Origin of the sequence: Rhodococcus oxybenzonivorans (genome assembly GCF_003130705.1) — a bacterium.
In the GTDB taxonomy this organism is placed as follows: Bacteria; Actinomycetota; Actinomycetes; order Mycobacteriales; family Mycobacteriaceae; genus Rhodococcus_F; species Rhodococcus_F oxybenzonivorans.
Genome location: NZ_CP021354.1, coordinates 1,827,618 through 1,885,082, shown reverse-complemented (window position 1 = coordinate 1,885,082; position 57,465 = coordinate 1,827,618). Strand labels below are relative to the sequence as shown.

General features: G+C 67.1%; 52 protein-coding genes and 1 pseudogene (2 of these 53 running past the window's edge). 21 read left to right on the top strand and 32 right to left on the bottom strand.

The window, feature by feature from the left end:
• The 4 genes from CBI38_RS09065 to CBI38_RS09050 form a co-directional block, all read left to right on the top strand.
• A protein-coding gene (locus tag CBI38_RS09065) for an alpha/beta hydrolase family protein (RefSeq protein WP_109328231.1) crosses the window boundary here: on the top strand, window positions 1-149 show its 3' end. It extends 940 nt beyond the left edge of the window; only the last 149 of its 1,089 coding nucleotides appear in the window; its start codon lies beyond the left edge, outside the window; the stop codon is at window positions 147-149.
• Between the two features lie 276 nt (window positions 150-425).
• On the top strand, window positions 426-815 hold the full coding sequence (locus tag CBI38_RS09060; protein ID WP_109328229.1) for an excalibur calcium-binding domain-containing protein: 390 nt from the start codon (window positions 426-428) through the stop codon (window positions 813-815).
• 236 nt (window positions 816-1,051) lie between these two features.
• Window positions 1,052-1,531 (top strand): pentapeptide repeat-containing protein, encoded by a 480-nt coding sequence (locus CBI38_RS09055; RefSeq protein ID WP_109328227.1) that lies wholly within the window; start codon window positions 1,052-1,054, stop codon window positions 1,529-1,531.
• 131 nt (window positions 1,532-1,662) lie between these two features.
• Window positions 1,663-2,151 (top strand): DUF4188 domain-containing protein, encoded by a 489-nt coding sequence (locus CBI38_RS09050; RefSeq protein ID WP_109328225.1) that lies wholly within the window; start codon window positions 1,663-1,665, stop codon window positions 2,149-2,151.
• Between the two features lie 41 nt (window positions 2,152-2,192).
• On the opposite strand, the gene recD is transcribed toward CBI38_RS09050, so the two are convergent.
• The 3 genes from recD to recC are packed head-to-tail and all read right to left on the bottom strand — an operon-like array spanning window position 2,193 to window position 10,638.
• Complete coding sequence (gene recD, locus CBI38_RS09045) at window positions 2,193-4,061, bottom strand: exodeoxyribonuclease V subunit alpha (RefSeq protein ID WP_109328223.1); 1,869 nt, start codon at window positions 4,059-4,061, stop codon at window positions 2,193-2,195.
• Window positions 4,058-7,381, bottom strand: a complete 3,324-nt coding sequence (locus CBI38_RS09040) for a UvrD-helicase domain-containing protein (protein WP_109334951.1) — start codon at window positions 7,379-7,381, stop codon at window positions 4,058-4,060. Before CBI38_RS09040 ends, recD begins: the two co-directional genes overlap by 4 nt.
• Complete coding sequence (gene recC / locus CBI38_RS09035) at window positions 7,378-10,638, bottom strand: exodeoxyribonuclease V subunit gamma (RefSeq protein ID WP_109328221.1); 3,261 nt, start codon at window positions 10,636-10,638, stop codon at window positions 7,378-7,380. Before recC ends, CBI38_RS09040 begins: the two co-directional genes overlap by 4 nt.
• 172 nt (window positions 10,639-10,810) lie before the next feature.
• Here recC and CBI38_RS09030 point away from each other — a divergent pair, with 172 nt between their 5' ends.
• Window positions 10,811-11,725, top strand: a complete 915-nt coding sequence (locus CBI38_RS09030; RefSeq protein WP_109328219.1) for an MSMEG_6728 family protein — start codon at window positions 10,811-10,813, stop codon at window positions 11,723-11,725.
• Here CBI38_RS09030 and CBI38_RS09025 read toward each other — a convergent pair.
• Complete coding sequence (locus tag CBI38_RS09025; protein WP_109328217.1) at window positions 11,700-12,797, bottom strand: GIY-YIG nuclease family protein; 1,098 nt, start codon at window positions 12,795-12,797, stop codon at window positions 11,700-11,702. The genes CBI38_RS09030 and CBI38_RS09025 overlap by 26 nt on opposite strands.
• A 218-nt stretch (window positions 12,798-13,015) precedes the next feature.
• Between CBI38_RS09025 and CBI38_RS09020 the strand changes: the two genes are divergently transcribed.
• Complete coding sequence (locus tag CBI38_RS09020; protein ID WP_109328216.1) at window positions 13,016-13,519, top strand: WKL family lipoprotein; 504 nt, start codon at window positions 13,016-13,018, stop codon at window positions 13,517-13,519.
• 10 nt (window positions 13,520-13,529) lie between these two features.
• Here CBI38_RS09020 and CBI38_RS09015 read toward each other — a convergent pair whose 3' ends face one another.
• The 9 genes from CBI38_RS09015 to CBI38_RS08970 form a co-directional block, all read right to left on the bottom strand.
• Window positions 13,530-13,820 (bottom strand): hypothetical protein, encoded by a 291-nt coding sequence (locus tag CBI38_RS09015; RefSeq protein ID WP_109328214.1) that lies wholly within the window; start codon window positions 13,818-13,820, stop codon window positions 13,530-13,532.
• 11 nt (window positions 13,821-13,831) lie between these two features.
• Window positions 13,832-18,376, bottom strand: coding sequence for a cation-translocating P-type ATPase (locus tag CBI38_RS40925; RefSeq protein ID WP_109328212.1), 4,545 nt, complete (start codon window positions 18,374-18,376; stop codon window positions 13,832-13,834).
• A 5-nt stretch (window positions 18,377-18,381) separates the two neighbouring features.
• Window positions 18,382-19,101, bottom strand: a complete 720-nt coding sequence (locus CBI38_RS40215; RefSeq protein WP_261343238.1) for a TrbL/VirB6 family protein — start codon at window positions 19,099-19,101, stop codon at window positions 18,382-18,384.
• A gap of 127 nt (window positions 19,102-19,228) precedes the next feature.
• A complete protein-coding gene (locus tag CBI38_RS08995; protein ID WP_109328210.1) occupies window positions 19,229-20,023 on the bottom strand; it encodes a hypothetical protein in 795 nt (264 codons plus the stop codon).
• 188 nt (window positions 20,024-20,211) lie between these two features.
• Entirely contained in the window at window positions 20,212-22,158 is a 1,947-nt protein-coding gene (locus CBI38_RS08990) for an FAD-dependent monooxygenase (RefSeq protein ID WP_109328208.1), read from the bottom strand.
• A 1-nt stretch (window position 22,159) separates the two neighbouring features.
• A complete protein-coding gene (locus CBI38_RS08985) occupies window positions 22,160-23,473 on the bottom strand; it encodes an MFS transporter (RefSeq protein ID WP_109328206.1) in 1,314 nt (437 codons plus the stop codon).
• A 131-nt stretch (window positions 23,474-23,604) separates the two neighbouring features.
• Window positions 23,605-24,540, bottom strand: coding sequence for a LysR substrate-binding domain-containing protein (locus CBI38_RS08980; protein ID WP_109328204.1), 936 nt, complete (start codon window positions 24,538-24,540; stop codon window positions 23,605-23,607).
• A 27-nt stretch (window positions 24,541-24,567) separates the two neighbouring features.
• On the bottom strand, window positions 24,568-25,245 hold the full coding sequence (locus CBI38_RS08975) for a chymotrypsin family serine protease (protein WP_109328202.1): 678 nt from the start codon (window positions 25,243-25,245) through the stop codon (window positions 24,568-24,570).
• A 155-nt stretch (window positions 25,246-25,400) separates the two neighbouring features.
• Window positions 25,401-26,000: a TetR/AcrR family transcriptional regulator gene (locus CBI38_RS08970; protein ID WP_109328200.1), complete on the bottom strand. Its 600-nt coding sequence runs from the start codon at window positions 25,998-26,000 to the stop codon at window positions 25,401-25,403.
• Window positions 26,001-26,165: 165 nt separating this feature from the next.
• Between CBI38_RS08970 and CBI38_RS08965 the strand changes: the two genes are divergently transcribed.
• A complete protein-coding gene (locus CBI38_RS08965; protein ID WP_109328198.1) occupies window positions 26,166-27,644 on the top strand; it encodes a flavin-containing monooxygenase in 1,479 nt (492 codons plus the stop codon).
• Here CBI38_RS08965 and CBI38_RS08960 read toward each other — a convergent pair.
• The gene (locus tag CBI38_RS08960; RefSeq protein WP_109328196.1) at window positions 27,625-28,773 is read right to left on the bottom strand and encodes an acyl-CoA dehydrogenase family protein; all 1,149 of its coding nucleotides are present in this window, start codon (window positions 28,771-28,773) and stop codon (window positions 27,625-27,627) included. The two genes, CBI38_RS08965 and CBI38_RS08960, sit on opposite strands and share 20 nt — an antisense overlap.
• A gap of 11 nt (window positions 28,774-28,784) precedes the next feature.
• Window positions 28,785-29,966, bottom strand: coding sequence for a thiolase family protein (locus CBI38_RS08955; protein ID WP_109328194.1), 1,182 nt, complete (start codon window positions 29,964-29,966; stop codon window positions 28,785-28,787).
• 539 nt (window positions 29,967-30,505) lie between these two features.
• Here CBI38_RS08955 and CBI38_RS08945 point away from each other — a divergent pair.
• From CBI38_RS08945 to CBI38_RS08925, 5 genes are all read left to right on the top strand, one after another.
• Window positions 30,506-30,754, top strand: coding sequence for a type II toxin-antitoxin system Phd/YefM family antitoxin (locus tag CBI38_RS08945; protein WP_109328191.1), 249 nt, complete (start codon window positions 30,506-30,508; stop codon window positions 30,752-30,754).
• Window positions 30,751-31,005, top strand: a complete 255-nt coding sequence (locus CBI38_RS08940) for a Txe/YoeB family addiction module toxin (RefSeq protein ID WP_109328189.1) — start codon at window positions 30,751-30,753, stop codon at window positions 31,003-31,005. The genes CBI38_RS08945 and CBI38_RS08940 overlap by 4 nt, the downstream gene beginning before the upstream one ends.
• Before the next feature lie 259 nt (window positions 31,006-31,264).
• Entirely contained in the window at window positions 31,265-31,420 is a 156-nt protein-coding gene (locus CBI38_RS38910) for a hypothetical protein (RefSeq protein ID WP_230990215.1), read from the top strand.
• Between the two features lie 284 nt (window positions 31,421-31,704).
• On the top strand, window positions 31,705-31,977 hold the full coding sequence (locus CBI38_RS08935; RefSeq protein WP_109328187.1) for a hypothetical protein: 273 nt from the start codon (window positions 31,705-31,707) through the stop codon (window positions 31,975-31,977).
• A 1,053-nt stretch (window positions 31,978-33,030) separates the two neighbouring features.
• The gene (locus CBI38_RS08925) at window positions 33,031-34,200 is read left to right on the top strand and encodes an anti-sigma-D factor RsdA (protein WP_109328185.1); all 1,170 of its coding nucleotides are present in this window, start codon (window positions 33,031-33,033) and stop codon (window positions 34,198-34,200) included.
• 232 nt (window positions 34,201-34,432) lie between these two features.
• On the opposite strand, the gene CBI38_RS08920 is transcribed toward CBI38_RS08925, so the two are convergent.
• The 3 genes from CBI38_RS08920 to CBI38_RS08910 all read right to left on the bottom strand — a co-directional run bounded on the left by CBI38_RS08920 (window position 34,433) and on the right by CBI38_RS08910 (window position 36,772).
• Complete coding sequence (locus CBI38_RS08920) at window positions 34,433-34,780, bottom strand: hypothetical protein (protein ID WP_109328183.1); 348 nt, start codon at window positions 34,778-34,780, stop codon at window positions 34,433-34,435.
• 336 nt (window positions 34,781-35,116) lie between these two features.
• Window positions 35,117-36,307, bottom strand: coding sequence for a VapC50 family PIN domain-containing toxin (locus tag CBI38_RS08915; RefSeq protein WP_109328181.1), 1,191 nt, complete (start codon window positions 36,305-36,307; stop codon window positions 35,117-35,119).
• 6 nt (window positions 36,308-36,313) lie between these two features.
• Window positions 36,314-36,772 (bottom strand): helix-turn-helix domain-containing protein, encoded by a 459-nt coding sequence (locus CBI38_RS08910; RefSeq protein ID WP_109328180.1) that lies wholly within the window; start codon window positions 36,770-36,772, stop codon window positions 36,314-36,316.
• A 205-nt stretch (window positions 36,773-36,977) separates the two neighbouring features.
• On the opposite strand from CBI38_RS08910, the gene CBI38_RS37760 reads away from it, so the two are divergent.
• Window positions 36,978-37,442, top strand: a complete 465-nt coding sequence (locus CBI38_RS37760) for a hypothetical protein (protein WP_162603198.1) — start codon at window positions 36,978-36,980, stop codon at window positions 37,440-37,442.
• 207 nt (window positions 37,443-37,649) lie between these two features.
• Here CBI38_RS37760 and CBI38_RS08900 read toward each other — a convergent pair whose 3' ends face one another.
• The 6 genes from CBI38_RS08900 to CBI38_RS08875 form a co-directional block, all read right to left on the bottom strand.
• Window positions 37,650-38,882, bottom strand: a complete 1,233-nt coding sequence (locus tag CBI38_RS08900) for an allantoate amidohydrolase (RefSeq protein WP_109328176.1) — start codon at window positions 38,880-38,882, stop codon at window positions 37,650-37,652.
• A gap of 104 nt (window positions 38,883-38,986) precedes the next feature.
• Window positions 38,987-40,303: an FMN-binding glutamate synthase family protein gene (locus CBI38_RS08895; protein ID WP_109328174.1), complete on the bottom strand. Its 1,317-nt coding sequence runs from the start codon at window positions 40,301-40,303 to the stop codon at window positions 38,987-38,989.
• 10 nt (window positions 40,304-40,313) lie between these two features.
• Window positions 40,314-41,012: a GltB/FmdC/FwdC-like GXGXG domain-containing protein gene (locus CBI38_RS08890; RefSeq protein ID WP_109328172.1), complete on the bottom strand. Its 699-nt coding sequence runs from the start codon at window positions 41,010-41,012 to the stop codon at window positions 40,314-40,316.
• On the bottom strand, window positions 41,000-41,896 hold the full coding sequence (locus tag CBI38_RS08885) for a class II glutamine amidotransferase (RefSeq protein WP_109328170.1): 897 nt from the start codon (window positions 41,894-41,896) through the stop codon (window positions 41,000-41,002). Before CBI38_RS08885 ends, CBI38_RS08890 begins: the two co-directional genes overlap by 13 nt.
• A gap of 24 nt (window positions 41,897-41,920) precedes the next feature.
• On the bottom strand, window positions 41,921-43,282 hold the full coding sequence (gene glnT / locus CBI38_RS08880) for a type III glutamate--ammonia ligase (RefSeq protein WP_109328168.1): 1,362 nt from the start codon (window positions 43,280-43,282) through the stop codon (window positions 41,921-41,923).
• Between the two features lie 45 nt (window positions 43,283-43,327).
• Entirely contained in the window at window positions 43,328-44,521 is a 1,194-nt protein-coding gene (locus tag CBI38_RS08875) for an NAD(P)/FAD-dependent oxidoreductase (protein WP_109328167.1), read from the bottom strand.
• Window positions 44,522-44,834: 313 nt separating this feature from the next.
• On the opposite strand from CBI38_RS08875, the gene CBI38_RS08870 reads away from it, so the two are divergent.
• The 5 genes and pseudogenes from CBI38_RS08870 (at window position 44,835) to CBI38_RS40270 (ending at window position 48,300) form a co-directional block, all read left to right on the top strand.
• The gene (locus tag CBI38_RS08870) at window positions 44,835-45,218 is read left to right on the top strand and encodes a cupin domain-containing protein (RefSeq protein WP_109328165.1); all 384 of its coding nucleotides are present in this window, start codon (window positions 44,835-44,837) and stop codon (window positions 45,216-45,218) included.
• 18 nt (window positions 45,219-45,236) lie between these two features.
• A complete protein-coding gene (locus CBI38_RS08865; protein ID WP_230990116.1) occupies window positions 45,237-45,761 on the top strand; it encodes a dimethylamine monooxygenase subunit DmmA family protein in 525 nt (174 codons plus the stop codon).
• Entirely contained in the window at window positions 45,758-46,732 is a 975-nt protein-coding gene (locus CBI38_RS08860; RefSeq protein WP_109328161.1) for a PDR/VanB family oxidoreductase, read from the top strand. Before CBI38_RS08865 ends, CBI38_RS08860 begins: the two co-directional genes overlap by 4 nt.
• Window positions 46,729-47,727, top strand: a complete 999-nt coding sequence (locus CBI38_RS08855; RefSeq protein ID WP_109328159.1) for a heme-dependent oxidative N-demethylase family protein — start codon at window positions 46,729-46,731, stop codon at window positions 47,725-47,727. Before CBI38_RS08860 ends, CBI38_RS08855 begins: the two co-directional genes overlap by 4 nt.
• Window positions 47,714-48,300: pseudogene (locus tag CBI38_RS40270) on the top strand (TetR/AcrR family transcriptional regulator). Before CBI38_RS08855 ends, CBI38_RS40270 begins: the two are co-directional and overlap by 14 nt.
• Before the next feature lie 44 nt (window positions 48,301-48,344).
• Here CBI38_RS40270 and CBI38_RS08845 read toward each other — a convergent pair.
• The gene (locus tag CBI38_RS08845) at window positions 48,345-48,896 is read right to left on the bottom strand and encodes a HutD/Ves family protein (RefSeq protein WP_109328157.1); all 552 of its coding nucleotides are present in this window, start codon (window positions 48,894-48,896) and stop codon (window positions 48,345-48,347) included.
• Window positions 48,897-49,135: 239 nt separating this feature from the next.
• On the opposite strand from CBI38_RS08845, the gene CBI38_RS08840 reads away from it, so the two are divergent.
• Window positions 49,136-50,491: an ammonium transporter gene (locus CBI38_RS08840; RefSeq protein WP_109328155.1), complete on the top strand. Its 1,356-nt coding sequence runs from the start codon at window positions 49,136-49,138 to the stop codon at window positions 50,489-50,491.
• A 69-nt stretch (window positions 50,492-50,560) separates the two neighbouring features.
• Here CBI38_RS08840 and CBI38_RS08835 read toward each other — a convergent pair whose 3' ends face one another.
• From CBI38_RS08835 to CBI38_RS08820, 3 genes are all read right to left on the bottom strand, one after another.
• Window positions 50,561-51,157 (bottom strand): cupin domain-containing protein, encoded by a 597-nt coding sequence (locus CBI38_RS08835; RefSeq protein ID WP_109328153.1) that lies wholly within the window; start codon window positions 51,155-51,157, stop codon window positions 50,561-50,563.
• Between the two features lie 71 nt (window positions 51,158-51,228).
• On the bottom strand, window positions 51,229-51,894 hold the full coding sequence (locus CBI38_RS08830) for a helix-turn-helix domain-containing protein (protein WP_109328151.1): 666 nt from the start codon (window positions 51,892-51,894) through the stop codon (window positions 51,229-51,231).
• 274 nt (window positions 51,895-52,168) lie between these two features.
• Window positions 52,169-53,416: an alpha/beta fold hydrolase gene (locus CBI38_RS08820; protein ID WP_109328149.1), complete on the bottom strand. Its 1,248-nt coding sequence runs from the start codon at window positions 53,414-53,416 to the stop codon at window positions 52,169-52,171.
• A 294-nt stretch (window positions 53,417-53,710) separates the two neighbouring features.
• Here CBI38_RS08820 and CBI38_RS08815 point away from each other — a divergent pair, with 294 nt between their 5' ends.
• Window positions 53,711-54,004 carry a WhiB family transcriptional regulator gene (locus CBI38_RS08815; RefSeq protein ID WP_109328148.1) on the top strand — a complete coding sequence of 98 codons (294 nt, stop codon included), beginning with the start codon at window positions 53,711-53,713 and terminating at the stop codon, window positions 54,002-54,004.
• Between the two features lie 56 nt (window positions 54,005-54,060).
• On the opposite strand, the gene CBI38_RS08810 is transcribed toward CBI38_RS08815, so the two are convergent.
• The gene (locus CBI38_RS08810) at window positions 54,061-55,278 is read right to left on the bottom strand and encodes a hypothetical protein (protein ID WP_230990113.1); all 1,218 of its coding nucleotides are present in this window, start codon (window positions 55,276-55,278) and stop codon (window positions 54,061-54,063) included.
• Window positions 55,279-55,387: 109 nt separating this feature from the next.
• Between CBI38_RS08810 and CBI38_RS38365 the strand changes: the two genes are divergently transcribed.
• Window positions 55,388-56,029: a hypothetical protein gene (locus CBI38_RS38365; RefSeq protein WP_204164896.1), complete on the top strand. Its 642-nt coding sequence runs from the start codon at window positions 55,388-55,390 to the stop codon at window positions 56,027-56,029.
• Between the two features lie 48 nt (window positions 56,030-56,077).
• On the opposite strand, the gene CBI38_RS08800 is transcribed toward CBI38_RS38365, so the two are convergent.
• From CBI38_RS08800 to CBI38_RS08790, 3 genes are all read right to left on the bottom strand, one after another.
• Complete coding sequence (locus CBI38_RS08800) at window positions 56,078-56,335, bottom strand: DUF7218 family protein (protein ID WP_109328146.1); 258 nt, start codon at window positions 56,333-56,335, stop codon at window positions 56,078-56,080.
• 228 nt (window positions 56,336-56,563) lie between these two features.
• Entirely contained in the window at window positions 56,564-57,178 is a 615-nt protein-coding gene (locus tag CBI38_RS08795; RefSeq protein WP_109328144.1) for a DUF305 domain-containing protein, read from the bottom strand.
• Window positions 57,175-57,465: the end of an LVIVD repeat-containing protein gene (locus tag CBI38_RS08790; protein WP_109328142.1), read on the bottom strand. 1,233 nt of this gene lie beyond the right edge of the window; the window shows 291 of its 1,524 coding nt (coding positions 1,234-1,524); its start codon lies off the right edge, out of view; it ends in the stop codon at window positions 57,175-57,177. Before CBI38_RS08790 ends, CBI38_RS08795 begins: the two co-directional genes overlap by 4 nt.

Genomic DNA, 57,465 nt, shown 5'->3' with positions numbered 1-57,465 from the left:
GGGAGTACTCCGCGGCCGCCGCGGCGACCACCGATGACGTCGCCATGATCGAGGGGCCGGGCGATCACTTCGCCGTCATCGATCCGACAAGCCGGATCTGGCACACCATCGTCGAGGCGATCGACGCACGGATGCTCCCCGGCGCGTAGAAGCCCGCGTCCGCACAGTCGATCCCCGGCACCGCACCCATACACGCACCCCTTCTGCGCCCACGCACCCCTTTTCGGGCCCTGGAACGGGTGCGTCTGACGAAAAGAAGTGCGCGAGTCACTCGGCACGGATGTCATTCACTCGACCGACAACGAACCTCCCTGACCTACACCGGGTTTCACGCTCCGCTATGCCGTGGCTAACATCCGACAGTGCGGTTCGCCTATTCGGCCCCGCGTCCTGTCGCAGCCCACCCCTATGAACGAGGAAACGCCATGAATGCACGACGTGCAGCTCTCACCATCTTCGGATCTGCGGCCATTGCCCTGGCAGCTACGCCGACCGCGCAGGCGTCCACGGTTTTCGACTTCCTGCCGCCGGAGATCGCCGCACTGATCCCGAGCGGTTCGGCCGACGCCGTGAACCCGCTTCTGCCGCCCGCACCCGCCGCCCCGGTAGCACCGGCACCCGCACCACAGGTGGCGCCGGCCCCGCAGGCCGCCCCCGCGCCCCAGCTGGCTCCCGCACCGCCTGCGCCCGCGCCGAGGACTGGGTACAAGAACTGCACCGAGGCCCGCAACGCCGGCGTGACGCCGATCTACCGCGGCCAGGACGGCTACGCGCCGCACCTCGACCGGGACAACGACGGAATCGCCTGCGAGTAGTCGCTTTCCCCGGCACCGCACCCATACACGCACCCCTTCTGCGCCCACGCACCCCTTTTCGGGCCCTGGAACGGGTGCGTCTACCGAGAAGGGGTGCGTCTGTGTCTCACAACGCCTCGCAGCCTCACAACACCTCGCACGACGAACCGGTGTCGCGATTCCTCGTGCGGGGCAGTGCGCTCCGCACTATGTTCGGCGGTGACGGTTGAGGTTCATCGGTGAGGGGGCGGTCCGGCATGAGCAGGACGTATTTCGGAACTGTGGCGGTGGCGGTGGCCGCTGGTGTCGCGCTCACCTGCGGTGTGGGCGCTGCCTCCGCAGACACCCAGATCAACGGCTGCACGATCGTGGCCGACCCGACACCCGAGCATCACACGACCTGCCCCGGCGCCGATCTGAGCAGGGCGAATCTCGCGGGCATGAATCTGAGTTTCGCCGACCTGTCGGGCGCAAACCTGACGTTCGCCAATCTCGCCGGCACAAACTTCACCGCAGCGAACCTGTCCTACGCAAATCTGAGCGACGCCAACCTCACTGACACGAATTTCACGGACTCGCAGCGCAACGCCATGGTCCTGTACCGCACCGGCATCGACATCTTCGGCCGAATCGTCGGTGACCTCGACATCACGACCGACCCGAATTGGTCCACCGACGCCCACGAGCGCGCGCTCGCCTCCGTCGTCCCGGTTACGCCTCCCGCTCCGTCCCCGTAGTCCCCAACCCGATCCACGACCGGGCTGCGCACTGCGCATCCCGGCAACTCGCATGCCCCCACCCCTTGACATTGGATATCTGCACTATCCATTATTGGATAGTGCAGATATCCAACCTCGGGAGGCATCCGATGTCGACGATCGAATCAGGCCGTTCCACCCACCATTACGACGGTGAGCTGGTGCTCTTCCTGATCGGGATGACCATCAACCGACCGTGGCGCCCGGATTTGTGGCTGCCCGCCTTCCTCGCCATGCCGAGGATGTTGCGTGAACTGTCGCAGGACCCCGACTCGGGTTTGCTGGGTTACCGGCTGGTGATCGAGGGGCGCGGACCCACCTTGATCCAGTACTGGAGTTCGGCTGACAAGCTGTACGCCTACGCGAGCAACCCCGCCGCCCGACACCGGCCCGCCTGGGCGGCCTTCAATCGACGGGCCCGCCGGGCGCCGGGAGCAGTGGGGGTGTGGCACGAAACCTATTCGATCGATCGCGCGGAGTCGATCTATGTCGGCGCTCCGGCGCTCGGGCTGGCGCGGTTCACCGCCCGCGTGCCCGTCACACCGGCAGGCAATCGGGCCCGCAATCGACTTGCCAGCACACCGTCCGCCCGCACCTAGCGGTGAGGACACAGCCATGGTCACCTCTCGGCAAAGCCGGTCTACCGGAAGGTCCGCCGCAGCCCACTCGCCCGCAGCACCCGGCGTTGCACACCCGCCCGCACCGCCTCCTCTGTCCCGATGATCCGCACGTGCCGACGGGCCCGCGTGATCGCCGTATACAGCAGTTCCCGGGTCAGCAACGAGGACTCCGCTCCCGGTAGCACCACGGACACCGTGTCGTACTGACTGCCCTGACTGCGGTGAATCGTCATGGCGTAGACGGTCTGCACCGCCGACAGGTGCGTGGGATGCAACAGAAAGGGTTCGTTGCCGCGCGCGAAGGCGGCAACGAGTTCGTCGTCGGCGCGTCGCACGATCACCCCGGTGTCACCGTTGTAGATGCGCGTCTCGTGATCGTTGGCCGTGACCAGAAGCGGCTGACCGGGGTACCAGCGGTCCGGGTCCAGCCGCTGCCCTGAGGCCTCACCGATCCACTCCATGGCCTGCCGCGCCCACCATGCGACACCGTACGGACCCTCCCGGTGCGCACAGAGCAGGCGATGCGCCTCCGAAAGCTGCAGTGCCGCCGAGGCGTCGCTGCCCGACGCGGCCTCGGTGACACCCGCTGCAGTGTCGACCACGTCCTTCCGCAGCGCCCCGAGATCATCGATGTCGTGGAACGACACCTCGGGTGCGTCGCTGCGCAGTAACTCCATCACGCGGTCCTCGTCCGCGTCTCGCACCGCGACAGCGAGTTGGGCGATGCCACCGCCGAAGCGGCGGCCCCGGCTGAGCCGCACGACTCCCCCGCGCAGCCGATCCCGTTCCGCCGCACTCAGCGCGGCCTCGTCCGGGTCGTCCGCCGCATCCAGGTCACTCCCGACCAGACGTGCGAGTAGCGGATTCTCCTTCCCCGACATGGGTCGAGCCACCAGGTCGGCCAGCACCGCGCCCGCGTCGACGGACGTCAACTGGTCGGGATCGCCGACGAGCACGAGTTGTGTGTCGGGACGAAGCGCCTCGAGGAGCCGGCACATCATGGTCAACGACACCATCGAGGTCTCGTCCACCACGATCACGTCGTAGGGCACATGATTGTCGGCGTTGTAGCGGAATCGGCTGCCCCGTCCGCGTTGCCAGCCCAGCATGCGGTGCAGCGTCATCGCTGTCAGATCGGGTGGCAAGCCCAGCTCGCCCGCCTGATCCCGCACCGATTCCTGCAACCGAGCCGCCGCCTTGCCCGTGGGTGCGGCGAGGGCGATGCGTCGTGGTCGGTCGGTCTGCATCGACAGCAGGGCCAGCACGCGGGCCACGGTGTGCGTTTTTCCGGTACCCGGTCCTCCCACGATCACCGAGGTCCGGTGGGTCGCGGCGACAGCGGCTGCGATCCGTTGCCGATCCGGCGGGGCCGAGGAGCCGGCCGGATCGTTCTGATCGCGGAACAGAGTGTCCAACCCGCGGCGTAGTGATGCTTCGTCGACGACGGGGTGCCCGGAAGCGCGCTGGTCGAGGACGCGACGGATCGTCTCCTCCTGCCGGAAATACCGGTCGAGGTAGAGCAATTCGCCTTCAGCGGTATCGACCAGCCGCAGCGGTCGCAGCGGTCCGGCCGGTCCACCGACGACGAGCGGACTGCGGCGCAGCGCCTCGATGACCGTGGAGTCGTCCGGCCACGGCAGATCGTCCAGGTCGACCTCGGACTCCTCGTCGACCGTCACTTCCCGGAGCCGAGTCAGATCGAGGCACACCGAGCCGGCCCGCACTGCCCGGACCGCGAGGGCGGTGGCCAGGTAGACGTCCGGCGACGTCTCCCCGGCGAGAGCGGACAACCGCAGCGCCACATGGACATCCGCAGCCGCGAGCACTCCTGCCTCGTTGAAGATTCGCAGCACACCCTTGCCGCGCTGGGCTACCCGGACGTCGGTCATGGCGTCGCCTCGATCCCGGACAACAGGTCGGACAGTTCGGTCACCAGCGCGGCTGGGGGCGTCCAGTCGAAGACCCCGCATCCCGGGGGCGTGTCGGGCCCGACCATTCCGCGCACGAACAGATATTGCACGCCGGCGAGATGTAGGGCCGGGTCGTAGCCGGGCTGACGCCACCGCAAATAGCGATGCAGCGCAACAGAATACAGCAGCGCCTGAAGCGGATAGTGCGACCGGATCATCTCCGTGGCCATCCGCTCCCGCGTGTAATGGGCGGTGGTCAACTCACCCTGCGCCAGTCGATTCGTCTTGTAGTCGACGACGATGTAGCGAGGGCCGGGCAGCCGTATCACGGCATCGATACTGCCGGTGAGGTATCCACGCAACGGCGTGGGTTCCAGAGTGGTCACGGCATCCGCGTACGGCCACAGCGGATCGTCGGCGGCAAGGTGGGTGCGCAACAGTCTGCCGACGCCGTCGAGCATCACCGTGAGCGAGGGTGTGTCTCCGCCGGCGAGTGGAAGCTCGAATTCGAGTTCCGCGAGCAGGTCTGCGGGCGCAAGCTCCGCGAGCGTCCGTGCCGCCGCGGATCCGAGGGGTGTGTGCAGTACGGGCAGCAGGGCGGCAGCGAGCCGCGCCGGATCGATCTCCGACATGGTCGACGCGATCACCTCGGTGCAACAGCGCACGAGTTCGGATTCGAGGTCGGAGGCGGTGGTGTCGACGACTTCGAACACGGCGTGGACGAGGGTTCCGAATGTCGCGCCGCCGGGGAGGTCGTTCATCGTCGAGGCGAGACCGGTGCCCCCGTCTTCCGGCGCGTGCAGCGGCGGCTCGTCTGGTTCGTCCGCCTTGACGTCGACCTCCGCTTCGCTGCCCACTGCCGGGCTTTCGTGCGCGGACGCAGTCAACGCCGAGTACGAGGTTCGCCGCCACCGAGTGTCGAGAAGGCGCTGGAACCGGGCGGCCTCGAGGTCACCACCCGACTCTTTGAGCGGTGACCACTGCGCGGGTGGCACCGCTTCGGAACCGACGGGCTCGACGTGCACCGTGTCGGGACCGCCGGCACCCCAGGCCGACAACCGATCGGCGACGACCGGGTCTTCCGGAACGTTCGCTTTCTGTGGCACGTCGCGCTGTCCCGGCGCGCGGCCGAGGATCATCCGGTGCAGGGGCGCACCCGCAGTCGAGAACGCGGGCGCCCACCACAGCACAAGACCGCACATCGCCCGGGTGAGCGCAACGTACAGCAGGCGAAGCTCCTCGCCCGCTTCTTCCGCGTCGTGCCTGCTTTTACGTTCCGCATAGCCCGGACTGTTCGGGCCTCCGACGTCGAGGATGCGCCGCCCGTTGTCGTCGTGCAGCAGCAGCTTATTCGGTTTCGGATTCTTCGCAGCATCCCACGCGTAAGGCAGGTAGACGAGCGGAAACTCGAGACCCTTGCTGGCATGGACGGTCGCGATCTGCACTGCCGCGGCATCGCTGTCCAGGCGTCGGCTGCGGTCGACGCCGCCGGACGACGGGTCCTTCATCCGTTCGGTGAGCCATCGGGTGATTGCGGTGAGGCCGAGGGACTGCTCCACGGCGGCACCGTTGAGTAACTGCGCCACATGGCGGAGATCGGTGAGGGCGCGCTCTCCGGCGGAGACTGCCAGTAACCGGGCCTCGAGCCGTCTGATCGCCGCGAGACGTTCGAAGAGGGCCGCGAAACCGGACAGCGCGAACACCGAGGCGAGTTCACGCAGCAACCCACCGACTTCGGCAACGATGTCGTCACCTCGGGCATCGAGTTCCTCCGCGGTGTGTCCGAGCAAGGGGGTGAGGGCGGCGAGCCGGACCCGATCGGAACGGTGTGGTTGCTCGAGTGCCTGCAGAACCCACAGCCAGTGCTGCGCAGCGGGTGTGGTGAACACACTGGCTCCGCCTGCGAGGACCGACGGGACCCCGGCGCGGTCGAGGGCATCGTGCACCAGGGTGATCTGCGCGTTGGTCCGCACCAGAACGGCGATGTCGCCCGGCTGAACCGCCCGGGACACGCCGCCGATGTCGAGTGTGACGCCGCCGTCGAGGGTGCGGACGATGTCTGCTGCGAGGTCGGCGGCCACCCGGTTGCGCAGCGGACCGACGGCGGGGTAGCCCGATTTGTTGATCGCACCCGCGCCGGTGCGAGGCAGGTAACGCAGACGCAGCGGTGCCGCCCCGGTGAGCCGCGACTTCGGTCGAGCGCCGTCCACCCGGTGCACCACGATGTCGGGATGGCCGAGGGCGGCTCCTCCGTGGAGGTACTCCAGTGCGTCGAGCAGTTCCTGATCGCTGCGCCAGTTGGTGACCAGTTCCTCGTGGCTGTCGGCCGACTGGACTGCGTCGAGGTAGCTGAGTACCTCGGCCCCCCGGAACGCGTAGATCGCCTGCTTCGGATCACCGACGAGCACCAACGTTCCCGCGCGGTGCCGCGAAGCCTGACCGCCCCCGTGAAAGGTTCTGCCGAGGATGTCCCATTGCAGCGGATCGGTGTCCTGAAACTCGTCGACGAGGACGACGTCGTACCGGTCCCGCACTCGCCGGCAGGCGGCCTCACCGTGTTCGGGATGGGTGAGTACGCGATGGAGGAGAGCTGGCAGATCGTCGAAGTCACGCAGTCCCACAGCGCGTTTGCGACATTCCACCTCGCCGCGTACCGCCTCGGCGAACGCAACCCGTTCGCCTGCGGGGGTGCCGCGCGCGTCTTCCGGTGCGAGCACGGCCTGGGGATCGAAGATGGCGGCCCGTGCGGCGGCGGTGGCTTCCGCCGGGGTGAACGGTGCGGACTCGGCACGGCTGTAGGCGCTGAGGTAGAGGTCGTCGATCACCTCGGTGACGAGGTCGTCGGCGGCCTCGACGAGCACCGCGTCGGGGTCCCGTTCACCGGCGATGCCGAGGCCGTCGAGCATGCGCTGGCAGAAGCTGTGGGTGGTGACGATGGTGGCCGCATCGAAGTCGGACAGAGCCTGGAGAAGTCGTCGACGTCGCAGTGCCACCTCCTCGGGGTCGGCGTCGGCCAGGTGCCGGATGACCTGATCCTCGCCGCGGAGGGCCTGCCGAGGATCGGCCAATTCTGTTGCCACACTGCGAAAGCGTTCCCGGGTGCGCTCGCGCAGTTCCTGGGTCGCCGCGCGGCTGAAGGTGACCAGCAGGAGTCGCGAGAGGTCGATTCCACCTTCCGCGACGAAGCGGGCGGCGAGTCCCACGATCGCGTAGGTCTTCCCCGTCCCAGCGCTGGCCTCGAGCACGGTGGTGCCCGACGGCAACGGTCCGAGCAGATCGAACCCCCGGGTGTCGGTCATGGCTGCGCCAGCGTCTCGGCCGCCAGCAGCGGCGCCCACAGTCTCCGGGCGTAGTCGTCGAACACCACCGAATCACCGAGAACGTTGATACTCGGCGAGGGCCCGTGAACATAAACGATGTGACGGTCTTTGGCATCCCCGAAGTCGCTGCTCCATTCCCGCCGCGCCGCCTCGATCGCATCCTCGACGCTGCTTCCGCCGTACCGCCGTTCCGCATAGGCCGCCGAGGCGCCGGTCGCGATCGGCAGCGGCGCATGCAACCCGAGGTCGCGGAGTTCGACGAGGCGAGTGAGCTGCTCGAGGGCGTCGGGCGGAGCGGTCAACGTGGAACGCCACGCGGGTCTGCTGTACGCGCCGCGGCCCGTGGTGACGGCGGACCATGCGTCGCCCTTGCCCGACGCCGCGACTGCCAGCAGTTGCGCCCACGCGGCGAGGCGATGTTTCGGACCGAGCCGTGAATAGGTGGTGTTCGCGATCACCGAACCGTGGACGCCGCCGACAGTCCCGGTGAGACGCCGGCCGGAGCCGAGGTCGACGTCCACATCCACGGTCTGCGCGCGGCCCACATGGACGGGTGCGCTGACGGCGACGAGCGCCTCGACACCGTGTTCGATGGCCCCGAGCACCGACTCCCCCAGCTTGAACGGCGGCAGTGTGCCGCGGCGCCACTCGGCGGCGCGGAAATCGGCCGGCTCGGTTCCGGCGAGCCGCGCGACGAGCATCCGTTGTCCGAGATCCCACCGCGCGAGGGGGTCGGGCGCGATATCGAGTGCGTCGGCGATGTCCTCATCCACCTCGGGAATGCGCAGACCCAGCCGTTGCCGGAGGAACGCCTGCGTGGGATGTACGAGGAAGGCGATGAGGTCTGCCAGGTCGACGTCTTCGGGCGGCGGCGCAGGCAGCGGGTCCGGAAGGAAAGCCGGATTCGGCACGGAGGGAGATCGAGCCGCCCGAGCCCCGGCAAGTGCCACACGATCGAAGCTGAACGGATGCTCGGGCTCGAAGTTGCGCGCATCGAACGGCTGCAGGGGGTGACGGGTGATCACCTGGCTCAACGCGTCGCCGCCGAGCGTGACGGCCACCGTGTCGAGTAACTCGGACAACGGGATCGCCGGCGGCCGCACCATACCGGTGACCGGGTCGGCGCCCGTGTAGAAGAGCAACAGTTTCTCACCGGCGGACATCACCGCGTCGAGGAGGAGTTGACGATCCTCGCTGCGCGGATCACGTTCGCCGAGCAGAGGATTGCGGGCGAGAGCGTTGTCGCCGTCCACGCCGGCCGCGCGGGGAAAAACCTCGTCGTCGAGCCCGAGGAGAACGACGACACGGTGCGGGACGGACCGCATCGGCACCATCGTGCACACCGTCAGTTCGCCGGTGCGGAAGTTGGCCCGCGTGGGACGTCCCGCCAGCCTGCCGGCGAGCATGGCGCGCACGTCCGACAGCCGCAGCACCATCTCTCCCCCGTGTTCCATCGCGGCGCCCAACTCGCGCCGCGCCTGCGCCGACTGCCAGGCGTCTGCCGCACCCACTTCCACGAGGAGGTCCAGAGCCCTTGTCAGCGCCCGCGACCACTCCGCCACCGATTGTCGCCCACCGAGTCCTCGCAGGGCGACGTCGAGGCGATCGACGAACTCGGCCAGCCTGCCGGTGAGGTCGATGTCGTTGCTGTCGACGTCATCGAGGGGCAGGGCCAGCGCGAGCCATTCGCTGTCCGACTCGTCGGCAGCGGCGCCCAGCAGAATCCGATCGAGTGCCGTCGTGAAGGTATTCTGCGGGAAGTCACCGAGGCCGTAGGCCGTGCGCTGACGTGGCCCGATACCCCACCGCGCACCGGTAGTGGTGGCCCATTCCCGGATACGTTCGAGATCGTCGTCGTCGAAACGAAACTTCTTGCGCACCGGAACCGCGGCGGCGAGATCGAGTACCTGACTGGCGGTGACGCGGGAATCGGCCAGCCCCAACAGCGTCGCGACCACCGCGAGCACCGGATTGGTCTGGTGCAGAGCACGATCGGCGAGTCGTACCCGCAGCCGGTGTCCGGGATGCCCGAGCACGTCCTGGCCGAATGCGGCACGAATCAGCGGTGCGTAGGACTCGACGTCGGGGCACATGACCACGACATCGCGCGGTTCGAGCGTGGGGTCGTCCTGGAACAGGTGGAGGAGGCACTCACGCAGGACCTCGACCTGGCGGGCCGGCCCGTGACAGGCGTGCACCTGCACGGAGTCGTCGGGATCGATCCCGGCATGCACCGGTGTCCGATCGTCCCGGATGTCGGTTTGCAGGCGACCCAGTAGCGTCTGCGGACCCGGTGGCGCGTCGTGGTGGACGTCGTCGAGGTCGAGGCGCACAAGGCGCGCTTCGAGTTCGCGGACGTCACGGGCCAGGCTCGAGAGGAGCGGGTGACGGACGGCGAGCGCACTCTGGTCGTCGGCGCGGGCAGTCACCTCTTGCGTTGTCGTCAGAGTTGCCCACATGGCCGGACTCGGGTGCGGCAGCCACAGGTGTACGTCGCGGTGCGCGGCCAGTGCAGAAAGCACTGCAATCTGGTCGGTGGCGAGGCGGGTGGGCCCGAACAGCGAGAGGCGTTGCGGGAGATCCACGAGCCCGGGCTCGTCCCGCAGCCGGGAACAGGCCGAGTCGAGCCGTTCCGCGGGGCCCGGGGTGCCGACGCGTGTCCGTAGTCGACGCCACAGTTCGGCCTGCCACACGAGATCCTCGTCGAGCGCCCCACCGGTTCCGTCGATGTCGTGGCCACCCGCCCAGCCGACGAGCATTGCCGGCCGCTGGGCGGCATAACTCCGGAACAGTTCCACCAGGTGCGACGCCGTGGCGTACCGGCGACCCGGCCGGTGATCGTCTCGACCTTGCGCCGACAGGCCGGACCCGAGGTGTTTCGAGAGGACAGCGCACCAGGGTTCGCCGAGGCAACCGTCGACGACGTCGAGCAGCACCCACAGCAGTCGGGCGGGATTCCACGGATCATCCTCGGCGGACAGGCCGGTGGCCGCGGCGAGTGCGTCGTCGACCAGCCGTGTCGGGGACGGGAAGTCGATGTTCGCGGCCACACCGTCGCCGTAGTCCGCTCGCGCGCCCAGCACCGCCGAGAGCCGTTGCGTCAGCCAGCGCTCCACACCCTTCGCGGGAACCGCGATCACCTCGCGGGCGAACGGATCGGCAAGTGGAGTGGCGAGGACATCGCCCAGCGCGGCGGCGAGGGTGGTTGAACGCTCGGCACGATGCAGTACGAACACGTCACCACCCTCCTTCGCTCCCCACTCCGGTGTCGGGTCAGACTTACCACAGAGCACCGACTTACGTTGCGAAGCTCAGGCCGATATACGTTCCGGCGCACGCAACCCTCGCCTGTGGGAGTCTGGTTCGAGAGGGGCCCCGACGGCGCCGCGGCCCCGGAAAGGTTCGCGGATGCAGACGTTCGTGCCCGACTCCGGTTTCGTGCGCAGTGCGAAGTTGCTCGACGACCGGCGCCTCGGAAAGCAGCGCGTCGAGACCTTCCAGATCCTGCGGGCCCTCGTCTGGCCGTCGTACGGCTGGAAAAATCATCCCGCGACGGCGATGTGGCGAGGTTTCACCCCCGCCCTGGTCGCCTATGGCGTCGCCATGTGCGGCGAGTGGGCCGCGCGAGGTCACACCGAGGCGCTCGCGCCGCAGCTCCTCGAGTACAGCGGTGGTCGCACCGACACCTTCGCCCACCTACGCGACCACGGATTGCTACCCCCTTGGCTCGGCAGAGCCGACGTGCACGCCAGCCATCGACGGGTCCTCGCCGAGAAGGCGCCGGACGCGTATCCCCCGCAGTGGCGCGGTGACGGCGGGTACGTGTGGCCGACCCCGGTGTACCCACGGTGGCCGCTCCGCACCGCCGACCCGGCCGAGGCGCTGACGCCGGTACAGGCCGAAACCCTTGTCGAGGGCGCGGACAACTGGGATGTGCTGCGGCTGCTGCACCGCGGCGAATCCGTGTCGACCGAGACCGCCACGCCCTCGACGATCGTGGCGGCCAGCCTGGTACGTCCCGGCCTGACCGCGGTGATTCTGGACGCCGACCCGGTTCCGGACGACGAGGAACCGACTCCGGCCGCGATTCAGGAGGTGGCGAAAGCGCCGACCCCGTCCATCGCCCGTCAGCCGACCCCCGAAGACCGGGAGGCGATGGAAGCCGAGGCAGCCGACCCGCACCGACTACGGTTCTTCCGCCGGGGTCAGCCGATTCCCGAGCCCGATGGGTACGGACTGGTGATCACGGTGTCGGACACAACCCCGGCAGAGCTGCAACGAGTACCCACTCTGGCGGTCAACGGCCGGGGCGAGCCTGGGTGAGGTGCGGCACCCATCCGTGTGACGGCCACTTCTTCAGATTGACCTGTGCGGGCACGATCCGCTTGTTCACGAACTGCGCCTCGAGGTCGGGGTCGAGGTCACCGGTGAACTTCCACAACTGCGCGTCACCCGGCCGAGCGACTCCGGACCACGATTTCGCCCGGTAGGCGGCGCGAACGATGTTGTCGGCGAACACGATCACCGGAATGTTCTCGCTGTTGCGGACGGCGGCACCGGCCGCCCACGGTCCACGGGCGCGCTCGTAGATGTCGTCCGGCGTCACTCCGCGTTCGGCGGCGCGCGGCACTTCGAGAAGCACGCAGGGAGTCGGCAGGTTTGGCACGGGCTCAGCCGCGTACTGCAACACCAGGTCGTCGACGGGTACGGCGCGGTGCTCGCCGGCACCAGCCGCGAGGTTGGTGAGTACGGACCCCTCCAGCAGGCCCAGAGCCCCGATCAGTCCATCACTGATGGCTTCGGCGACGTCACCGGTTGCGTTCAGTCGATGTGCCACGATGTAGTGCTCCACCTCGTGGCCGGAGTCGTAGATTTCCCGGATGCGGGCGATCGTGGCCGCTGTCACCTCGGGGGCGTCCTTCTCGGAGTCTTCGAGCGTCTTCCTGTGCTCGTCCACCGCCAACGCCTCCCACACGTAGCCGTAGACCCGGGTACCCCGGCCCTTCCCGACGTAGAAGACCGACCGGTTCCGTGGGTCGAGGAGTGCGTAGACGTAGGATCCGAGCTCGTCGCCCACCCTTTTCGGGAACGGTTCCGGGGCACGGCGGGTCTGATAGACCTCACGAAGGATCAGACGCAGTGCCGCCAGCTTCAGGGCAACCGGCACCCCACCGTCGATTCCGTCGAAGAGCGCGGTGGCCGCACCCTGCACCGAAGAATAGGTGTGCCCGATGTTCCGTTGCAGCGACTTCGTGACGTCGGAGAACTGAGCGAACCGCACGAGCGGGTCGGGGGATGCGTTGTCCAGGTCGTTGGACGCGAGAAAGGCCTGGACCTCGGCGGAGTCGAGCCAGCGAGAAGTGATGTCGATCGGGATCGTCCAGACGGTAGCCATGTTCCCACCGTAAGGGAAAAGGGCGGTGAACAATGCCGTCGGCGCTTTGCTGCCCGCGCGTCTACGAAGCCCTGCGGCGACGAGGAGATGCTCGGCGCGCGGGAATAGTGGCAAAACTCTGAGAAATCGGTTGCTTCGACGGCGAAGGGGCCGCCGAACCCCCACACTCGATAGTGAGACCGTCCCGCATCGGGAGCCCACAGCGAAGGGGTAAGCGAGTGTCGCTTCGAAGAATGACGGTGGCCGCAATGGCGATCGCCACAGCGCTGACCATGTCCGCGTGCGGATCGGACGATCCCGCCCCGCCGAACAGAACCACCACGGCATCGGCAACGTCGACCGCCGAAACATCGCCCCCACTCGAACTGCCCACAGCGGCGGAGCTCAACGAGTTGATGGAGCGGGGACTCGATCCTGCAACTCCCGTCGAGGAGAAGGTCGCGATGGTGGAAGGCTCCGAGCAGGATCCGAATCTGTTCGCTCAGGTAGCCGCGGCCGCGCAGCAGGCCGGAGCGCAGGTACAGGTTCTGGACCCCGTGATCGACAACGGTGACGGGAGCGCGAGCGCTCAGCTGCAGCTCACCATCAACGGACAGGTTCAGCAGAACAACCTTCCCGCGATTTTCGTGCCGGGGCCGAACGGGACGTGGCGCCTGTCGAAGGCGACGGCGTGCTCGATCGTGGCCATCGCACAGCTCACCTCACCGGCGTGCCCTGCCTGATTGTGTGCGCTCACACCGCTTCCAGGACCTCCCCGATCTCCTGAACAGCTCTGTTGTGCTGATCGGCGATCAGGATGTGCCCGGCCGCGATGGTCAGCGCAACCGGCCATTCGATGATTTCGACGGCCGCGAGGAGCCCGATCGCGGTGAAGAACGCCAACTGTTCGGGACGTGGGACGGGTACACGTCCGAGTACCGGTAACTGGACGGTGAAGCCGGACGCCTCCCGCACCCGCGCGACCGCGTCCCGGTGTGCGTCGCGGCTCGGTGTTTCTTCGGCCCTCGGTGTGTTGTCGGCCATAGTTCGCCTCCCTAGTCCGTGCTGTTCACCTGCCGGTCACGTTGGTCGAGGACTGTGACCGCTGTGTTGATTTCTGCAGCCCGGACCGCTGTCGGCGTCGTCTCCGCCCCCGGCGACTTCTGGACCGGCGCGGTGACACGCGCGCTCACTCCCCCGTTGCATGAGGTATACGCCGTGTTGGTGAGGGCGGGCGTACTCGACATCGTCGACTGATCTCCCGCCAGCTTCGCCAGGACTCCCGGTGCGAATGCGGCGGCTGCGGTGGCGGCAGCCGCCGACCCCAGCGCCTGCGTCCACCCCACCGGACCGAGGGGTGTGCATCCGAGTAGCTGGCTGACGCCTGGCGTGCTCACCAGCACCGTCAGGGCGGCGAGTGAACCACCTGCTGTGAGCACCACTAATGGGCTGCGGGAGTCGATGAGCGTCTGCCCGAGCTGCGTTCCGACCAATGCCACCAGTCCTACGGTGGAGGCGCGGCGCTGCCTGCCCGTCAGACTCGCCATCGTCCACGCCGTCGTCGCACCCATCGCAGTCGCGGCACCACGGATCGCAACTGTGCGCCACAAGGCTGCGCTGTCGGGTCCGCGGCCTTCTCCTCGCGCGTCCTCGTTGGGCGGACTTACCGCGAGCGCCGCCGCAGGCAAAGCATCCGTGAGGACATTCACCAGGAGCAGCTGACGCGCGGTTAGCGGCGACTTACCCGCAGTCGCGCTCCCGATCAGTGCAAACGCCACCTCACCGGCATTACCCCCGAGGAGGACGGACACCCCCGCCTGAACGCGCCGCCACAGTTGCCGCCCTTCGTCCAGGGCGTCGAGCAGTGCGTCCACCCGGCCGTCGAGGAGGACCACATCGGCCGCACTGCGGGCCGGATCGCTGCCGCGGGAACTGACACCGATACCCACGCTGGCCGCGCGGATGGCCGCCGCATCATTGGCACCGTCCCCGACCATGGCGCACACGCGTCCGGCGCGCTCGAGAGTCTGCACCACCTGCACCTTGTTCTCCGGAGTCATCCGCGCGAACACGAGGCACTTCTCGACGGCCTCCTCCTGCCCACGATGCGACAGGGTGTCCCAGTCGGAGCCGCTGATCACCTGCTCGGACGACACGGTCAATCCCAGTTCCTGCGCGATGGCGGTGGCAGTGACGGGATGGTCACCGGTGAGCAGCCGCACCCCGACCTGCTGGCGTTCCAGCTCCGGCAGCAGCCCCGCAGCCTCCGGACGCGGTGTGTCCGCGATCCCCAGAAATCCGACGAGTTCGAGCCCACTGCTGCAGAGTTTCTCGAACACCGCACCGTCGTCGGCAGCGCGCCGGGCCTGGAACGCGGTGACGGTGCGCCGCGCGACGGCGATCACCCGAAGCCCGTCGCCGGCCATCGCGAGGACCCGGGAACCCACTTCGTCGTCGTCGATATCGGGGCATGCGGCCAGAACCGTCTCCGGTGCACCCTTCAGACACAGGTGTGTGCCGGACAGTGCCGCCGAATAGGGTCGTCCCGATCGAAACGGGAGGTAGGACCACTGCGCCTCGTCGCCGCAGTCGAGCTGCTGAGCGGCCTCCGCGATGGCGACGTCGGTGGCATGGTCCGCGGGACGTCCGTCGGGCGTCACGGCACTACGCGCAGCGCACATCAGCAACTCGTCGTGGTCGACGGCTGGCTCGGGCACGACTCTGATGACACGAAGCCGGTTCTCGCTCAGCGTCCCCGTCTTGTCGAAGCACACGACGTCGACGCGGCCGAGCGCCTCCACCGAGCGCGGCGCTCGCACAAGCGCATTCGACTTGGTCAACCGGCGCGCCGCCGCCTGCTGCGCGAGAGTGGCGACCAACGGCAGCCCCTCGGGCACCGCCGCGACCGCGACCGCGACGCCGCTGGTGACCGCCTGACGCAGTCCCGTTCCGCGGAGGAAGCCGACCGCGGTGACGAGGGCCCCGCCCCCGACGCTGACCGGCAGCACCCGGTCGGTGAGGCTGCGCAGCTGAGCCTGCAAGCCGACGTGCGATGCACCGGTGGGACTGATCGCCCCGGCACGTCCCGCCTCCGTCGCCTCCCCCACGGCAGTGACGATCGCGGTGGCCGTTCCGGTGAGAACGGTGCTACCGCCGAACACCATGCAGGAGCGCTCGCTCAGCGGTGCACCGGGTGTCGGCGACGTCTGTTTCGCCACCGGCAGCGACTCCCCGGTGAGCGAGGATTCGTCGACCTCGACACCGGACACCTCGATCAACCGGCCGTCCGCGGGAACGACCTCTCCCGGACCGATCTCGATCACGTCACCGATCCGCAACCGCGAGGCCTCGACGCGCTCACTGACGCGCTCCTCCGGGGATCCGCTCACCCGATGTGCGGGCGGATCACCCGCAGCGAGGAGCCGGCTCAGCAGTCGTTCCGCATGCAGTCGCTGCACGGCCGACAGTGCCGCGTTCCCGGTCAGCACGGATCCCACGAGCACAGCGTCGATCGGCGAACCCAGCAGAGCGCTCGCCGCCGAACCGGTCGCGAGAATGGGTGTCAGCGGATCCGACAGTTCGGTGCGCATCGCGCGGCCGAAGTCCCAGGCGAGCCCCACCGGCCAGGCCGCGAGACTGCTACCCCATTCGAGCGGTGCCAGCGCCCAGTCGAGCGCACGGGGGCGCGCACCGATGTCGCCGTCGCCTTCCTGCGCAGGAAGGAGTCGCCGCACCTCCTCGACAGGCATCTCGTGCCAGGCATGCACGGGGGCCGATGGCGGAACGGACGCCTTGATCACGCGCCGCGCCAGCGAGTGTCCCGTCCACAGGCCGGCCGCCGCACCGGCCGTGATCGGCCCCGGGCCCCGGCCACGCACACCGGGAAGCATCAGGAGTGCGCCGAGTACCGATGCCGCGGTGGCGATCTCGACGCCGCGCCGGCTCGCGGCCCGTGCGTCGGGCAGTGCTCGGAGAATTCGCCACACCCCGGCGAGATCGTCGACGAGCACGTCCGCCGGCCACGGCGGGGCCGTACCGTCCACCAAGACTCCGATGCCGACATCAGCGGACGCCAGCGCGCTGGGCGCTCCCGCCGCCACCACCGCAACAGTCGCGCCCTCGGCCTGCAGATGAACGACCGCGTCGCGAAGATCGCGGTCGGGTGAACCGCGGAACTCGCCCGCTCCACTGCTGGGATGGAGATCGTCGAATGCTGAACGGAGACTCCCGAGCGACTCCGTGTCCACGGAGACCACCGCGACTCCGGAGGTGCGTGCCTGCGCGAGCACCGCGGCCGCGAGCGGGTGGTGGGCCGGTGTGACGAACACGGCAGCGTCCTCGTGCTCGCCTGCAGCGCCGAGTTCACCCGGCAGGTCGGCCAGCAGGTGCCAGCCGGGCCCGAACTCTTCGCGGTCGACGGCCGATCGCGCGGCTTCCCAGACTCTGGTGCGATCGGCGTCGCGCACTCCGCGGATGCGACTGACACGCAGCTCCGCCGTCTGCAGAATCGACGGATCCATCACGACCGTGTCTACCCGGTCGAGGCACCGGAGCGCGCCGGGGCGCAACGTCAGCGCGCCGTGGCGGTCCGCCAGGCCACGTCCCAACGTGGCCGCGAATGTCTCGCGGGCGGTGCGGGTCGCCTTGGGGGCGGCGACCAGCACGGCGTCCCCTGCCCCGGCGGCACTGCGTGTCGCGGCACCGACGGTTGCCGCGCCGACCAGCTGCGCAACAGCCGCTCGGTCGGCATGCCGTTCGACGGGACCGGACGTGCGGTCGGGTGGTTGCTGATGAGGGGCGGTGTGGTCCGCAGCGCTCCGCGCCAGCTGGGGCTCACGGCGGTACCAGGCCTGCCGGGCGGACCACGCTTCGGCGGTCAGCGCCGACCGCAAGCCCACGTCCACCGCCAGGGACGACGGCGCCTGCCGAATGACATCGCTGAGTGCTTGAGCGGTGGCCAAGACGAGTTCTGCCGCATCCGGCCCCAACCGGTCTTCGACGATCTTTCGCAGTCGCGGCTGATAATTCACGGCCGTGACCACCGTGGTCAGCGCCGAACCGGGCACCTGAGGAAGACGCAGGGCGCGGCCCGCGACGGCCACCGCGAGGCCGGTGGTGACAGCCGCCAGAGCGAGGCAGCTCTCGGCGAGCGTCACATCGTCGCCCGGCAGTTCCGACGGATGGTCGCGATCGTCGCCGGTTCGCGTCCGGTTCTCGGCGGTGGACACGATGGCGCTCAGCTCCTCGACCGACGGGCCACCCTCGCCGTGGGACACGATCAGCCGTGACAACGGGCGGTTGAGCTGCACGCTTTGAACCCCGGTAGTGGTGCGGACAGCGTCGAGTACCTCGGCGGCCACGTCGTCGCCGCGGGGACTGTCGAGTCCACGAACCTCTATCCAAACCCGGCCACGCCCGGCACTGGTGCGGCGTGCCGGTGTTCCGCCCACAGCCTCGGCGGCGATCGACGTCGCGACCCGAGCGGTGGTCGTCATCAGATCGGCCGCGACGGCGCCGCTGTGCGTCACGACACCCACCCCGAAACCGACGCTGCGTACCGGTACGGACGCGGCGGCGGCGAGATATCGACGTAAACCCACGTCGCCTACTTCGCGCGCGTCGATCGGGAGGCCGACGCCGATCCTGCACGCGACCTCGCGGGCGGAAGCGCCTTCCCCGCAGTCTTGCGGGCAATCGCCTTCTTCGCCGGGACCGACTTCTTTGCGGGAGCTTTCTTGGCGGGAGCCTTCTTGGCGGCGGCCGGTGTGCCGGCCGGCATCTTTGTTGCCGCACTCGCAGTCTTTGCCGGAGCCTTCTTTGCCGGAGCTTTCTCGGCAGGAGCCGACCTCTCCGGCGCCGGGGCGGCCCCGGGAGAGGGCGCAACCACCGACGTCGCCGCAGGGTTCGAAGCAGGAGCCGTGTGGGAAGCAGGAGCAGTGTCGGAGGTAAGAGCATCGTTCGCGGCCGGCACATCCCGCGGCGGTGACGAGGTGACGGATTCTGAATTTGTCCGACCGCGGGAACGGGCGGCGTTGATCTGCCGCAGCGCCAACGCCGTTCCCCCGACAGTGACCACCACCGGCCACTCGACGAGACCGATCGCACCTACCGCCGCCAACGTCGCTACCGCCGTCGACGTCGAATGGCTGCCGCTGTCGAACCCGCTTCGGGCCCCACTCGCGGCGCCGCGCACAGCCCCGGTCGCAATGCCCCGCAGACCGCCGACGACGCTACCGATCGCGGCACCGCCGACCGCACCGACAGCACTCGTCGTGGCGGTCGCGACCCCGGTCACGGCACGTACAGTGCCGTCGACGATGTCCATATCGGCTCCCCTCGGCTGTGTCCACACACCACCGCGACGCGGCGGCATCACACACTGCGTTACCCACCCCAGGGTATTCTCAATCCCGCAGACCGGCGAGCCAGGTTTCTCAACACCTAGCCGATACTCAAATGCTGCTCTGCCTCAAGTCAATTCGCTCGCCCTGCTCGGTGCGCCAGAAACTCCACCCGTCGTGCGTCTCCACGTCACCGCTGATATGACTGGCAACCGCACTGGCCGCGGTGGTGGGGTCGGGAAAGCGGCGGCCCTGCATCGGACCGCGCACGATTTCGAGGCTGTGTGTATCGGAGTCGAAGCGCCCCACCAACCGGTACCCCTCGAAGTCGGCGACCACCTCGAGTCGGGTATCTATCACCTCGTCCAACAGAGCGGCCGCTTTGGTGGGCTTCTTCCGGGCATTCGTGCGGGCCAGCGCGTCGGCGTGCAGCACCTCCGCGGTCTTCGCCCGCTGGGCGTCGCTGTACAGGCTCGGGTCTTTTGCCCCCGACAGTCCCAGCAGATCCCAGCGACCCCGTCCGTGCGCGACGCGACTCAGTGGAATGGCGTGGTGTCCGGTTCGCGTGCGGCCGGGGGTGTCCATCATCCACAGGTCCACCTCGGCGCGGATGTCGTCGGCGACCTCGGCGGACGGAACCACGAAGAACTCGTGAGGTTCGCTCGCCAGGTCGACGAACACCCAGAACTGCGAGCCCGTGTCGTCGTCGTCGAGCGACTCGTCTTGCTTACGGGCCTGCCAGTCGCCGCTGAGCTTGGACCGCACCCGCACGATGCGGCTCTGGCCGTCGTCACCCCAGACCTGAACAGGATTGCGCCGCGAATGGGTGAGCCGGACTGCTTTGCCGCCCCGTTCCGTGACGTCGGCGATGAAGGCCTGGATTCCCCGGCTGGCGGTGTCTTCCACTTGTGTACGTGTCCATCCGTGATGCTGCGTCCCGTACGCAGGTGGAGAGAGGTGTGGCGACGGGTTTGCACAGCACGACTCGGCGTTCTTCCCTCACCATACGTGCAACTACCCGCCCAGCGGTATCACCCGTGCGCGCGAGCCGCATGCCGCGCCTCGGCGAGCCACGCCGACGCCGGCGCGCCGGGCTAAGCGTCCACCACGGAGTGTTTCGACGCACTGTGACGTGCTTTGCTGCTCACAGCCGATGCAGCAGCTAGCGCTTCCACGAACTCGCGTCGACCCGATTGCGATCCGAGCAGCATCGCGAGCCGGGTGAGGAAACCTTCCCGGTCCGTCTCGTCCGCCTGGTCGAGTGCCTCCGACAGTCCCATCCACGCGTTCTCGCGTACCAGTTCCTCCGGTGTCGCACCGGCCTCGGTATGAGCGGGGACGACACCGGAGGTCGGCGCGGTCGCGGACCGCAGGTGCTCGTGGATCTGCCCGAGCAGCGATACATCGCGTACCCGGCACAGGACGAGCCCGTCCGGGCGAATGACAAACACCTCCCCGTCGGACGCACCGAGGGCCCGCGACAGCACACCGTCACCGTCGTCGAGCACCGTCAGGTCGGTGGCCGGGTCCACCTCGACACCGGCGCGAGGAACCACGATCGCCTGCACCGATTCGGGCGACAGCGCCATGGCGAGGGCGGCGGCGTGGGCCGCGATCACGTCTGCTGCTGCGGCGTCGAGGCCGATGCCGAGCACGGCGAATCCCGTTCCGCGTACCTGGTTCAGTGACGACTCCACCGTGCCGCTCGTCGTGACGACGCGCACCCGCCGATCCTCCATCGGGTCGCCGGGCAGCACTCCGGTCGTGCCCTGGGCCACCGGCCAGGTCAACGGTGACAGGTGTGCGTGCGTGGCGCTGGACTGTCGCGGGTTGATCAGGTGAGCGAACTCCGGACGCGTGGTTGCCAGCGCCAGCACTGCGTCGCGGGTGGTCCGGTAGCCGTGACTCCCCGGCGACATGATGAGCGTCGACTTGCCGGCGTTGTCGACGTTCTGCTGCCACGCCCCCCGGCGTTCCGTCGAATACGCTTGCAGCAGCACCTCGTCGGCGGTTCCGTGCACGACGGCGGCAAGCTGCCAGGCCAGGGTCTCCGCGTCTTCCATTCCGGAGTTCAACCCGCGCACACCGAAGATCGGCACCAAATGGGCGGCGTCACCCGCGAACAAGATCCGATCGTGCGTGAAAGTTTCCAATGCGAGCGCGTGCGCTCGGTAGAAACCATGCCATTCGAGGGTCCACGGCACGTCGTTCTCGAGCCACTCGAGGTGCCGGGTGATGCGGTCGCGGATCCGGTGCTCCTGGGTCTCGACTGCGGCGTCGTCCGAAGCATCGAGCTGGTAGTCGATGCGCCAGATGTCCCGCGGCTGCTGGTGCATGATGATCGTGGACCCGGGATTGCTCGGCGGATCGAACCACACCATCCGCTCGGCAGGCAGCTTCGACTCCCAGTGAATGTCGGCGATCACGTAGCTTCCCTCGTAGCTGTTGCCCTGCAACCGAAGTCCTGCCAACTCGCGCATCCGGCTTCGGCCACCGTCCGCGGCGACGACCCAGCAGGCACGAAGCGTCCGCGCACCGAAGGCGGTATCGATGTCGAGCATCACTTCTTTGCCCGCCCGCACGACGCCCACGACCCGCGCCGACCAGTGCAGCGTGATCAGCGGATGCGCGAGCAAAGCTTCTGTCATGATCTGCTCGATCTCGGACTGCGAGACGTTGACCATCGGTCCCCGGACATCGTGCTCGCTGTGCGGCATCTGGAAGTGCAGCACCTCTTGGCCGCGGTAGTAGCTGCGACCGCCGACCCAGGGAAGAACGATCTTCTCGAGTTCGGGCCCGACGCCGAGTCGGGCCGCCACCTCGAGGCTGTGCCGGGAGATGCAAATGGCGCGGCTACCGAACGACACCTGGTCGGCAGACTCGAGGACCGTTACCGCGATTCCGCGCTGTGCGAGTCCCAGCGCGACGCCCATGCCCACCGGCCCGGCGCCTACCACGACGACGGGCAGTGGCTCGTCACCGGCGGTCATCGACGTGAAGTCGGTCGCCGGGTACTTCGGGGGGTGGAAATAAGTGGACATGTCAGGAAACCTTCTCTTCGTCGCGAACGTCGTTCGTCTCCGGCAACAGCAGAATGGCGACGAGACTGACGACCGCGATCACGACGAAGTACGCGGTGACGGCCATCGAGTTCTCGAACACCTGGAACAGCCACGTCGCCATGAACGGCGCCAGCCCCCCGCCCAGGATGGCGCCGATCTGGTAGCCGAGCGATGCCCCGCTGTACCGGATGTGCGCGGGGAACAGTTCGGCGAACAACGCCGACTGCGGGCCCGCGGTGGTGCCCAGAACCGCGGCCATCACGACCATGGCGAGCAGCATCACCGGAATCGATGCCGTGTCGATCAGCGGGAAGAACACCGCCGCCATGGCGACGAGCGCCACCGAACTCCAGGTGTAGACGCGCCTACGACCGAAGGTGTCGGATTTTGCGGCCGAGATCGCCATTCCCGCCATCCACACGGGGCATGCCACGATCAACAAGGTGAGCATCGTTCCGCGGCTGAAGCCGAGTTCTGTGGTGCCGTAGGTGAGGACGTAGACCATGAACACGTAGGCGATGCCGTTGGTCGCGATGAAGGTGCCGGCCGCCAGCAGGACGGTCCGCCAGTTCTTGGTCAGAACCTCGACGATCGGCATCTTGACGACGGCGTCGGTCTTCTTCACCTCGGTGAAGGCGGGACTTTCGAGCACGCCCAGGCGAATCCACATCGCGACTCCGACCAGTACCGCGCTCATCAGGAACGGCACCCGCCACCCCCATGTCTGGAACGCGTCGTCCGGCAAGAGCTGAGTGACGGCGAGGAACACGACGTTGGCCATGATCACCCCGGCAGGCACGCCCATCTGCGGAGCGGCGCCATACAGTCCGCGCTTGCCGGCAGGCGCGTTCTCGGTAGCCATGAGGACGGCCCCGCCCCACTCGCCGCCGACGCCGATGCCCTGGACGAACCGCAACACCACCAACAGGATCGGGGCGGCCACACCGATCGCCTCGAAGTTGGGCAGCAACCCGATGCCGACGGTCGCCGCGCCCATCATCGTCAGCGACAACACCAGCATGGACTTGCGGCCGATCCGGTCACCGAAGTGGCCCATGACGACGCCACCTATCGGCCGGGCGATGAAACCCACGGCAAACGTGGCGAACGCGGCCAGTGTGCCGGCGAACGCCGAGGCGCCGGGAAAGAACTGGGGTCCGATCACCAGGGCGGCGGCAGTGCCGTAGATGAAGAAGTCGTACCACTCGATCGCGGTACCGACGAAGCTCGACAGGACCGCCCTGCGAGCTTCTTTGGGAGACACCGTCGGTGCCGCCTCGGTGATTGCCGTCATGAATCTGCCTTCCCGTCTGCCGCGCACACTCATCGCGCTAGGAAAACAATGACGCGCCTCACAAGCCTTGAAAAGCGGGACTATCCCCGGTTCATGTGCGGAAAATCCGGGGAAGGTGGAAGACGCCCAGATCAGGCCGGATCGCCGTCGCCGGCATTGGTGGAAACGAACCGGATGAATGCTCGCGCCGCCCGGCTCAGCGTCGCCCCCTGATGCCAGGCAACCACCACGGTCACCGACGGCGGCTTCGGTTCGGCGATCGGTTTCACCACAACGGGCAGGCCTTCATAGGTCACGTCGACCCGGGGTCGCTGGAGCAGCAGCGTCCATCCCAGCCCACGCCCCACGAAGGCACGGGCCGTTTCGAAGTTGGCCGTGCGGTAGGCCACGCGCGGGGCGAACCCGGCGCCCCGGCAGACGTCCATCGCGTGATGGGTGCTCGGCGGCGCGTCCAGCAGGACCATCGGGTGCTCGGCCAAGTCTGCCAGCCGCACCGGTCCGTCGACGCCTGCCAGCGGGTGTTCGGCCCCGAGCACCACCATCGGCTCACGGGTCATCAGGGGAACGGTGCGCCACTCGGGCGACAGCTCGAGGTCGTACACGATGGCGACGTCGAGTTCGCCGCCCTCTAGTTCGGTGCGGAGCCGGTTCTGCGTGTCTTCCCGGAACTCGACGGAAGCCCTCGGATACTCGGCGGTGAACGAGTAGAGCATGGCCGGGAGAATTGTCGGCCCGAGCGCCGGATAACACCCGACCGCAATGGGGCCGGCCACCACACCACCCGCACCCGACGCGTCGGCCTGCAATTCGCCCGCCTGCTGCAACAGGGTGCGTGCCCGGGACAGCACCGCTTCGCCCGTCGGCGTCAACTGCACCCCGCGGGCGCGGCGGCGGACGCACAATTGGGCCTTCAGTGCTTTTTCGAGGTCGGTGACGGCCGCGGACAGCGCGGACTGCGACAGATGCAACCGCTCGGCAGCACCGCTGATGGTGCCCGTTTCCGCGACAGCCACGAACGCCGCCAGCTGGCGCATCGTGTACGCGGGAACGTTGTCGGTCCGGGGCATGAACGACACGGTAACGTGCGCCGCCGGTCAGCGAACAGGTCTGAAGCCTGCTCCGAAGCTCTGCTGTGCGTCGATGTCCGCCAGGATGGGACCGATCTTCCCGTAGATGAACGGCGCCTCCGGGGCGGCGTCGAGCCCGGCGCTGATCCCGACGAGCTTGTCGCCCACGACGAGCGGCCCACCCGAATCACCCGGACCCATGAGGGCCCAGTTCTGCAGGTGAATTCCCGCGAAGGCAGCTAGGGCACCGCACGTCTTGCCGGTGGTAGGGCCGTATTTACAGGCGATGTTCCAGGGTTCTGCGTCGCCGACACTGTTCACGACGACGTCACTGCCCTCGCCGTACCTACTCGGCGCGACGACCGCCGGATTCAACTCGAGCACCGCGTAATCCACCGCATGGAACGTTCCGGCGGGATTCGTCGACCAGATGTCGGTCTCCCACCCGATCGGTCCGCGGTCCGCCTCCCCGATCTTGTAGATGGGGGTGCCGGCCTGCTGGTGGCAGTGCCCGATCGTCAGGGCGACGAGACGGCCGGCGTCGTCATTCCCGACGGCCGCGATGGTGCAGAAGCCGTCGACGTCGGGATTCGTCGTGTATGCGGTGCCCGGTCCGACATGGACGCCCGGGTCGGCATGCGCTGCAGGCGTACTCACGAAAGCCACAGCCAGCAGCCCGGTGAGGATGAGAAGTGCTTTCTTCATGGTCAGTCCTGTCCGCCCGCCGACGCGTGGTCCCGAAGTCCCGCGGCCACAGCCTAACCGACGTCGCCCCGGACGGCGCGTCGGTCGGCGGCGAGCATCCTTGCACCACTTGCGTTCAGCACCGACGACAGTGCGCCGGGGACGCACTGTCTCACTCACATCGGGGAGCTCGTGGCCAGCAGCACCCGCAGGCTGTCGGTGACGACGCGGGCGGAGATCGTGGGATCGATCGCGCGCTGAATGCCCAGGCCCACGCCGAGACCGAGGATGCTGCTCGCCGCGTCCTCGGCCGGCATCGGCAGCGTGACCCCGAGCGACTCCGTGAACGACGTCAAGAGGTTCACCGCGATGTCGCGCGCGGCGCCGAGTGTGGCGGTAAGCGCCTCGCGCAGCTCCGGATCGTGCCGGGAGAGCACGATCAGTTCGAACTCGAGCATCGTCCATCCCACGTCACCGAGAGTGTTTTCCGCCCAGGACTCGAACGCGCCGAGCCGGTCTTCCGCGGTGTCGCCGTGGCCGAGCGCAGCCGCGATCTCGGCACCTTTCGTCGCGTGGATCAAACCTAGGACCTCGAGGCACAACTCCTTCTTGTTCTTGAAATTGGAGTAGACCGCGCCCTTCGAGTAGCCGGCCGAGTCGGCGACCTTTTCGAGCGACGTTCCCGCGTAGCCGTCGGCCAGAAAGAGGTCCCGGGCTGTGGACACGAGGTGCGCACGCGTCTGCGCCTGACTCTCCGACCTGGTCAAACGCCCCATGTGCACCCTTTCTTCGGCGTCCTCCGAGATTAATCCAACTTTTCATATACCGTCGGTATCTGAAATCTGCTAGGTTCTGTATATGACGTCCAGTGACACACATCTCAGTAGCGGCTTGGTGGTCGTTGGTGGCACTCGAACTCAACTCGCGAAGGGAGTGCGCGCATGACGCACTACGACATCCTCGTCATCGGCGCCGGCATATCCGGCATCGGAGCGGCCATCCGGCTGAGACAGAACGGCATCGAGAATTTCGTGATTCTCGAGAAGGGCGACGCGCTCGGCGGGACCTGGCGCGACAACACCTACCCGGGCTGCGCGTGTGACGTACCCTCCGCCCTGTACTCCTATTCCTTTGCCCCCAACCGGGAATGGTCTCGACTGTTCGCCGGGCAGGAGGAGATTCGCCGCTACATCGAGCGGACCGCCGGCAACCACGGAGTTCCAGGGCACGTGCAATTCGGAACCGAAGTCCAGCGCGCTCAGTGGAACGAGGACACCCGGCGATGGACGGTCGACACCACCGCCGGAACCTTCACGTCCGACGCGATCATCGCCGCGGCGGGGCCGTGGAACGAACCGCTCGTCCCCGACGTCCCCGGTCTCGACACCTTTCCCGGTGAGGTCTTCCACTCGTCCCGCTGGAACCACGACTTCGACCTCACCGGTCGACGCATCGCCGTCGTCGGAACCGGGGCGTCCGCGGTGCAGTTCGTTCCCGCCATCCAACCGCACGTGGCGGAACTGCACCTTTACCAGCGGACGGCGCAGTGGGTTCTGCCCAAACCCGATGTCGCACTGCGCGGCGTCGAGCGCGCCGTCCTGCGCCGGGTACCGGGCGCGATTCGGGCGTTGCGGCGGGTCGAGTACGCCATCATGGAGTCGCTCGGACTCGGGTTTGGGCACCCGTGGATTCTGAAGGTGGTACAGCAGATCGGTAAGGCACAGTTGCTGGCCCAGGTGCGTGACCGCGAACTCCGAGCGTCCCTGACGCCCGATTACACGCTCGGATGCAAGCGCCTGCTGATGTCGAACACGTACTACCCGGCGCTGACACAGCCGAACGTGGAGGTGCATGCCAATGCCGTCGCGTCGGTGCGTGGGAACGTGGTGGTGGGCACCGACGGCGAGGAACGAGAGGTGGACGCCATCGTCTTCGGCACCGGCTTCCACATTCTCGACATGCCGATCGGGGCGCGGGTTTTCGATGGAGAGGGCCGCAGCCTCGACGATCACTGGAAGGGCAGCCCTCAGGCGTACCTAGGCACCACCGTCGCGGGCTTCCCCAACGCCTTCGTCCTGCTGGGACCCGCGCTGGGCACCGGCCACACCTCCGCATTCATGATCCTCGAGGCGCAACTCGACTACGTGATGCAGGCGCTCACGCACGCCCGCAGCAGGGGGTGGAGCCGGTGGGAATCGCGCCGAGAGGTGCAGGACGCCTTCAACGCGCAGGTGCAGGAGGCTCTGGCCACCACCGTTTACAACGCCGGTGGGTGCCAGAGCTACTTCCTGGACGTCAACGGGCGCAACAGCTTCAACTGGCCGTGGTCGACCGATCGAATGCGTCGCCGCCTCGGCCGTTTCGACGAGGCGGCGTACGAGGTGACGTGCGAGCCTGCGATTACAGCGACTTCGCGATGATGCCCTTCATCACCTCGTTGGCGCCCGCGTAGATCTTCTGGACGCGGGCGTCCTCGTACATGCGGGCGATGAGATACTCGCGCATGTAGCCGTACCCACCGTGCAATTGAACGCAGCGGTCGATCACCTCGCACTGTTTCTCGGTGAGCCAGTACTTGACCATTGCCGCCTCGGACGGGTCGAGTTCACCGCGCAGATGCGCCTCGATGCAGTGGTCGAGAAACACCTGGCAGGTGCGCGCGATGGTCTGGCATTCGGCAAGCTCGAATGCAGTGTTCTGGAACTCGAATAGGCTGTGACCGAACGCCTGCCGCGACTTCGTGTACGCCACGGTGTCTTCGACCGCACGCTTCATCGCACCCGAGGCCTGCGCCCCGATGATCAACCGTTCCTGCACCAACTGGGCCATCAACTGCCCGAAACCCTGCCCCTCGGACTCACCGAGCAGATTGTCGACGGGTATCCGCACATCGGTGAAGGACAACTCCGACGTGTCGGCACCGTGCTGGCCCACCTTGTCGAGGACGCGTCCGACGGTGAAGCCGGGACAGTCCCGCAGATCGACGATCACCAGCGACACACCCTTGGCGCCGGCCTTCGGATCGGTCTTGACCGCCAGGACAATCATGTCGGCGGACGCACCGTTGGTGATGAACGTCTTCGAACCGTTGATCACATAGTCGTCGCCGTCACGGATGGCCGTGGTTTTGATCGCCTTCAAGTCGGAACCGGCGCCCGGCTCCGTCATGCCGATCGCACCGAGGATTTCCCCAGTCGCCATGCCCGGCAGCCACGCCTTCTTCTGCGCTTCCGAGCCGTACTCGACGAGGTAGTGCGCGACGATGCCGGAGTGCACCGAGATGCCGAACGCGAGGTCACCGGCGTAACCCTGGGCCTCGAACACGGCAAGGTCGTGGGCGAACGTGCCCCCGCCCCCGCCATACTCCTCGGGCACGGAGCAGCACAACAGACCGAGCTGACCGGCGGTGTGCCACACAGATCGGTCGATGCGATGTTGCGCGTCCCACTTGTCGTTGTGCGCGACCACTTCTCGCTCGAAGAACCCGATCGCGAGCTCGGACAAGGCCCTTACTTCGTCGTCGTGCCACGACGGGACGTGCTTCTTCATGTCCGTACGCCTCAGACTCGACGGAACAGCGCGGCGAGGGACTGCCCCCCGCCGATGCACATGGTGACGATGCCCAGTTCGAGGTCACGGCGGACCAGGTCCTTGGCGACCCGCAGACTCAGGATCGCGCCGGTGGCGCCGACCGGATGCCCGAGCGCGATGGCCCCGCCGTACGGGTTGGTCTTTTCCGGGTCGAGCTTGGCGTCCCGGATCACCGCGACCGCCTGCGAGGCGAACGCCTCGTTCAACTCGATCACGTCGATATCGCCCGGGGTGGTGCCGGTCTGCTCGAACAGCTTCGCCAGCGCCAGAACGGGGGCGTACCCCATCAGACCCGGGTCCATCGCCGCGGTCGCGACGGCCTCGAGCGTGACGAGCCCGGTCAGGCCCTTCTCGCGGGCGGCGGACTGGGTGGCCAGCACCAGGGCCGCGGCTCCGTCGTTGATACCGGACGCGTTGCCGGCGGTCACCGAACCGCCCTCCTCGAACGCCGGACGCAGCTTCGCGAGGGTTTCGAGGGTGGTGCCGGGTTTGGGGTGCTCGTCGACCTCGACGGTGGTCGGACGGCGCCCGCTGATCGCGACAGGGGTGATCTCCTCGGCGAATGCGGCCTTCGCGGCGTCGGTGGCGGCGCGGCGCTGGCTCTCGACAGCGAACTCGTCCTGCTGCTGCCGGCTCACGTCGTACTTGCGGGCGACGGCCTCGGCGGTGCGGCCCATGTGGACACCACCGAACGGGTCGGTGAGGATCGCGACTGTGCCGTCGACGAGCGAACGGTCACCGAGCTTGTACCCCGACCGGGCGCCGAAGTCGTAGAACGGCATCCGGGACATGCTCTCGTCGCCTCCGGCGAGGGCGAAGTTCACCCCACCCCAGCGCATCTGTTGCGCCGCCGACCACACCGCTTGGAGGCCGCTGCCGCAGAGGCGGTTGACCGTGTAGGCGGGGGTGCTCTCGGGTAGGCCTGCTGCGAGGGCGACCCGGCGGGCGTTGTAGGCGTCCGGGCCCACCTGACCGATGCAGCCCATGACCACCTCGTCGATGTCGTCACCGGCGACTCCGGCCCGGCCCAGCGCTGCCCGCGCCGCGGTCGCACCCAGCTCGTGCGCGGGCACACCGGCGAGCGTGCCACCGAAGCTGCCGACCGGCGTCCGCGCGCCGTCGATTACCACGATCGGTTCAGGAGAATTCATCAGATGCCCTTCCGTTTGCTCCCGGTCCGGGGAGGTAGTAGGACATCAAAGTAGCGCGCCTCTCGAAACGGGTGTCGAGTGACCTGCGTGATGCTTCTCAGCGGTGAGCTCGGCGAGCTCACCGCGTCGACGAACTTCGTCGCCTGGTCCCGCTTGACCCCCGGTGACGCCTAGAGGGTCGTTTCTACGTCCCAGTCGGGCCACGAATGCGCCTGACGGGCCAGGACACCCACCCCCTCAGTGCACCACCCGAAGACCATACGAAGCCTGTCGAAGACACGCACCGGTGGGGTGAGGTGCATACGGTGACCGAATTCGGCAGCAAGATTGAATGTAGAAGCGATGGGTGGTTCCGGAAACCACGCGCCACACCGAAACATCGACACCGCCACCCCGGCGCTCCGAGACAACGTCCGGTGCCACACCGGTACCATATTGCGTACCGCTATGGTCTGGTTTGGGCGTGTGATCGGCCGGTGGCGGGGAAGTCCCGGCCCGACACGCACACCACTACGGAAGGTCTCTGAGAGAGGTCGGATATGACTGCAATAACAGCCACCGAGGCCAGGAAGAACCTGTTCGGCTTGGTCAGCCAAGTGAACAAGGACCACACAATCGTGGAAATAGTCTCCAAGAACGGGAACGCTGTTCTTCTCTCGAAGGACGACTACGACTCCATCATGGAAACGGCCTACCTGCTGTCCAGCCCGGCGAACGCTCGCCGCCTGTTTCGCAGTCTGGAGGCAACCCGGCGCGGTGAATACACCGAAAGGGAACTGATCGAGTGAACACCGCCTCCACCGACGACGGGTGGGAGGACTACACCCACTGGTCGATCACCGACCGCAAAATTCTGAAGAAGATCAACGACCTGATCAAAGACATCAAGCGGTCACCCTACGAAGGCATCGGGAAGCCCGAACGCCTCCGCCACATCGACGACAACGTCTGGTCCCGGCGCATCACCCAGGAACACCGGTTGGTGTACGTGATCGTCGACGACACAGTCGTCATCCAGCAAGCCCGCCACCACTACTAGAACAGACCCGACCCGAGGTCGATCCGATGAAAACATCGTCGGCGAAGACCAGACGTGTCATCGGCCGGCACGGCCCACCGGCGCACCGGGCCTGGTCGTGGCCGGCACCACTGCCCGCTTCGGCGGCGTAATCGTCGACGTCTGTAGGCACGGCTCACCTGGTACACCGAAAAACATCGCGACGGCCGGCAGTGCTGCGCCACCGAGTGTGGAGGCCTTTCCCGACTGCGCCGCAGCGTAGGCAGCGGGCGCAGCACCGCTGTACGCAGCTTCCCCGGGCTACAGCCTCGACCTCGACCTCGATGGCGTCGCTTGCGAGACAGGACGCCCGGGGCATCTCGCCTCCGAGGTGGATTTCCTCGGCATTCCGTGCGACCGTGGCACCCCAATGATGCCGACCCAGAGATGCGCATAGACGTCTACCGGTCCGCCCAGAAGCGGGGCTCGCGCAGTGCCGCCCCTCTTGGGGTGCCGAAGCCAGCTCCTGCCCGCCGAGCGGCACATCAGACGTGCGTTGCGCGCCAAGTGCTATCGGGCGGGCCGTCCGGCACGACATGCTGTAGTCATGCACAACAGACGAAGCAATCGCATGACCGACCTTGGCCAGCAGACAGCCGGCGTGTGCAAGCAGTTGGGCACCCTGGCCGACGTGCAGCGCCACCTCGACAACGCCGCCGCGATGCTCGGGGACGTGATCGAATGAGCACGCCCGCTGACCTTGACGAGCAGGTCACCGCAGTGCGGGATGCGCTACACCGCCTACGCCGAACCCTCCTCGACCTCGAGCGCACCTACGCAGACCTCGATGCGACCGCGCTCGCGGTGGACGACCTCGGCGCCCCGGCCACGGCGCCGGAGGTGTTGGAGAGCGCCGTCGATGCCCTCCGCGCAGCCCAGGACACCCTCGGAACTGCTGACGCAGACCTCGACGTGGCGAAACGGCACACCTCAAGGCTGAGAAAGCGCGAATGACCGCGACCAACTTCCGCGGTGTCCCGGCGGCCCCTCGCTGTGGACATCCACCATAGGTCCACCCCACCTCTCCTCGGCGGATGGTCGTGAATCGGTTCGAACCGACGCACACCCCGAACGAAATCCCGAAAGAACAAGTCCGCCAGCATCGGCCGGCTTACCTAAGACACCGCGACAGTCCCGAATCTTGTGGTGATTGCTAATTGGAACTGATCGCGATCGGGCGGACACATCCACAGATGCGGCGACCACCCCGCTGCCGGTGACGTCCTCCACCGCCACTGGGGCGTCGGCACCAAGCCTCCGCAGTTGTGAGCCGGCTGAGATCCGTGGGGGTCACGCCTCTGAGCATGGCGGTACCGATACACCGGTCGGCAGGTTTCGCCAGTGCACCACCACGTCGAGACAGTCGGGCCTGACAATCGCGCCCGACTGCTGCGCCCCGAAGGTCACCACACCGGGCTGCCCAATCGCTGCCGAGCCGTCACCACCGGCGGCGCAGGGTCCGCCGCCGCCACAGCCGACGAACTGTCCACGCTGGACGACGCGACCGCGCTCGTGGAATCGCATGACCTGCGGCAACCGCCGGGCCTCGCCAAGTACCGGCTGCCGGGGGATAATCCCACTAGGAGGATCGTTCGCCCCGAAGACGATGCCCTTGCACAAACGTCGACCCCGGCCCAGGGCCTCAGGACCGCCCGAGTGTGCCGGGGTCGGCCCGAGCAGGACGTGTGCTCGTGCGACAAACTGCGTGCGCACCCACACCGGAAACCACGACCGCGTGGAGCGCTCCGATTGATCTTTCTTCGCTGACATGCGGTAACAAGTCGGAGCCCGTCACCGAAATAACAGATGACGCAGTCAACCGCGGGCGCTGGAGCCGAAAGGCGAGCAGGCAGGTGAACGAACTGCTCAGCACGCTGCCGGAATGGAACCGGGAGATCGTGATCCTTCGCCTCGTGGTCGGTAAGTCTGCCAGGACCCGGCCGTGGCGAGTACCACGGAAACTGGCGGCATGGCTCAACACCGAGCCATCGCAGGTGACGAGGGTAGGTGAGAGATGTGGCTAAGGGCATCACCCGCAACGGCAATCCCGATGCCGATCTCCCCGACGACGACGCCCCGGTGGACATCGCGGCAGTACGCCGCGACGACGCGCTGATCGACGCGATCGCCGGTGGCGATCCCGTCGCATCGGATTCGTCGGATCAGGACCAACTCGCGCTTCTGCTGACCAACTGGCGCGCCGCCATCGTCGCGACGCCGATGCCAACCGCTCCGCTGCTCGACGACGTGATCGCGGCGATCGACGCCTCCGACGCCCGTTCCGCAAACAGCGCCGCCCGCGGCACGCTCCGCCTGTTACGACCCATCGCCGGCGCTGCCGCCGCGATCGCGATCGTCATAGGTGGCGTCACCATCTTCTCGTACAACGCCGCACCCGGCGATCCACTCTGGAGCGTCAAATCGGTGGTGTTCAGCCAGCAGGCCGATTCGACCGTCGCGCAGATCGACACCACCTCCCAGCTGCAGGAAGCCGAGCGGCTGATCGCCGCGGGCGACGCGGAGGCGGCGAAGAACCTGCTCGAGGGCGCCGCCGACCGTGCCGGCGGGGTCCGCGACGCCGACACCCGCAACGAACTCGACGCATGGCGGGCGAAGCTGGCCGAAGAACTCGAGAAGATCGCCCCCACCACCCCGCCGACGACGACCACAACGGCCGGTACCGCCACCACCGAAGCGCCGACGACGACCCCCGAACTCCCGGCTACCGTGCTGGAAGCACCGGGTTCCACGACGGCGCCCGGAGTCGAGCAACTGCCGGAAACCCCGCCCCCAGATCTGCAGCTTCCCGGACCACCACCCACGTCAGCGCCGCCGCTCCCCACAACGACGCACACGCTTCCACCCGAGACATGGCAGTCCCCCAGCCCTGAACCCACCATCACGATGGTCCCGCCTCCGCAGCTGCCCGCGCCTGTGCCGCCGGACGACCCGACGACGCAACCACCCCCACCGTCGGAGAACCCGACGACCCAACCACACACCCAGCCCCCGCCGCCGGAGCCTTCGCCGGCGCCGCTCCCGCCGCAGGAGCCTTCGCCGGCGCCGCTCCCGCCGCAGGAGCCTTCGCCGGCGCCGCTCCCGCCGCAGGAGCCTTCTCTGCTCCCGCCGCAGGAGCCTTCTCCGGCGCCGCTCCCGCCGCCAGTCCCGGCCAGCTGAGTTCACAGCGGCCCGCGGCGCTATGCGGTTCCCGCAAGCATTCGCTGAGAATGCTGGGCACCAGGACCCGCCCGTTCCGAAGTCGAATGCGATGCGCCTAGCACCGGACGAAACGTGGGAGGTCAGCGCGGCAGGCGCGCCCTGATGATGCGCGCCAACCCCTACGCCCCACCTGGGCCCGTCGGCTCACCGGTCGAGTGTGCCGACCACCGTAACGGCAAAACGACACACGTCATGTCAACGAACCCACGCCCTGCTGACGACGTTGATGAAACCGCTCGCGCTGCTCATCGAGCAACACCACACCACGGTGTTGAACGCGGTGATGTTCACGGGCAATCAACAGGCGCACCGACGCGGTCCGCCGCGTCAGCTCGGTCGCCCGCCTGGCCGCTGTCCGATCGCTGAGCAAGTACGCCGCAGCACGGTCACACTCGATCAGGATCTGCTCGTACGCAAGCCGTATCGGCGCCTGTTCGTCGAGCCGAGCTACCGCCACGTCTTCGACCAACTGCAGCGGAAGCCGCGCCAGTCGATAGTTCACACGCAGAAGGGCCAAAGACAGGGAGCTGAGTGTCACACTCGAAATCGTAAGCACGACGAAATATCTTGTGGCTAGGGCCTTAAGTCCCGTTGTTGATTTCCGCAGAGCGCTCGCGCCGAGTGCTTATCGTCCCGATCGGCGCCCGATTGCGGCAACTGTGATGCTCCGGCGTTCTCATGACACACCCAGCACCCAGTTCACCGCGACCGACACGATCTGCACCACGGACTTCGCAGCGCGGGCAGGTTCGTCGTGTGCCTAGAAGAACACCGCTCCGGCGTGGGTGCGGATCTTCGAACCGTGATCGGTGGCCGGGTGCGCGCCGAACCGGACTTTCTCCCCGTGCGGGTATTCGCCGGAGAGACCGTCGACTCAACCCCAGGAGACCGGGTCCTCCTCAGACCCCAGGTTTCGCACCAGCCATCGCCCGCCGACGAGATGCATGAGGACCGGGCACACATAGCGGGGGTCGTATGGCTGCCACACGCCGCCCGCCAGTGTCGAGGTGTCGTACACATAGAGCACTTCGACTCCCGGGGCGACCAGCCGTGTGCCGGTACCGATTCCCCATGTCGCCGGATCCGGCAGCATCGCCCGGAACGACCGCACGTGTACGCGCTCGAAATGTACCCACAACGGATGATCCGGCTCTGGTTCGGCGAGGGCGGCCACAACCGCCTCACCATCCCAACCGTCCGCATCGATATCGCGACGATTGTCCTGCACCCAGTTCCGGGCCAGTACCACCCGGAAATCGGGATCCACGTTCGGCCACACCGACAGCAGATCCCCGTCCACGCACACCGGCGTCAAAAACGCCCACGCCGCACTCACCAGCTCGGCATGCCCGAGGAACCGTACCCGCTCGGCCGGATCCATCGCACGAAGCTGCCGGTACGTCTGCCGCACCTCGGGCGGCAGGGAGTCGATCTGCTCGTCGGTCAGCTCCGGAAGGGACGACGCCACCGCTTCCGCACCGGCGCCGGAGGCGTCGTCCGGGGCGGCAAGCAGTGCCCGGACTGCGTCGACGAACCGCGGGGTCAGCCGGGCGAGTAACTCGAGCAACTCCCCCACCGTGCGCGGCGGGAGCGTGTTGCGGGCGACCAGCACGTGTATGCACTCGAACACCGCTTCCGGGTCCAGTTCGAGTTGATCGCACAGGAATTCGTCGGGGTGGACGACCTCGACGTCGAACGGGTCGAGCACCGCACACGGGAAGTCTTTTACGTTGGCGGTCACGATCAATGCGGCGCCGGATCGTACCGCCGCCGCCAGAACGTGCCGGTCCTTCGGCTCGTTGGCCATCGCGGGAATCAGCTCCCGATATCCGCGTGATTCCTCCTCCGCGAAGGAGAACGCCCTGCGCATCTGCTGCACTCGCCGCGCCGCCTGTTCGGGTGAATTCCCGAACCGCTCGCTAGACAGATTCCGTTCGACCTCGTCGAGCAGATCCGGCGTCCACACCGGCCGGAACAACTCGGCATCGGCAAGGGTGAGCAGCAGATCATTCAGCGTCTGGGGAAGCATGACGCACGCGTCGAGAACCACCCGGAAGGCAGCCATCTCGGATCAGCGGGTCGAGATGAAGCCGTCAGAGGCATCGCCGGAATCCGCGGTTTCTTCGCGGGCCATCTCCTCGAGTACCTGGCCACGCCGCGCCCGTTCACCCTGCTGGTATTCGAGCACATCCGCCAACTCCACCCGCCGATGCCGACCAGGTGAGGTGTACGGGATCTTCCCCGCCTCCAACAACCGCACCAACGTCGGCCGGGTGACGCCCAACAGCTCCGCGGCCTCCTGCGTCGTCAGCATCGTGCGATGCGGCTCCACCGTCACCGCCTGCCCCCGATCCAACGCAGTGACCGCGTCGACGAGTAACCCTCGGACACTGTCCGGCAGGGGTACCGACCCTTCCGGAGTCGAGATCGATACCTCCTCAGAACCAGCGAGAACATCCTTCAGCGCGGCGAGACCATCCCGATCGTCGGTGGGTGGCGGCAACACCGTGCGGTTCATCAGAGCGGCCATAGCCCACCATAAAACGAAAAAAACGAACACGCAATCAGCGCCACCGCCAGGCCTGCCGCGCACCTACCGAGCCGGCCAATCCCACGCCGAGCTCCGCGCGGGCACCTGGACAGGCACCTCACCCCGCCGAACGGCCGGTCCGAATCGATGGGTAATGAAGAACTATAGAAAGACCCGATCAATTCTTCACACGCTCGAGGCACCCATGCTTGAAAATCCCGCCCCATCGCCGAGGACATCACCGGCAACGCTCAACCTGTCCACTGCAGACACCGGCGCCGCCTGTCGGGCTCGCCCCGAGCGCAGCCCAACCGGTAACCGCTCGGCCCGGCGACGACGCGCCGCCCGCACCGGCGTTCCCACCGGCTCGCCTGAGCTCGACTGGCTACGACAATCCCTGCACGCCTGCGATCTCCTCACCCGCGTGCACTCCATCAGTCCCCCGGACCGTGCGCTCGTTGCCTTCGCCATCGAATGGGCCCCCTACGGCGGCGCCGACGCCGAGGACCTGTTCATCAGATTCGGCGTACAACGCAACAGGTTCCTCCATCTCCTCCAAGCCGCGATGACCCCGCGACCATCAGACCTGGGCCACCTGCGCAACCTCAAGACCACCCTCTGCAACGACCTCCTCCGCGCATGGAATGACACCCACCACAGCGAGAAGTAGTGCCGCAGGCTATCGGCACAGAGGTATCCGAGCGCAGCACAGAACCGTCGGCGAACGCGAACCGAGGCGGGCAGCCGTCGGCGGATGCGGTTGACCGGACCAACTTTCCCGGACGAGGGACTTCACGATAGCGCGGTAGAAACCACGACAACCACCGTCACCGCGGTCGCCGAAGCACTGAAGGGATCGGCGTTGCCGCTGATATGCCTACTGCTGCTCGCTGACCCAGTCCGCCATCACGTCCGCCAGGGCTTCGGCGCCGCGGTTGCAGTCGTCGGGTTCGGCGAACTCGGCGGGCGAGTGGGACACGCCGGTAGGGTTGCGGACGAACATCATCGCCGTGGGCACCTTCGCGGACAGGATTCCGGCGTCGTGCCCGGCCGCCGTCGGCAGAACGGGCACGTCACCGAGGTGCACGAGTGAGTGGCGCAGTCGTTCCCGCGTCGAGTGCGGGAACTCGACGATCGGCGTGACCGATTCGGCGTCGACGTCGAGACCGATACCGTCGGCGGCCGTGTATGCCCGTGCCTCCGCGGTGATTTGCTGGACCAGCTTGGTCAATGTTTCCTCGTCGGCGGCCCGTGCGTCGAGCCACGCCCGCACCTCCGACGGAATGGCGTTGGCACCGTTGGGAAGTACTTGCACCTTACCGAAGGTCGCGACCGCCTCGTGCAGAGTCGCGGCAGTGCGGGCGGTGTGGACGGAAGAGGCGAACGCGAGCATCGGGTCGCGGCGGTCGACGAGGCGGGTGGCGCCGGCGTGGTTGGCCTCCCCCGTGAAGACGAACTGCCACCGGCCGTGCGGCCAGATCGACGAGGCCACGGCGATGGGGCTGTCGATCAGGTCGAGGGCGCGTCCCTGCTCGACGTGCAACTCGACGTACACGCCGACGCGGTCGACGAGGTCGGGGTCCTCGCCGAGATGGTGAGGGTCGCGGCCGACGCCGACCAAGACTTCACCGAGGCTGATGCCGTCGTTGTCGCGTAGTGCCAGGGCACGTTCGGGTGCCAGTGCGCCGGTGGACAATCGCGAGCCGACACAGGCGACGCCGAAGCGGGCGCCCTCTTCGTCGGAGAAGGCAGTGACCGCGATGGGACGGGTCGGTTCGATGCCGCGGTCGCGGACGATGTCGACGGCAGCGAACGCGGACACCACGCCGAGGGGTCCGTCGTAGGCGCCGCCGTCGGGTACCGAATCGAGGTGCGATCCGGTGACGAACGCATCGCGGGGGTCTCCTTCCCACCCCTTCGGCATCCACCAGGCCCACAGGTTGCCGTTGCGGTCTTCCTCGACGCTCATGCCACGAGCCTGCGCGCAGTCGGCGAACCATTCGCGCAGCGTCATGTCGGCGTCGTTCCACGCGAATCTTCGGTATCCCCTGGTCGACTTGTGCTGTCCCACATCAAGGATGCTCGCCCAGAGCGAATCGAAGGAAGTCATGTTCTCGGTCCTCTACTCATAGTTTCAAGCCGGCAGGCGCTTCGCGCCCGTGAGCGGTTAAGGAGTCCCTGGACTCCTTAACCGCTCACGGGCGGCGGAGCCGCCTACAGGGCGCCGGGGATCCAGGTGGTGCCGGCGAGGGGTACGCGGGCCATCGCCGATGCCTCGACGGTGAGGGCGACGAGGTCCTCGGGTTCGAGGTTGCGCAGGTGGGATTTGCCGCAGGCGCGGGCGAGGGTCTGCGCCTCCATGGTGAGCACCCTCAGGTAGTTCGCGAGCCGCCGTCCGCCCTCGACGGGGTCGAGGTTCTTCGACAGTTCCGGGTCCTGGGTGGTGATGCCGGCGGGGTCTTTGCCGGCCTGGAAGTCGTCGTAGAACCCGGCCGCCGACCCGAGTTCCTCGTACTGCCTCGCGTAGCGGGGGCTGTTGTCGCCCAGCGCGATCAGGGCGGCGGTGCCGATCGCGACAGCGTCCGCCCCGAGCGCCATGGCCTTCGCGACGTCCGCGCCGCTGCGAATTCCGCCCGACACAATGAGCTGAACGCTCCGGTGCACCCCCAGTTCCTGCAGTGCCTGGACCGCCTGCGGAATTGCGGCGAGGGTGGGGATGCCGACGTGTTCGATGAACACGTCCTGGGTGGCGGCGGTGCCGCCCTGCATGCCGTCCACCACTACGACGTCGGCGCCGGCCTTCACGGCGAGTTTCACGTCGTAGTAGGTGCGGGTGGCGCCGACCTTGATGTAGATGGGCTTTTCCCAGTTGGTGATCTCGCGTAGTTCGATGATTTTGATGGCGAGGTCGTCGGGACCGGTCCAGTCGGGGTGCCTGCACGCCGACCGCTGATCGACACCCATCGGGAGGGTGCGCATCCCGGCGACACGTTCGGTGATTTTCTGTCCCAGCAGCATTCCGCCGCCGCCGGGTTTGGCGCCCTGGCCGAGGACTATCTCGATGGCGTCGGCCTTGCGTAGGTCGTCCGGGTTCATTCCGTACCGGGACGGCAGGTACTGGTAGACGAGGTTCTTCGACTGCCCCCGTTCCTCGGGCGTCATGCCGCCGTCACCGGTGGTGGTGGACGTGCCGACCTCGCTGGCGCCTCGGCCGAGGGCCTCCTTCGCCTGCCCGGACAGTGCGCCGAAGCTCATGCCGGCGATAGTGATCGGAATGTCGAGGTGCAGTGGGAACTTAGCGTTGCGGTCGCCGAGCACGACGTCGGTGTCGCACTTCTCGCGGTAGCCCTCGAGCGGGTACCGCGACATCGAGGCGCCGAGGAACAGCAGGTCGTCGAAGTGGGGCAGCTTGCGCTTGGCACCCCAGCCGCGGATGTCGTAGATGCCGGTCTCGGCGGCCCGCTGGATCTCGGAGATGACGCCGCGGTCGAACGTCGCCGATTCGCGCAGGGCCGGGTTCGGGGTGTTCATGACGGTTCTCCTAGTACGCACTGGCGTTGTCGACGTGGAAGTTGTAGAGCTTGCGGGCGGAGCCGTAGCGGGTGAACTCCGACGGGTCCGCGTCGAAACCTGCCCGATCGAGCAGCTCCCGCAGTTCCGTCAGGTGCTCCTCGCGCATCTCCTTCTTGATGCAGTCGGCGCCGAGGGAGGCGACGGTGCCGCGCACGTAGATGCGGGCCTCGTACAGCGAGTCGCCGAGGGCCTCACCGGCGTCGCCGAGGACGACGAGACGTCCGGCCTGACCCATGAACGCGGACATGTGACCGATGTTGCCGCCGACGACGATGTCGACGCCCTTCATCGAGATCCCGCAGCGGGCAGCGGCATTGCCGTCGATCACGAGCAGGCCGCCGTGGGCGGTGGCGCCCGCGGACTGCGACGCATCACCCTTGACGTGCACCTTGCCCGACATCATGTTCTCCGCGACCCCGACTCCCGCGTTGCCGTTGACCGTCACGGTCGCGTGTTGGTTCATGCCCGCGCAGTAGTAGCCGACGTGCCCATCGATGGTGACGTCGATGTCGGAGTCGAGGCCGCAGGCCAGCGCGTGCGCGCCCTGCGGGCCGGTAACCGTGACCGTCTTCGGGGCTTCTGGGGAGGTGAGCCGCTCGTTGACGGCACGGGTACTCGACGTCACGAGGTTCAGGACAGTCGCTTCGGTGGTGGCTACCGGTGCCATACGTACACCTCTTCCGGTTCGGGCTCGAAGATTCGGGCGTTGTCGACGCCGGGCAGGTTCGCCAGGGCGCGATATTCGGAGGCCATCGCGACCCACTGGTCGGTCTCGGCTATGACGGCGGGCTTGCAGGAGATGGCGTCCCGGACCACGGCGAACGAGTCGGCCGTCGAGACGAGCAGGGTGTAGAAGCCGTCGAACGTCTCGTTCAGCATCAGCAGCGCCTTCTCCAGGTCGACGCCCTCGGCGAGCTGCTTGGCGACGAACCGCGCCCCGACCTCGGTGTCGTTGGCGCTGTCGAACGCGACGCCGTCACGTTCGAGCTGATGTTTGATGCTCATGTGGTTCGAGAACGAGCCATTGTGCACGAGGCACTGGTCGGGGCCGACGGAGAACGGGTGCGACCCCTCGGCGGTCACCGCGGATTCGGTGGCCATGCGGGTATGCGCGACACCCTGCCAGCCGCTCGCCGACGGCAGCCCGAACCGGTTCGCCAGGTCGATGGGGTTTCCGACGCCCTTGAGGACGGTCAGGTCGTCGCCGAAGCCGATGACCCGCGCCGACGGCACCACGCTGCGCACGGCCGTCGCGAGATCCGCCGCGCCGACGACGCCGTGCAGGATCGTCGTCGGGTCGAGATCGAATCCGGTGACGGTGGTGTCGAGTGACGCCGACAGCGTTGCGGCGAGTTCCGTTGCGGGGACGGGGCAGTCGAGTAGCGAGACCGTCGACTCACCGACCTTGGACCAGGCCTTGTCGCCGTAAATCGCCATGCCTGCGGAATCGGGTCCGCGGTCGCACATCTGACCGAGCATGTCGGTGAGCAGGGCGCCGAGTTGTGGGTAGAGGGACGGCTCACGCAGGTGAAGTCCGACGATTCCACACATGGATGTCTCCTTTCGGGAGGTCGTTCAGAACGCTGTCAGGTAGTGGTCGAGTTCCCAGGGGGAGACGGTGTTGTGCCAGGCGAAGAACTCCTCGCGCTTGAGTTTCGCGAAGTACTCGGCGACCCCGGGGCCTGCGACGTCCAGGGCGCCCGTGACGACGGGATCCGATTCCAGGGCGTCCATCGCGTGCAGCAGCGTCATCGGCAGCATGTCGCTGGGACTGTCGCCGGAGCCGGGGGTGCCGGGGTCGAGATCGCGCTCGATGCCGTCGAGGCCGGCGGCGATGGCGGTGGCCGCGGCGAGGTAGGGGTTGGCCGAGCCGTCGCCGCCGCGTAGTTCCACTCGGTTCTTGTCCGGCACCCGGAGGTAGTGGGTGCGGTCGTTGCCGCCGTACGTGGCGTAGCGAGGCGACCAGGTGGCGCCGCTACTCGTGGACGTGGCGCCGGTCCGCTTGTACGAGTTGACGGTCGGCGCGATCACACCCTGCAGCGCGCACGCGTGCTCGAGGATTCCCGCGATGAACGCGTACGCCGTCCTCGACAGTCCCAGCCCCTTGGGATCGTCCCCGTCCGGAAACACCGAACCGGCCTCGTTCCACAGCGACAGGTGCAGGTGCATGCCGGAACCCGTGCGGTCGGAGAAGGGTTTGGGCATGAACGTGGCCTTCATGCCGCGCTTCTCGGCGATCACCGACAGCAGGTACCTTGCGGTGATCACCCGGTCGGCGGTGGTCATGGCGTCGGCGTAGTCGAAGTTCTGCTCGAACTGCCCGTTGCCGTCCTCGTGGTCGTTGGCGTAGTTGCCCCAGCCGAGCGTGTTCATGGCCGCGGACACCTCGGTCAGGTGGTCGTACATCCGGGTGACGTCGCGGGCGTCGTAACACGGCTGACGGCTGACGTCGGCGGTGTCCGCGGTGGTGAGGGCGCCGTCTCCGGTGCGGTGGACGAGGAAGTACTCGATCTCCGCGCCGACGTTGACGGACAGGCCGAGATCGGACGCCTTCTTCAGCGTCTCCTTCAGGATCACCCGCGGCGCATACGGCCAGGGTCTTCCCTCCACGTGCGGGTCGCAATGCACGATCGCCAGGCCGGGCTTCACGAACGGGATCGGCGTGAACGACGAGACATCCGGTACGGCAACGAGATCGGAGTCCTTGGGCTCCTGCCCCATGTGCCCGGCCGCGTACCCGGCGAAGCCCACACCGTCGTCCTGAAGCTGCTCGACGGCCTCGATCGGGACCAGTTTGGCGCACGGCTTGCCGGACAGCGTTACGAACAGGGCGAGAATGAAGGTGGTTCCGGTGGCCCGGGCCACCTCGGACAAGGTCTGCGGTGGGGTTGTCACGATGTTCTGCGCGGTGAACGCGTCAGCAGTGTCGACAGCCATGGGTAGCTCCTGAACTGGTGGTCTACGGGTGAGGGGGTCTGTGGGTCAGCGCATCTCGCCGGCGCCCTCGTAGGGGTGCAGGCTGAACAGGAGGTCACCCTCCTCGAAGCGTGAGTAGCGGAAGTCGGACGGCTCCACGTTCGGGAGGCTGGTCGTGCCGTCGTCGAGGAGCATGTCGGCGACGAGGCGGCCGACCGCCGGCGAGATCTTGAAACCGTGACCGGAGAACCCGGTGGCCAGGAACAGTCCGTCGACCGGTGCGGGTCCGATGATCGGGTTGTAGTCGGGAGTGACGTCGTACGCGCCGACGTAGCTCGAGGTGATCCGCGGATCGGGCATGTCGGGCAGACGGTTCCCGAGCTTGCCGATGTTCTTCTCGATGGTGCTGTCGTCCGCGCGGTTGCTGTACTTGTCGGGGTCGATGTATTCGGGCGCAGCGTGGTCGCTGTTGCCGACCAGCAGTTCGCCGTTCGGCTCGCGGCAGATGTATTGCAGTCCGGCCAGGTCCGACAGCACCGGCACCTCCGGAGTCGGAACACCCTGATCGATCAGGACAAGCTGCGCCCGTTGGGCTTTCACCGGGATGTCGACGCCGACACCGGCACCGAGTTCCGGCGCCCACGGACCGGTCGCGAGGATCACCTGCTCCGCATGCACTTCGTCGCCGTTCGCGAGCGTCACCCCGTAGACGCGGCCGTCCGCGTTCTGCAGTACCGACGCCACCGGCGTGCTCTGGCGGATCGTGACGCCCAGCTTGCGGGCCGACGCGCCGAACGCCATGCCGGCCATGTACGCCTCACCGCGGCCACCGAGGGGCTCGTACGCGAAGGCGGCGAAGTCGTCGAGATGCAGCCCCGGCCACAGTTCGGCCATCTTGTCGTGGCCGATGTAGTCGACGTCGATACCGAGGCCCTGCATCATCGCGACGTTCGCCTTCAGCGGGTCGATGTTGTTCTCACCGACGCCGGCCACGTATCCGCACTGGCGGAATGCCATGTCGTCGCCGAAGATCTCGGTGGCCCTGGTGAAGATGTCGACGCCGTACCACGACATCGCCGCCAGCGACGGCGTCCCGTAGTGGCACCGGACCACGCCACTGGACTTGCCGGTCATGCCCGAGCACAGGGTGTCACGCTCGAGGACCAGCACATCGGTCTCGCCGCGGTCCGCGAGCGACCAGGCGATGGCGAGACCCTCGAGTCCCCCACCGACGATCACGAACTTTGCTGTCTGTGTCACGTTGCTTCCTTCATTCGGCCGGATGTTCGGGCGCTGCGGCTTGGGTAGCGGGTTGTTTCACCTCATGAACCAACGTTCTTCACTATGAAACAGTTCTACTATGTCGATCGCATTACGGCAACGTTGTTGATGCGTCACCAAATACCGACACTCATATGCGGTTTCAAATAGGACCACTGCGCTGATCTGTATGTTTTCAGCACCGCCGGATTGATTTACGTCGGCGAAATATGTCCTGTGGTTTCCTGTTGCTACCCCTCGTTTCATACCGAGGAGATCGCGAACCCAGTCCCCACGCCTCCAGGGAGATCCCATGACCACGACCGACAAGCCCACAGCCGTCCCGTTCCGTGTCACCGCCGGATTCCACGAGAACCTGCCGCAGATGCCGGTCTCGGACTACCCGGGCACCAAGGGATACATCGACGATGTCTTTTCCAACCCGGACGGATCAGAGATGTCGGCCGGCTACTTCGAACTCGAGCGCACCGACGCCCCGCTCGACTACTACTACGCCTACGACGAGATGAAGGTGGTCCTCGAAGGGGAGTTCACCCTCGAGAACCTCGACACCGGCCAGGTCGAAGTGGCGAAGGCGAAGGACGCGATCTTTTTCCCGAAGGGCTCGCGTATCCGCTTCACCACCCCCGACCGCGCACTGGCCTACTTCGTCGGCCACCGCTCCTTCGCTCCCTGATCCGCGATGGCGGTATCGATGAGATCGACCAGCGTCCCCCGCTGGCGATCCGACTCCTCGGCCGTCGACGACCTCGCGGCGGGCGCTCTTGTCACCCGTTACGTACTCATCGCGGACCGCTCGGTCAGCATGCAGGTCCTCCGCGAACTGTCCGGGCGGGTGACACCCATTCCCACTTGCATCGTGATCGTCGACGCCGGGGTCGGATCCGGGTTCGGCGGGCTCGACGAACTGCTGACCGAGGCGCGCATCGGGTGGCGGTTCGTCGTCGCGGGCCCCGAACACATGGTCGGGGCAGTGCGCGCTCGGCTGATCGCCGCGGGCGCGGTGCCCGCCGAGATCGCCGAGATCATCCACCCTGACGCCTCGGTGCGCGACGTGTTTTGCGCGCACTGCCACACCACGTCGCCCTCCGTGCCGGTAGCCGTCGGCGGCCGGACACCGTGCGGGGGTTGTTCCGCCGAACTCACCGTCTACTACCACTACTCCCGGCGCCACAGCACCTACCTGGGATATCGAGCCGACTCGGAGGAACTGCCATGACCACGGCCCTCGAAACAGTTGCGGGCGAGATCACCGGAGGGCTCACTCTGACGGTGCGCGAGGCACGGCTGCTGTGCCCGGGCATCCGGCACATCGTGCTCGCGGACCCGGCGGGCCGCCCCCTGCCGTCGTTCACCCCCGGCAGCCACATCACCGTCAATTGGGCCGAGGGTCGACACAATTCCTACTCGCTCACCGGCCCCTCGATCGAGCCGGACCACTATGCGATCTCGGTCCGGCTCGACGAGAACGGCCGCGGTGGATCGCGCTGGATCCACGACCTCCAGCCGGGACAGATGATCCGGGCGAGCCGTCCGCGCAGCGCATTCGCTCCCGTGCTCACAGCTCGGCATCACCTCCTGATCGCGGGTGGAATCGGCGTCACGCCGATCCTGTCGCACGTTCGGGCCGCCCTCGAGTGGGGTCGCTCGTTCGACGTGATCTACTCCTTCCGCGAGCAGTGTGGGGCGCACGCCGACGAATTGGCGGCGCTGTGCGGCGACCGGATGATCACCGTCTCGACGCCCGGAGAACTCGCCGACCGCCTCATCCCCGCACTGGCGGACCAGCCACTCGGCACCCACGTCTACACGTGTGGGCCGGCGCCGATGATCGCGGCGGTGGCCGCGTGGGCCCGCGACTGCGGCTGGCCACCGGGGCGCGTGCACTCGGAGGCGTTCGGGGCGGGCCCGCTGGCCGACGGGGCACCCTTCGCCGCCAAGCTCGGGCGCAGCGGAATGATCGTCCCCGTGCCCTCGGGAACCAGCCTCCTCGAGGCGTTGCTGGACCGGGGAATCAAGGTTCCGAACCTCTGCCGCCAGGGGGTGTGCGGCGAATGCCGGCTGTCGGTTCGCGGCGGCGAGATCGAGCACCGCGACCTGTTCCTCACCGCCGAGGAGAAGGCCGCCGGAGAATCGATGATGCCGTGCGTATCACGTTCCGCAGGAGACCGATTGGAGCTGGATCTGTGACAACCACCGACTCGCGTGCCGACCGCATCGCGCGCTTTCCGTTCCCCTTTCCGCGCGATCAGTACCGCTACAGCACCAACGTCGAGCCGGCCGGACACTCGACCGACACCGTGGCCGGCAGCTGGGGTGACACCCGCATCGCCATCGACGCCCACTACCACCGGGAACGCGCCGAACGCGAGCGCATCCTGGCGGAGGATCCGTCGCGGCACCAATGCCTGCCCCACATGGTCCCCGCCGCCTGGGACGCGATGCTCACGCTGATGCGCACCCTCGCCGACGAATACCCCGACACCATGACACTCGCACGGCGCGGGGTCGGGTGGTACTGGAAGAACGACCTCCTCGGCATCGAACACACTTTCGTGTTCGGCGACCTCGACACGTTGCCGGCGCAGCCGCTGGTGTACATCTGCGGCCAGATCCAGGAGGACGTCGTGCTGCTCGATCAGCGTGAGGGCGAACTGTGGGGTGACGCAGGTCTGGTGACGTTCGCGGCGGACTGGTCCTTCGGATTCGACGTGGGCATGAGCTTCCTCGAGATCCACGGCCCCGTCCCACGTATTCACAGCGAGAACATCATCACCCGCGCCCACAACTTCCTGATGCGGCTCGAACCCGGCCAGAGCTACCGGCGCACCAACTGGACGCTGACCGTCGACGGCAAACTCGACACGTCGACCGAGACCTACCCCGAGTGGGGCAAGGACCGGCGCACCCTCGCCGACGGCCCGCTCGACGAGGTCGGGGACCGCCTGTTCCTGAGAACCGAAGTGCAGCATCTCATCCGGCTCGCTCACTCCGGTGCCGTCATGTTCCTGATCCGAACGTATCTGCTCCCGTTCCGGGACGTCGCGTCGGTTCCGGAATGGGGCGAACGACTGTACCGGGTGCTCGAGGACCTTCCGGTGGACATGGCCGAGTACAAGGGCATCAGCCGCACCCGGGAACCCGGCATGAGATGGCTGCTGACCCACGGGAATGTCGAACTGTGACGCTCACCGACGGACGGCGGCGGACGACGCCCCACAGCGATCAGGTGGATCTCGACCTCGTTCTCGCGACGGTCTCCGTGATCGCCCGCGACGGCCTGCGCGGGCTGACGACGCAGGCTGTCGCCCGGGAGGCCGGCGTCTCGGACGAGGCCGTCCTGCGCAGCGCGCCGGGTCGACGGACGCCCTCCTCGACGCCGCGCTCCGGTACGCGCTCGACAAGAGTGCGAGCGTATTCGCCGACATCGCCGCCGGCTCGTCGCTCGACCACGTCGTCGAACACCTCACCGACCTCGTCGCCCGCGACCCCGACCTCGGGGTCTTCCAGTACGAACTGATGCTCGAGTCCCGGCGAAGCCCACGCCTCGACCCACACGTAAACTCCTGTACGCCAAGTACATCGAGGCGACGTCGCAGGCGCTGACCCGCCTGGGCATCACCGCCGACGAAGACCTGACCCTGCTGGTGTACTCGGCGATCGAGGGATTCATCATGCACCAGCTGATCGCGAAGGACCGCCCCGCAACCGAACGCGCGATCGAGCGGCTACGCCGAATACTTTCTACCGCACGGTGATTTCTCAGATGAGTCGAAAGGTGTGCCCCCGCATGCCTTGCCACTCACGTGCGGTCGAGGATCTCCGCCACCGCGACAGACGCCTGCCCGGACAGCCGCACCGACCCTTGCTCGACGAGGAGGCAGGCGCCCGGGCCGACGGAACCGAGGTCCGTCGTCAGCCGCCCAACGAGGACCAGCACGAGGGCGGCCAGGCGCCCGTCGGCGGTCACGGCCTGCGCCGCTCCGATGTCGACGATGCCCACGGACGCGGCCGTGGTGGACCTGTCGACCATGACGTTGAACGCCCCGGTCGGCCCCTCCGTCACGCAGTCGGGGCTGCACTCGCCGGCGAAGGCCGTCGGACTGAGGCGCGGAATCAGGGTGGGGCCGTCGCCGAGGTCGAGTGACGCGGGATGGTCGCCGATCACCGTGAAGATCCGATCCACCCCGGGAAACGATGAGAACGTCGAATTCGCCTCGAGCGTCGCGACGCTGAACCGCCACCGAGACACGGCACCGGCGGCGATCTCCGGGGTGGTGCCCGCGCCGTTGGCCCATTGAGTGGTCCGGTAATCCGCTCGCCGGATGATGCGGGCCTCCCGCACTGCGATCACGATCTCTCGCCACGAGCGTCTACTGTCACGATACAATCGTTAATAGATCGTGCGTCCAATTTGCCACTCGTCCACGCCCCCTTTCGCGCGAATTCGCGCATAGCCAAAGTGAATCAGTTACATGGTCGTCACGCGGCGCACCACATCGGCAATCTTCACTTTGGTTCACTGTTGATAGACATTGATTCCCAAAGGCGGACACATCGGTGTCACGCCCTCCTCGATCAAGGTGGACGACTATGAACGAAGCAGCAGTCGCTGCGGCAGACACTGCCTGGATTCTGGCGGCCTTCACGGCAGTGAGCCTCATGGTGCCGGGCCTGGCCATGTTCTACGGCGGAATGGTCAGCGTGCGCAATACGCTCAACATGGCCATGATGACGTTCGGCGCATTCGCCGTCGTCGGCGTGCTGTGGATCGTGTTCGGCTACTCCGCCGTGCTGGGCAACTCCCTCGGCGGTCTCGGCCTCCTCGGCGACCCTCTCGAGTTCTTCGGCTCCAGCGCGCTGCTGGAGGCGCCGGCCGAACCCGGACTGCCGCCCGCGTTGATCTCAGGCTTCCAGCTGTTGTTCGCCGGCATCACCGTGGCACTCATCTCGGGTGCGCTGGCCGACCGGATGAGATTCGGCGCCTGGATGCTGTTCGCCGGACTGTGGACAACGTTCGTCTACTTCCCCGTCGCCCACTGGGTGTTCGCGTTCGACTCCGCCGACGGATCGGTGATCGGCGGATGGATCGCCAACACCCTCGGCGCGATCGACTTCGCCGGCGGCACCGCCGTGCACATCAACGCCGGCGTGGCTGCTCTCGCCGTCGTCCTGGTCCTCGGGGCCCGCAAGACGTTCCCCGTCTCGCCCCGCCCGCACAGCCTTCCCCTGACCATGCTCGGCGCCGGCATCCTGTTCTTCGGCTGGTTCGGATTCAACGGCGGCTCGGCGCTCTCCGCCGGAAACAGCGCGTCCGTCGTCATTCTCAACACCGTCGCCGCGGCGTGCGCGGGCATCTGCGCCTGGCTGGCCGTCGAGAAACTGCGTGAAGGCCACGCCACGTCGCTGGGCGCCGCGTCGGGTCTGATCGCAGCACTGGTCGCCATCACACCCGCCTGTGGCGCCGTGTCACCGCTCGGCGCTCTGGTCGTCGGAGGCGCTGCCGGCGCAGTCTGCTGCTTCGCGGTGTCCTGGAAGTACCGGCTCGGCTACGACGATGCGCTCGACGTCGTCGGCGTGCACCTCGTCGGCGGCATCCTCGGCACTGTTTTGATCGGATTCCTCGCAGATCCGGCCGCACCCAGCGGCGCCGCGGGACTCTTCTACGGCGGCGGTGTCGACGTGCTGTGGCGCCAATGTGTTGCCGTGGCAGCCGTTGTCGGCTACTGCTTCATCGTCACGCTGGTGATCGCCGCGGCACTGAAGAAGTTCATGGGCATCCGCGCCGACCAGGACAGCGAATACGACGGCCTCGACGTGTCCGTGCACGGCGAGACGGCCTACGTACTCGATGCCGTCGGCCTGACCGGCGCCTCGAAACACGGCACCGACGCGGTACTCGGTGCGGAAGCAATCACGACCAGGGCGGCGGACCCCGCGAAGGCCTGATCCCGGTCGCGACACAGCCGGTGGCCCTACCCCGCAGCACTCCGCGAGGCAGGGCCACCGTGTGATCAGCTAGGTCAGACTCTGAGCCAGACTCCGCAGCCTCGCGCTGTAGTTGTTCGGCTGAGCGGACAGGAACTGACTCAGCAAGATCGTGTCGAATTCCTCCATGGCGGCCGAATCTGCAGTCATCGGATCATGATTCGCCACCTCGTGCTCCAGAAGTTCGACCGCCTCACGCCAGCCGCGGATTGCGGGGCTTCCGAGTTCCATCTGCGGTTCGAATATCAGGGGTTCAGCGAGAGGGCTTCCCAGGATTTCCTCCAAGTGCTCCTCGAGACCTTCGCGCGCCAGCCGGATGATCAGCTGAGTTTGCCCTTCATGCCACTGCATGGTCGCGGGGCGCCCCGGCTGCAGAATCGACGCGACCGACATCGTCGAATCGAACTCCTCAGCGCCAGAGGTAATTCGGGCCGTACCCGACAGCGGGATCTGAATGAGGTAGAAGTCGCCGAGCTCGTCCGAGCTCATCCGCGCATCGGTGCCGTAGTCGAAGTAGTAGACACCGATCGCGCCCGCGGTGGCCAGGTAAACCGGCTCCAGACGATCGAAGGGCAGCGCGGACCCGTCGTCGGACGCTATCTGAACTGTCGCTAACACCGTGACCACGACCTTTCGAACCAACCGCCACTCTACGCCCGGCGCGGAGGCGGAGGAAGGTAGAAAGTCCGATGACCGTGTCAGTCCTCGTGGTGGTCGGGATATGCGGTGACCGCGAGAAATCGGATCGGCAACCGCACGAGATCGTTGGGACCGTGCAAACCTTCACCGTCGAGGAGCAGCGAATCCCCCGGCCGCAGCGTGTACTCGGCCTCACCATGCCCATAAACCATGACACCCTCGAGCATGTAGAGCAGTTCGGTGCCGGCGTGCTGGAACAGCGGAAACGTCTCGCTGGCGTCGGTGAGTGTGACCAGCACCGGCTCGAGTCGCTTGTGCTGCCCGCGCAGTGCGCCGAGAAGTTCGTAGTGATGCCCCACCCGGGTCCCTCGCCCGACGATGACCGCACCGTGGCCCGCCTCCACGTACACGGCGTCGCGGGCAGCGTCCGCACCCCGGAAGAGTGAGGTCACGGGTACGTCCAGTCCCGCCGCCAGCCGCGCCAACGTCGACAGACTGCACGAGGTCTGCGAGTTTTCGATCTTCGACAACATCGCCTTCGAGATCCCGACTTTTGCCGCCATGTCCCCCACGGAAAGCCCACTGGCCTTGCGGAGCGCGCGCACCTGCTTGCCGATCACCTTCTCGAGATCAGGGCCCGTCGGCGTATCGGACGGCACCTCACGCTCGACGGGCGCGGGATCACCCGTGTCGCGGTGAACCCCGGTCTCCGGTCGAGTCGTCACGTCCCGCATCCTAGCAGCGTTGTTTACTGTCAGGAAACTGCAGGAACGTCCGGCGCTTCGCCGGCTCGACCGACAAGATCACCCGTTAGTGACGGCGAAACCCATGTGGCACAACCGCGTGGCCAAGCATGTCGCCCGCCGTGGTGGGACGTGCGGGTCGTCACGCGCTCCCGCATGCTTGCCGATATTGCCGGTGGCCATGCCGACCGCACGATCGGTCAGCGGATGCGCGATACACCTGGCCGCTGGTATTGATGCGGGAGAGTGCCCGAGCTCAGCCCAGAGCCAAGTCATACTCGGTCGACGCCTGCGCGTTCGGAGTGCGCCCCGAGCTCAGGAATTCGCGGACCAGTTGCATCGTCAGAGCGGGCAGCTCCAGCTGAGGAACGTGCCCGCAATTAGGAATCACCACCGATTCCGCGGTAGGCATCGCCTCGCTGACGTGGCGAGCGAAGCTGGCCGGAACGAGCCGGTCCTCGCTTCCCCACAGGAACAACGCGGGTGTCCGAAGGTTGGGGAGTCGTCCCCAGAACCCGGTATCGCCGAACGCTTCCTCGGTGTAGATGTTGAACAAGGCCGACAGCGCAGCGCGACGGTGAGCACCGGAGCTCATGGCAATCTCGAATTCGTCGACGGCAGCGTCGAACCAGCTCTGTGGCACTCGGCTCGGGTCGGCGAACATCGCCTTCACGCCCGCCATCACAACAGGGCGCGGCACGGGGGCCGCGGGTAGGCGCGCCACATCCACAGGCAGCAACTTGACGAGTGGTACCAACTGCCGGAATCGGCGGAACGCCGGTGACGGACAGAGCAGGACCAGCTTGGCGACCGCCTCCGGATCGTGCATGGCCAACTCGAGTGCGAGCCGGCCACCGAGAGAGTTGCCGACGACGACGGCGCCGCGGGCGTCGACCGCATCGAGGAAAGCGCGAAGCCAGGAGTAAAGCTGATGGGCGGTGTAGGTCCAGCACGGTGCTTCCGACGCACCGAACCCGGGGGTGTCGGGCGCGATGACGCGGTGGTCCTCGGCCAGGTCGGCCAGCACCGGGAGCATGGATGCGTTGGTGGCACCGAGGCCGTGGAGGAGAACGACAGGCGGCGCGTCGGCTCGGCCCGCCTCCAGGTAGGCCGTGCGCACGCCGCCTGCGTCGACTTCCCGCGACTGCGGCCGCGTCGACAACTCGACGTCCGGCGCGAACGCCCCGCCGATTTGAAGCACGGTCGCGAGGCTGCCGCGCGTGACGAGGTCGCCGTCCAGAAACGCGTCGACCCCGCTACGCCGGCCGATCAGGACGTCGGCGAGCGTGTCTGCGTCGGTCCGGATGGTGCACGTGGGCTTGCGAGGTCCGTCCGCACTGCGGAGTTCTGCGACACCGCTGTCGATCGACACGGTCCAGTGACCGTGACCAGCGATGTCGAGTACGACGGTGGCCGACTCGCCGCTCATCACCGTGTCGGTGAGGTCGCGCGGGAAGTGGGTGGCCAGCATGCTGGCTGGATCGATCGGTTGCCCCTCGCCCATGTGGCTCTTCCTTCATTAACTGCCGCGGCGTGTGTTCCCCGGCGTCGTGGGCAGCCGATTACCCGGTTGATCGGAAGTTGAACATTCCGAGCCTCCGAAGGGGACTCCTCGTTCATCGGGCGAATGACAATGGCCGACGCCGCTCAGTGAAAGTTTTCTGACGCGTGCGTGACACATCCCGTTTCTGGGTACAGGTTTCCTCACATGTTCACCGCGCTCCAGCAGTGCGGGCTGGGTGAGCGTCGGGTGGCGAGAACGCCGCCACCTACGTCACGTCACGATCGAGGAGTTCACATGCCTTCATATACGGACCTTCCCAAGCCACTGTCGGACGTGTGGGAGTGGCAGGTGCATGGCTTGTGCCGTGGCGTCGACTCGTCGCTGTTCTTCCACCCGGACGGACAGCGCGGGCGCATCCGGAAGCAGCGCGAGCTGCGAGCCAAGCAGCTGTGCAACCGTTGCCCGGTGATCGTCCAGTGCCGAGAGCATGCGCTGGCTGTCGAGGAGCCCTTCGGAGTGTGGGGAGGAATGTCCGAATCCGAGCGGCAAGCCGCCATCGAACACCGGCGAGGCGACATCGCCATATGATCGCGCCTCGGCCCTAGGTTGGTTACACGGGTGCGCGCCGGCTCGATGCAGCGGCTCTATTTGCGCTCCGGACTCCCCGACCACGCCGTCAGTTCGGCGATGTCGCCGTACAGCGCCGACTGGTAGGTGAGCATCAGCTCCTCCACTCCGTCGAACTGATCCCCCACATGATGGGTGTTCACGGCCGATAGTTCCCGGTCTCCTGAGCGGGCGATGAGGTCGTCGATTCGACTGTCCAGGCTCATGGCCCGGTTGACGGCCAGCACGGAGCGCAATTGCACTTCGGCCCTGGAGAGCAGATCACCGATCCGCGCCAGCGCCGCAACGCGGTCCACCAGCTGGTCCCACACCGGCGTCAGTGCAGTCTGCCGAAGTTGAATCTGCCGGCGACCATTATCGGAGTGGGTGACGCGCAGTGCGTCGTCGAGCTCGAGGCGAATGCCGCGCAACGCCACGGTGTCGACAGCGATTTGCGTCAGCTCGTCGGCGAGGTCGAGTTGGTGCCGCTGGACAGCGAAGTGCTCGGAGCGCCACACCGGGGACCCGTCGATCCTGTCGTACAGCATTCCGGCGAGGTAGAGGAGCGTGTCGTAACCGTCGGCGAAGGTGTCTTCGTCGAGGTCGACGCCGCGGCCGAGAGCGTCGGCCACCCTTCTTCCGGCCGCCGCCATTACAGTGTTCTGCGACGCATGGCCGATCCGCTCCGCAGCGGTACCGCGCGCAATTTTCGCAGCCCGCTCGAAGGCGCTTCCCGTCAACGGTGTCGGCGTCCGCTGCAGAGCCCGAAAGAGCGCGTCACGCTGCTCGAGGTCGAGATGCACGCCCTCCCGCCGATCCCGGCGCATGGCCCGCACACCACTACCGTAATGCGCTGTCGACATCACCACTGCCGACCGATATGCCTGCAATTTCCTGGCGAGTTCGGTGGCGCGGTACTTGAAGAGCAGCTGCGCCGGCCCGGGGCGCAGGGTGTCGCAACGATGGACCACCTGATGGTACTCGTCCGTCAGAAGACGCAGGTGACCGAACCCGCCGATCGATGGGATCGTCCTGCCGGTGCGACGGCGGATCGCGAGCACCTGCCGGGTGGCCGCGTCGAGGTGTCCGGCAGCGATCAGCACGGCAGCCTGATCGGACAACGGCGGGTGCGTTCCCGAAATAGTGGCTCGCTCACACCAACGCCGAACCTCGAAAGAAATCCGAGCCCTACGCTCCTCGTCGGTGTCGATCATCGGCGGGATCTCGCCGTATGGGGACTGGCCGCTCTCCGACATCGGACCTCCTGGATACCGGCTTCTGGGCAGATCGCTCCCCACTACTGTCCCAGAAAGTCGACGGACGCGCCGCGACCGCTTCGGCCGGGCGCAGTTCTAAGCTCTCCGCATGAGTCTCTCGGTCCGCGCAGTGCTGCTGCTCACCACGGCGTTGCTGATGACCGGGTGCGCAGGCTCGGTGAGCGGATCCGCAGATACCGCTGCCGCCCCGTCGACCACCTTTTCCGCCACTACCCCGCCGAAAACGACCACGTCGACGCCTCCTACTTCGATGCGGAGTGCGGCCCCCTCAACTCCGAGCGTGGTTCCCAGTGCAGTGACGAGCGCGCCCGCGAGAACCCCGGAAGTCGATCCGCAGCGTTACGCGGGTACCGCGGCGGGGAGCTTCTACTTCACGACGCCCAGTACCAAGTTTCACTGCGCGATCCTGACCGGCGGTGACCTCCCGACGGCGGGTTGTCACGGCCAGATGCCGGAGTCGGCTCCGAAGGTTCCCGGATCCGGTGCCCCAGACATCCGGGTGCCTCCCAACGCCGTCGAAGTGACCGGTTCCCGCTCGGGTCAGTTCATCAGCGCGGGTGATCCGCGGTACTACCCGCTGGGCGGTTCGCCGGCCACCGTTCTGCCGTACGGCAGGTCGCTACGCGTGAACGATCTGACCTGTCACGTCGAAGAGACGACGGGCGTTACCTGCACGAGCGACGTCGGGCACGGATTCACCGTGTCCGACAGGAAGTTCCGCGTGTGGTGAAAGGCCCCTCACGACGGCGCAGCCGGGTGCGGACGGTGGCATCCGCCGTCAGTGGTTTCGCAGGGCATCAATCAGCTCACCTTTGCGTTTCGACGAGTATCCGGATAGTCCGACATCCTTGGCCTTCTTCTTCAACTCGTCGACGGTCCAGTCCTCGTACGACTGCGACTTTCCGCCCTTACGGCCGGTTCCGGAGCGCCCGCGCTTGGCGGCCGCGTTCGCAATCCGCGCCGCTTTCTGCTTCGACGCGCCGTCCTTGCGTACTTCCTCGTAGACCTTCTCGTCTTTGATCGATGACCGCGGCATGATGTGTCTCCTCGGTTAGAAAGGTCCGGCACTGTCCGATTACCCGGGCGGCTGTAGATCACACAAGATGACTCGGCGTCACGCCGGCCGGATCAACGATGGTGGTTCCGGGGAATCAGCTTGTCCGTCAACGTGGTGACGGTCGCCGACGTTTGTGACGAGCGGGGTGTCAGCGGATGCACTGCTGTGACGGCGTGCATCGGAAGTGGCGGCGCCCCCGGAGCGGCATTACGGGTACGGAAGCTGCTCGCCGCCGCGGGCCGCCAGCAGCGGCTCCATGACGCCGATCTCCTCGCTCTGCTCTTTGATCATCGATGTCGCCAGCTGCGCCACCGCGCGCGTGGTGGCGTGCTGGGCGGCGTGGGAGGCCATGTCGAGGCCACCACGATGGTGGCGGATCATGAGCTGAAGGAAGGCCGTCTCGGCCGCCGGTCCCGTGAGCCGACGAAGCTCGTCCATCTCGGTCCAGCTCGCCATTCCAGGCATGTGGGCGCCGGAGTGGTGATGGGCGGCTCCCATCCACGCCATCGGTTGTGGGGAAGTCTGCGGTTGGTCGAGCAACATGAGCCAGCCGCTGAGCACACCGATCTCCTGGTTCTGGGCGGAGGTGATCTGCGTGCACAGTGCATCGATCATGGGCTCACGCGGAGACGCCAGGGCGTGACACAGTTCGATCGCCTGCAGGTGATGGCTCGACATGTCCTGCGCGAAGCCCACTTCCAGAGGTTCGAGCGACACAGTGGCGGCGCGCGGCTGGTCGGGCTGGTGCTGCCACCACGCCCCGATGACCACGCCGAGAAGGACACACGTGACGCCTACGGCCGCCAGAGCAAGACGTTTCATGTCAGCGGGTACACACCGTTCTGGAACTGCAGCGCCATGAAGCCGTTGTCCATGCACGTCACCCACAGTTGGTCGCCGCGAAACTCGGGAGGCGACATGCACCAATCGCTGGACATGTCGATGCCGATCGGCCGGGTGCCCGCCCCGACCGTGTCCGCTCCATTGATATCGCCCTCCAGTGCGGCCCGCGCGACCGCGATCGATCCGATCAGCGGAAGGCCGACTATCGATCCCAGGGTCGCGTGCGTCGAGTTCTCGAGCTGACCGGCCTTGTCCGGTTGCCCCGG

Coding starts and splice junctions, on each gene's coding strand:
- CBI38_RS08980 (WP_109328204.1), bottom strand. CDS start 24,540: ATGCCCCGGACCGACAACGTTCCCGCGTACACGATGCGCCAGCTGGCG.
- CBI38_RS08870 (WP_109328165.1), top strand. CDS start 44,835: ATGACCACGACCGACAAGCCCACAGCCGTCCCGTTCCGTGTCACCGCC.
- CBI38_RS08955 (WP_109328194.1), bottom strand. CDS start 29,966: ATGAATTCTCCTGAACCGATCGTGGTAATCGACGGCGCGCGGACGCCG.
- CBI38_RS08860 (WP_109328161.1), top strand. CDS start 45,758: ATGACCACGGCCCTCGAAACAGTTGCGGGCGAGATCACCGGAGGGCTC.
- CBI38_RS08795 (WP_109328144.1), bottom strand. CDS start 57,178: ATGAAACGTCTTGCTCTGGCGGCCGTAGGCGTCACGTGTGTCCTTCTC.
- CBI38_RS08895 (WP_109328174.1), bottom strand. CDS start 40,303: ATGAACACCCCGAACCCGGCCCTGCGCGAATCGGCGACGTTCGACCGC.
- CBI38_RS08820 (WP_109328149.1), bottom strand. CDS start 53,416: ATGGGCGAGGGGCAACCGATCGATCCAGCCAGCATGCTGGCCACCCAC.
- CBI38_RS37760 (WP_162603198.1), top strand. CDS start 36,978: ATGCTTGAAAATCCCGCCCCATCGCCGAGGACATCACCGGCAACGCTC.
- CBI38_RS08865 (WP_230990116.1), top strand. CDS start 45,237: ATGAGATCGACCAGCGTCCCCCGCTGGCGATCCGACTCCTCGGCCGTC.
- CBI38_RS08970 (WP_109328200.1), bottom strand. CDS start 26,000: ATGGGGCGTTTGACCAGGTCGGAGAGTCAGGCGCAGACGCGTGCGCAC.
- CBI38_RS08900 (WP_109328176.1), bottom strand. CDS start 38,882: ATGACTTCCTTCGATTCGCTCTGGGCGAGCATCCTTGATGTGGGACAG.
- CBI38_RS08915 (WP_109328181.1), bottom strand. CDS start 36,307: ATGGCTGCCTTCCGGGTGGTTCTCGACGCGTGCGTCATGCTTCCCCAG.
- CBI38_RS09025 (WP_109328217.1), bottom strand. CDS start 12,797: ATGGCTACCGTCTGGACGATCCCGATCGACATCACTTCTCGCTGGCTC.
- CBI38_RS09030 (WP_109328219.1), top strand. CDS start 10,811: ATGCAGACGTTCGTGCCCGACTCCGGTTTCGTGCGCAGTGCGAAGTTG.
- CBI38_RS08885 (WP_109328170.1), bottom strand. CDS start 41,896: ATGTGTGGAATCGTCGGACTTCACCTGCGTGAGCCGTCCCTCTACCCA.
- CBI38_RS08815 (WP_109328148.1), top strand. CDS start 53,711: ATGCCTTCATATACGGACCTTCCCAAGCCACTGTCGGACGTGTGGGAG.
- CBI38_RS38365 (WP_204164896.1), top strand. CDS start 55,388: ATGAGTCTCTCGGTCCGCGCAGTGCTGCTGCTCACCACGGCGTTGCTG.
- CBI38_RS08810 (WP_230990113.1), bottom strand. CDS start 55,278: ATGTCGGAGAGCGGCCAGTCCCCATACGGCGAGATCCCGCCGATGATC.
- CBI38_RS09015 (WP_109328214.1), bottom strand. CDS start 13,820: ATGGCCGACAACACACCGAGGGCCGAAGAAACACCGAGCCGCGACGCA.
- CBI38_RS08990 (WP_109328208.1), bottom strand. CDS start 22,158: ATGTCCACTTATTTCCACCCCCCGAAGTACCCGGCGACCGACTTCACG.
- CBI38_RS09055 (WP_109328227.1), top strand. CDS start 1,052: ATGAGCAGGACGTATTTCGGAACTGTGGCGGTGGCGGTGGCCGCTGGT.
- CBI38_RS08800 (WP_109328146.1), bottom strand. CDS start 56,335: ATGCCGCGGTCATCGATCAAAGACGAGAAGGTCTACGAGGAAGTACGC.
- CBI38_RS08840 (WP_109328155.1), top strand. CDS start 49,136: ATGAACGAAGCAGCAGTCGCTGCGGCAGACACTGCCTGGATTCTGGCG.
- CBI38_RS09040 (WP_109334951.1), bottom strand. CDS start 7,381: ATGACCGACACCCGGGGGTTCGATCTGCTCGGACCGTTGCCGTCGGGC.
- CBI38_RS40215 (WP_261343238.1), bottom strand. CDS start 19,101: ATGGACATCGTCGACGGCACTGTACGTGCCGTGACCGGGGTCGCGACC.
- recD (WP_109328223.1), bottom strand. CDS start 4,061: ATGACCGACGTCCGGGTAGCCCAGCGCGGCAAGGGTGTGCTGCGAATC.
- CBI38_RS08910 (WP_109328180.1), bottom strand. CDS start 36,772: ATGGCCGCTCTGATGAACCGCACGGTGTTGCCGCCACCCACCGACGAT.
- CBI38_RS08945 (WP_109328191.1), top strand. CDS start 30,506: ATGACTGCAATAACAGCCACCGAGGCCAGGAAGAACCTGTTCGGCTTG.
- CBI38_RS08935 (WP_109328187.1), top strand. CDS start 31,705: ATGAGCACGCCCGCTGACCTTGACGAGCAGGTCACCGCAGTGCGGGAT.
- CBI38_RS08975 (WP_109328202.1), bottom strand. CDS start 25,245: ATGAAGAAAGCACTTCTCATCCTCACCGGGCTGCTGGCTGTGGCTTTC.
- CBI38_RS09060 (WP_109328229.1), top strand. CDS start 426: ATGAATGCACGACGTGCAGCTCTCACCATCTTCGGATCTGCGGCCATT.
- CBI38_RS09050 (WP_109328225.1), top strand. CDS start 1,663: ATGTCGACGATCGAATCAGGCCGTTCCACCCACCATTACGACGGTGAG.
- CBI38_RS08890 (WP_109328172.1), bottom strand. CDS start 41,012: ATGGCACCGGTAGCCACCACCGAAGCGACTGTCCTGAACCTCGTGACG.
- glnT (WP_109328168.1), bottom strand. CDS start 43,282: ATGGCTGTCGACACTGCTGACGCGTTCACCGCGCAGAACATCGTGACA.
- CBI38_RS08985 (WP_109328206.1), bottom strand. CDS start 23,473: ATGACGGCAATCACCGAGGCGGCACCGACGGTGTCTCCCAAAGAAGCT.
- CBI38_RS08960 (WP_109328196.1), bottom strand. CDS start 28,773: ATGAAGAAGCACGTCCCGTCGTGGCACGACGACGAAGTAAGGGCCTTG.
- CBI38_RS08965 (WP_109328198.1), top strand. CDS start 26,166: ATGACGCACTACGACATCCTCGTCATCGGCGCCGGCATATCCGGCATC.